This is a genomic window from Caldimonas hydrothermalis, assembly GCF_056746695.1.
In genome coordinates this window covers 113,079-169,579 of sequence record NZ_JBWQXA010000007.1, presented here as the reverse complement: position 1 = coordinate 169,579, position 56,501 = coordinate 113,079, and the positions used below count along the sequence as shown (strand labels likewise).

At 68.5% G+C, this 56,501-nt stretch carries 53 protein-coding genes and 1 riboswitch (2 of these 54 cut by a window edge); of the genes, 35 read left to right on the top strand and 18 right to left on the bottom strand.

Features of this window, described 5'->3' with window-relative positions:
• On the bottom strand, positions 1 to 621 hold the 5' portion of the coding sequence (locus tag AC1ECW_RS10860) for a LysR family transcriptional regulator (protein WP_481201813.1). It extends 348 nt beyond the left edge of the window; only the first 621 of its 969 coding nucleotides appear in the window; it begins with the start codon at positions 619 to 621; its stop codon lies off the left edge, out of view.
• A 120-nt stretch (positions 622 to 741) separates the two neighbouring features.
• On the opposite strand from AC1ECW_RS10860, the gene AC1ECW_RS10855 reads away from it, so the two are divergent.
• Positions 742 to 1,341 (top strand): FMN-dependent NADH-azoreductase, encoded by a 600-nt coding sequence (locus AC1ECW_RS10855; RefSeq protein ID WP_409703384.1) that lies wholly within the window; start codon positions 742 to 744, stop codon positions 1,339 to 1,341.
• Positions 1,342 to 1,375: 34 nt separating this feature from the next.
• Positions 1,376 to 2,248 (top strand): pirin family protein, encoded by an 873-nt coding sequence (locus AC1ECW_RS10850; RefSeq protein ID WP_481201812.1) that lies wholly within the window; start codon positions 1,376 to 1,378, stop codon positions 2,246 to 2,248.
• Positions 2,249 to 2,257: 9 nt separating this feature from the next.
• Here AC1ECW_RS10850 and hpaR read toward each other — a convergent pair whose 3' ends face one another.
• Positions 2,258 to 2,773: a homoprotocatechuate degradation operon regulator HpaR gene (gene hpaR, locus AC1ECW_RS10845; RefSeq protein ID WP_409703390.1), complete on the bottom strand. Its 516-nt coding sequence runs from the start codon at positions 2,771 to 2,773 to the stop codon at positions 2,258 to 2,260.
• Positions 2,774 to 2,857: 84 nt separating this feature from the next.
• Positions 2,858 to 4,513: a diguanylate cyclase domain-containing protein gene (locus AC1ECW_RS10840; protein WP_481201811.1), complete on the bottom strand. Its 1,656-nt coding sequence runs from the start codon at positions 4,511 to 4,513 to the stop codon at positions 2,858 to 2,860.
• A 245-nt stretch (positions 4,514 to 4,758) separates the two neighbouring features.
• Here AC1ECW_RS10840 and AC1ECW_RS10835 point away from each other — a divergent pair, with 245 nt between their 5' ends.
• A complete protein-coding gene (locus AC1ECW_RS10835) occupies positions 4,759 to 6,168 on the top strand; it encodes an APC family permease (RefSeq protein ID WP_481201810.1) in 1,410 nt (469 codons plus the stop codon).
• 4 nt (positions 6,169 to 6,172) lie between these two features.
• Here the strand turns inward: AC1ECW_RS10835 and AC1ECW_RS10830 are convergent, their stop codons facing one another.
• The 3 genes from AC1ECW_RS10830 to gntR form a co-directional block, all read right to left on the bottom strand.
• Positions 6,173 to 8,212: an oxidoreductase gene (locus AC1ECW_RS10830; RefSeq protein WP_409703399.1), complete on the bottom strand. Its 2,040-nt coding sequence runs from the start codon at positions 8,210 to 8,212 to the stop codon at positions 6,173 to 6,175.
• 137 nt (positions 8,213 to 8,349) lie between these two features.
• A complete protein-coding gene (locus AC1ECW_RS10825) occupies positions 8,350 to 9,987 on the bottom strand; it encodes a GGDEF domain-containing protein (RefSeq protein WP_481201809.1) in 1,638 nt (545 codons plus the stop codon).
• Between the two features lie 100 nt (positions 9,988 to 10,087).
• Entirely contained in the window at positions 10,088 to 11,113 is a 1,026-nt protein-coding gene (gene gntR, locus AC1ECW_RS10820; protein WP_409703405.1) for an HTH-type transcriptional regulator GntR, read from the bottom strand.
• A gap of 149 nt (positions 11,114 to 11,262) precedes the next feature.
• Between gntR and AC1ECW_RS10815 the strand changes: the two genes are divergently transcribed.
• The 6 genes from AC1ECW_RS10815 (at position 11,263) to AC1ECW_RS10790 (ending at position 17,674) form a co-directional block, all read left to right on the top strand.
• Positions 11,263 to 11,805 carry a gluconokinase gene (locus AC1ECW_RS10815; RefSeq protein WP_481201808.1) on the top strand — a complete coding sequence of 181 codons (543 nt, stop codon included), beginning with the start codon at positions 11,263 to 11,265 and terminating at the stop codon, positions 11,803 to 11,805.
• Positions 11,802 to 12,353, top strand: a complete 552-nt coding sequence (locus AC1ECW_RS10810; protein WP_481201807.1) for a TRAP transporter small permease — start codon at positions 11,802 to 11,804, stop codon at positions 12,351 to 12,353. Before AC1ECW_RS10815 ends, AC1ECW_RS10810 begins: the two co-directional genes overlap by 4 nt.
• 12 nt (positions 12,354 to 12,365) lie before the next feature.
• Complete coding sequence (locus AC1ECW_RS10805; RefSeq protein ID WP_409703414.1) at positions 12,366 to 13,643, top strand: TRAP transporter large permease; 1,278 nt, start codon at positions 12,366 to 12,368, stop codon at positions 13,641 to 13,643.
• A gap of 55 nt (positions 13,644 to 13,698) precedes the next feature.
• Positions 13,699 to 14,709, top strand: coding sequence for a TRAP transporter substrate-binding protein (locus AC1ECW_RS10800; RefSeq protein ID WP_481201806.1), 1,011 nt, complete (start codon positions 13,699 to 13,701; stop codon positions 14,707 to 14,709).
• A 127-nt stretch (positions 14,710 to 14,836) separates the two neighbouring features.
• Entirely contained in the window at positions 14,837 to 15,463 is a 627-nt protein-coding gene (locus AC1ECW_RS10795; protein WP_409703420.1) for a DUF502 domain-containing protein, read from the top strand.
• Positions 15,464 to 15,583: 120 nt separating this feature from the next.
• Entirely contained in the window at positions 15,584 to 17,674 is a 2,091-nt protein-coding gene (locus tag AC1ECW_RS10790) for a TonB-dependent receptor family protein (protein WP_409703423.1), read from the top strand.
• A gap of 21 nt (positions 17,675 to 17,695) precedes the next feature.
• On the opposite strand, the gene AC1ECW_RS10785 is transcribed toward AC1ECW_RS10790, so the two are convergent.
• Positions 17,696 to 18,841, bottom strand: a complete 1,146-nt coding sequence (locus AC1ECW_RS10785; protein ID WP_409703426.1) for a response regulator — start codon at positions 18,839 to 18,841, stop codon at positions 17,696 to 17,698.
• 214 nt (positions 18,842 to 19,055) lie between these two features.
• On the opposite strand from AC1ECW_RS10785, the gene AC1ECW_RS10780 reads away from it, so the two are divergent.
• The 4 genes from AC1ECW_RS10780 (at position 19,056) to gloA (ending at position 22,828) form a co-directional block, all read left to right on the top strand.
• Entirely contained in the window at positions 19,056 to 20,702 is a 1,647-nt protein-coding gene (locus AC1ECW_RS10780; RefSeq protein WP_409703429.1) for a methyl-accepting chemotaxis protein, read from the top strand.
• 105 nt (positions 20,703 to 20,807) lie between these two features.
• Positions 20,808 to 21,626, top strand: a complete 819-nt coding sequence (locus AC1ECW_RS10775) for an SDR family NAD(P)-dependent oxidoreductase (protein WP_409703432.1) — start codon at positions 20,808 to 20,810, stop codon at positions 21,624 to 21,626.
• Between the two features lie 14 nt (positions 21,627 to 21,640).
• On the top strand, positions 21,641 to 22,270 hold the full coding sequence (locus tag AC1ECW_RS10770) for a DsbA family protein (protein ID WP_481201805.1): 630 nt from the start codon (positions 21,641 to 21,643) through the stop codon (positions 22,268 to 22,270).
• A 165-nt stretch (positions 22,271 to 22,435) separates the two neighbouring features.
• Positions 22,436 to 22,828 (top strand): lactoylglutathione lyase, encoded by a 393-nt coding sequence (gloA, locus tag AC1ECW_RS10765; protein ID WP_409703438.1) that lies wholly within the window; start codon positions 22,436 to 22,438, stop codon positions 22,826 to 22,828.
• Here the strand turns inward: gloA and AC1ECW_RS10760 are convergent, their stop codons facing one another.
• Positions 22,829 to 23,458, bottom strand: a complete 630-nt coding sequence (locus tag AC1ECW_RS10760; protein ID WP_481201835.1) for a bifunctional 4-hydroxy-2-oxoglutarate aldolase/2-dehydro-3-deoxy-phosphogluconate aldolase — start codon at positions 23,456 to 23,458, stop codon at positions 22,829 to 22,831.
• Positions 23,459 to 23,460: 2 nt separating this feature from the next.
• Positions 23,461 to 25,275: a phosphogluconate dehydratase gene (gene edd, locus AC1ECW_RS10755; RefSeq protein WP_481201804.1), complete on the bottom strand. Its 1,815-nt coding sequence runs from the start codon at positions 25,273 to 25,275 to the stop codon at positions 23,461 to 23,463.
• Positions 25,276 to 25,515: 240 nt separating this feature from the next.
• On the opposite strand from edd, the gene AC1ECW_RS10750 reads away from it, so the two are divergent.
• Positions 25,516 to 26,148, top strand: coding sequence for a gamma-glutamylcyclotransferase (locus AC1ECW_RS10750; RefSeq protein WP_481201803.1), 633 nt, complete (start codon positions 25,516 to 25,518; stop codon positions 26,146 to 26,148).
• A gap of 14 nt (positions 26,149 to 26,162) precedes the next feature.
• Here the strand turns inward: AC1ECW_RS10750 and AC1ECW_RS10745 are convergent, their stop codons facing one another.
• Positions 26,163 to 26,807, bottom strand: coding sequence for a nucleotidyltransferase family protein (locus tag AC1ECW_RS10745; protein ID WP_409703450.1), 645 nt, complete (start codon positions 26,805 to 26,807; stop codon positions 26,163 to 26,165).
• Positions 26,808 to 26,991: 184 nt separating this feature from the next.
• Between AC1ECW_RS10745 and pdxH the strand changes: the two genes are divergently transcribed.
• The gene (pdxH, locus tag AC1ECW_RS10740) at positions 26,992 to 27,633 is read left to right on the top strand and encodes a pyridoxamine 5'-phosphate oxidase (protein ID WP_481201802.1); all 642 of its coding nucleotides are present in this window, start codon (positions 26,992 to 26,994) and stop codon (positions 27,631 to 27,633) included.
• Positions 27,634 to 27,651: 18 nt separating this feature from the next.
• Here pdxH and AC1ECW_RS10735 read toward each other — a convergent pair whose 3' ends face one another.
• The 6 genes from AC1ECW_RS10735 to msrA all read right to left on the bottom strand — a co-directional run bounded on the left by AC1ECW_RS10735 (position 27,652) and on the right by msrA (position 33,737).
• Positions 27,652 to 30,300, bottom strand: coding sequence for a hybrid sensor histidine kinase/response regulator (locus AC1ECW_RS10735; RefSeq protein WP_481201801.1), 2,649 nt, complete (start codon positions 30,298 to 30,300; stop codon positions 27,652 to 27,654).
• 153 nt (positions 30,301 to 30,453) lie between these two features.
• Positions 30,454 to 30,975 carry a DUF3299 domain-containing protein gene (locus AC1ECW_RS10730; RefSeq protein ID WP_481201800.1) on the bottom strand — a complete coding sequence of 174 codons (522 nt, stop codon included), beginning with the start codon at positions 30,973 to 30,975 and terminating at the stop codon, positions 30,454 to 30,456.
• Positions 30,976 to 30,985: 10 nt separating this feature from the next.
• On the bottom strand, positions 30,986 to 31,249 hold the full coding sequence (locus AC1ECW_RS10725; protein ID WP_409709867.1) for a hypothetical protein: 264 nt from the start codon (positions 31,247 to 31,249) through the stop codon (positions 30,986 to 30,988).
• Between the two features lie 105 nt (positions 31,250 to 31,354).
• Positions 31,355 to 32,560: an ABC transporter permease gene (locus AC1ECW_RS10720; protein WP_481201799.1), complete on the bottom strand. Its 1,206-nt coding sequence runs from the start codon at positions 32,558 to 32,560 to the stop codon at positions 31,355 to 31,357.
• The gene (locus AC1ECW_RS10715; protein WP_481201798.1) at positions 32,557 to 33,198 is read right to left on the bottom strand and encodes an ABC transporter ATP-binding protein; all 642 of its coding nucleotides are present in this window, start codon (positions 33,196 to 33,198) and stop codon (positions 32,557 to 32,559) included. The genes AC1ECW_RS10720 and AC1ECW_RS10715 overlap by 4 nt, the downstream gene beginning before the upstream one ends.
• Entirely contained in the window at positions 33,195 to 33,737 is a 543-nt protein-coding gene (gene msrA / locus AC1ECW_RS10710) for a peptide-methionine (S)-S-oxide reductase MsrA (protein WP_481201797.1), read from the bottom strand. Before msrA ends, AC1ECW_RS10715 begins: the two co-directional genes overlap by 4 nt.
• Positions 33,738 to 33,860: 123 nt before the next feature.
• Between msrA and AC1ECW_RS10705 the strand changes: the two genes are divergently transcribed.
• On the top strand, positions 33,861 to 34,673 hold the full coding sequence (locus AC1ECW_RS10705; protein WP_481201796.1) for a YdcF family protein: 813 nt from the start codon (positions 33,861 to 33,863) through the stop codon (positions 34,671 to 34,673).
• Between the two features lie 260 nt (positions 34,674 to 34,933).
• On the opposite strand, the gene AC1ECW_RS10700 is transcribed toward AC1ECW_RS10705, so the two are convergent.
• Entirely contained in the window at positions 34,934 to 36,484 is a 1,551-nt protein-coding gene (locus tag AC1ECW_RS10700) for a UbiD family decarboxylase domain-containing protein (protein ID WP_409704505.1), read from the bottom strand.
• 254 nt (positions 36,485 to 36,738) lie between these two features.
• Here AC1ECW_RS10700 and AC1ECW_RS10695 point away from each other — a divergent pair, with 254 nt between their 5' ends.
• The 9 genes from AC1ECW_RS10695 (at position 36,739) to AC1ECW_RS10655 (ending at position 47,793) form a co-directional block, all read left to right on the top strand.
• Positions 36,739 to 37,641: a lytic transglycosylase domain-containing protein gene (locus tag AC1ECW_RS10695; protein ID WP_409704507.1), complete on the top strand. Its 903-nt coding sequence runs from the start codon at positions 36,739 to 36,741 to the stop codon at positions 37,639 to 37,641.
• Between the two features lie 76 nt (positions 37,642 to 37,717).
• Positions 37,718 to 37,847: riboswitch (ZMP/ZTP riboswitch) on the top strand.
• Positions 37,848 to 37,932: 85 nt separating this feature from the next.
• Positions 37,933 to 39,180, top strand: a complete 1,248-nt coding sequence (gene glyA, locus AC1ECW_RS10690; protein ID WP_481201795.1) for a serine hydroxymethyltransferase — start codon at positions 37,933 to 37,935, stop codon at positions 39,178 to 39,180.
• A gap of 19 nt (positions 39,181 to 39,199) precedes the next feature.
• Positions 39,200 to 39,658: a transcriptional regulator NrdR gene (gene nrdR, locus AC1ECW_RS10685; RefSeq protein WP_019560971.1), complete on the top strand. Its 459-nt coding sequence runs from the start codon at positions 39,200 to 39,202 to the stop codon at positions 39,656 to 39,658.
• A 74-nt stretch (positions 39,659 to 39,732) separates the two neighbouring features.
• Positions 39,733 to 40,335 carry a GspH/FimT family pseudopilin gene (locus AC1ECW_RS10680; protein WP_481201794.1) on the top strand — a complete coding sequence of 201 codons (603 nt, stop codon included), beginning with the start codon at positions 39,733 to 39,735 and terminating at the stop codon, positions 40,333 to 40,335.
• Positions 40,323 to 40,784 carry a type IV pilus modification protein PilV gene (gene pilV, locus AC1ECW_RS10675; protein ID WP_481201793.1) on the top strand — a complete coding sequence of 154 codons (462 nt, stop codon included), beginning with the start codon at positions 40,323 to 40,325 and terminating at the stop codon, positions 40,782 to 40,784. Before AC1ECW_RS10680 ends, pilV begins: the two co-directional genes overlap by 13 nt.
• Positions 40,785 to 40,794: 10 nt before the next feature.
• Entirely contained in the window at positions 40,795 to 41,904 is a 1,110-nt protein-coding gene (locus tag AC1ECW_RS10670) for a PilW family protein (RefSeq protein WP_481201792.1), read from the top strand.
• Positions 41,905 to 41,927: 23 nt separating this feature from the next.
• Complete coding sequence (locus tag AC1ECW_RS10665; RefSeq protein ID WP_481201791.1) at positions 41,928 to 42,482, top strand: pilus assembly PilX family protein; 555 nt, start codon at positions 41,928 to 41,930, stop codon at positions 42,480 to 42,482.
• A 41-nt stretch (positions 42,483 to 42,523) separates the two neighbouring features.
• Positions 42,524 to 47,308 carry a pilus assembly protein gene (locus tag AC1ECW_RS10660; RefSeq protein WP_481201790.1) on the top strand — a complete coding sequence of 1,595 codons (4,785 nt, stop codon included), beginning with the start codon at positions 42,524 to 42,526 and terminating at the stop codon, positions 47,306 to 47,308.
• Between the two features lie 5 nt (positions 47,309 to 47,313).
• Positions 47,314 to 47,793, top strand: coding sequence for a type IV pilin protein (locus tag AC1ECW_RS10655; RefSeq protein WP_481201789.1), 480 nt, complete (start codon positions 47,314 to 47,316; stop codon positions 47,791 to 47,793).
• Here the strand turns inward: AC1ECW_RS10655 and AC1ECW_RS10650 are convergent.
• Positions 47,790 to 48,263 (bottom strand): GspH/FimT family pseudopilin, encoded by a 474-nt coding sequence (locus tag AC1ECW_RS10650; protein WP_481201788.1) that lies wholly within the window; start codon positions 48,261 to 48,263, stop codon positions 47,790 to 47,792. The genes AC1ECW_RS10655 and AC1ECW_RS10650 overlap by 4 nt on opposite strands.
• Positions 48,264 to 48,501: 238 nt before the next feature.
• Here AC1ECW_RS10650 and ribD point away from each other — a divergent pair, with 238 nt between their 5' ends.
• From ribD to tolQ, 10 genes are all read left to right on the top strand, one after another.
• Positions 48,502 to 49,584: a bifunctional diaminohydroxyphosphoribosylaminopyrimidine deaminase/5-amino-6-(5-phosphoribosylamino)uracil reductase RibD gene (gene ribD, locus AC1ECW_RS10645; protein ID WP_481201787.1), complete on the top strand. Its 1,083-nt coding sequence runs from the start codon at positions 48,502 to 48,504 to the stop codon at positions 49,582 to 49,584.
• Positions 49,585 to 49,639: 55 nt separating this feature from the next.
• Complete coding sequence (locus tag AC1ECW_RS10640; protein ID WP_481201786.1) at positions 49,640 to 50,272, top strand: riboflavin synthase; 633 nt, start codon at positions 49,640 to 49,642, stop codon at positions 50,270 to 50,272.
• A gap of 26 nt (positions 50,273 to 50,298) precedes the next feature.
• Complete coding sequence (gene ribBA / locus AC1ECW_RS10635) at positions 50,299 to 51,399, top strand: bifunctional 3,4-dihydroxy-2-butanone-4-phosphate synthase/GTP cyclohydrolase II (RefSeq protein WP_409704527.1); 1,101 nt, start codon at positions 50,299 to 50,301, stop codon at positions 51,397 to 51,399.
• Positions 51,400 to 51,426: 27 nt separating this feature from the next.
• Positions 51,427 to 51,891 carry a 6,7-dimethyl-8-ribityllumazine synthase gene (ribH, locus tag AC1ECW_RS10630; RefSeq protein WP_409704529.1) on the top strand — a complete coding sequence of 155 codons (465 nt, stop codon included), beginning with the start codon at positions 51,427 to 51,429 and terminating at the stop codon, positions 51,889 to 51,891.
• Positions 51,888 to 52,364, top strand: coding sequence for a transcription antitermination factor NusB (nusB, locus tag AC1ECW_RS10625; RefSeq protein WP_409704531.1), 477 nt, complete (start codon positions 51,888 to 51,890; stop codon positions 52,362 to 52,364). The genes ribH and nusB overlap by 4 nt, the downstream gene beginning before the upstream one ends.
• A 12-nt stretch (positions 52,365 to 52,376) precedes the next feature.
• Positions 52,377 to 53,543: a pyridoxal phosphate-dependent aminotransferase gene (locus AC1ECW_RS10620; protein ID WP_481201785.1), complete on the top strand. Its 1,167-nt coding sequence runs from the start codon at positions 52,377 to 52,379 to the stop codon at positions 53,541 to 53,543.
• 118 nt (positions 53,544 to 53,661) lie between these two features.
• On the top strand, positions 53,662 to 55,359 hold the full coding sequence (locus tag AC1ECW_RS10615; RefSeq protein WP_409704535.1) for a serine/threonine-protein kinase: 1,698 nt from the start codon (positions 53,662 to 53,664) through the stop codon (positions 55,357 to 55,359).
• A gap of 4 nt (positions 55,360 to 55,363) precedes the next feature.
• Positions 55,364 to 55,759: a TssQ family T6SS-associated lipoprotein gene (locus AC1ECW_RS10610; protein WP_409704537.1), complete on the top strand. Its 396-nt coding sequence runs from the start codon at positions 55,364 to 55,366 to the stop codon at positions 55,757 to 55,759.
• 65 nt (positions 55,760 to 55,824) lie between these two features.
• Complete coding sequence (gene ybgC / locus AC1ECW_RS10605) at positions 55,825 to 56,247, top strand: tol-pal system-associated acyl-CoA thioesterase (protein WP_481201784.1); 423 nt, start codon at positions 55,825 to 55,827, stop codon at positions 56,245 to 56,247.
• Positions 56,244 to 56,501, top strand: the beginning of a protein-coding gene (gene tolQ / locus AC1ECW_RS10600) for a protein TolQ (protein WP_481201783.1). 456 nt of this gene lie beyond the right edge of the window; the window shows 258 of its 714 coding nt (coding positions 1–258); it begins with the start codon at positions 56,244 to 56,246; the stop codon falls past the right edge of the window. The genes ybgC and tolQ overlap by 4 nt, the downstream gene beginning before the upstream one ends.

Sequence of the window (56,501 nt, the reverse complement as noted above, 5' to 3'; positions counted from 1 at the left end):
GCTGAGCACCCAGGGGGCCGGCTCGCCGTTGCGCGAGAGCAGGCGCAGGGCCTCGTGCTCCATCAGGGCCTCGGGTTCGGAGGGCAGACCCTGCCGGGCGATGTAGGTCGGCGAGGCATACAGGCCCACCGACAGCACCGCCAGGCGCCGCGCAGCAAGCGAGGCATCATCGGCCAGCTCGCCCATGCGGATGGCCAGGTCGAAGTTCTCGCCGATGAGGTCCACGCGCCGCGGGGTGATGTCCACCTCCAGGGTGATGGCAGGGTGGCGGGCGATGAAGTCCGCCAGCAGTTGGCTGAGCACCAGGTTGGCGAAGTCGCCCGGCATGGACACGCGCAGGCGGCCGCTGGGCTCGGCCTGGCGGTGTTGAGCGAGCAGGGCCGCCGCCTCGACTTCGTCGGCCACCTGGCGGGCATGGGCCAGCACATGGTGGCCGAAGTCGGTGAGGGTGAGTTTGCGGGTGGTGCGCAGCAGCAGCCGCTCGCCGAGCTGGGCCTCCAGCGCCGCCAGCCGGCGCGACACGGTGGATTTGGGCAGGCCGGTGCGCTCGGCGGCGCGGCTGAAGCTGCCTTCGTCGGCCACGCGGGCGAACAGCAACAGATCGTCGGCCTGGAGGTTCATGCCGCCCTCATTGTTCCATAAATGGTTCAATATTATCCGAAAGATGATCTTCCGGATCGATTTTGGGATAACTAAAGTTCAAAGCATCCGCAACCCAGACGCTTTCACGAGGAGCAGACCATGAACATCCTGCAAGTCAATTCCAGCGCCCGCATCGACGGCTCGCACTCGACCCGGCTGGCCAGCGCCCTGGTCGAGCGGCTGCGCGAGCGTCATCCGCAGGCCCGCGTGACCGTGCGCGACCTGGCCCGCACGCCCCATCCCGTGCTGGACGAGGCGGCCCTGGGCGCCTTGTTCACCCCCGCCGAGCAGCGCACGCCCGAGCAGGCCGCCCGTGTGGCCCTGGATGATGCGCTGATCGCCGAAATCCAGGCGGCCGACGTGGTGGTGCTGGGCGTGCCGATGTACAACTTCGGGGTGCCGGTGCAGTTGAAGAACTGGATCGACGCGATTTCGCGCGCCAAGGTGACCTTCCAGTACACCGAGAAGGGCCCTGAAGGCCTGCTCAAGGGCAAGAAGGTCTATGTCGTGCTCACGCGCGGCGGCATCTACCGCAACCAGCCCTCGGACAGCCAGGTGCCCTATCTGAAGACCGTGCTGGGCTTCCTGGGCATGACCGATGTGCAGTTCATCTATGCCGAGGGTCTGGCAATGGGCCCCGAGGCCGAGCGCCAGGCCCTGGCGAACGCGCAGGCCGAGATCGACGCTGTGCTGGCCTGACCCGGCCCTGTTCTTTGCGAGAGGAGCTCCTGCCATGACCGTCATCACACCGACCGACCGCCACGATGTGGTCGAGCACCCCCGTCGCGTGGAGCGGCTGGTGGCCGGTGTGGCCACGTCCGACGGCGCAGGGGTGAAGCTCACGCGCGTGCTGACCCAGCCCTTGCAGCGTCGGCTCGACCCCTTCCTGATGCTCGATGCCTTCGGCACCGACCGGCCCGAGGATTACATCGGCGGCTTCCCGGACCACCCGCACCGCGGCTTCGAGACGGTGACTTACATGATCGCCGGGCGCATGCGCCACCGCGACAGCGCCGGCCATGAAGGCCTGCTCGGCCCCGGTGACGTGCAATGGATGACGGCCGGGCGCGGCGTGATCCATTCCGAGCTGCCCGAGCAGGAGGAAGGCCGCATGGAGGGCTTCCAGCTCTGGCTGAACCTGCCTGCGCGCGACAAGATGTGCGCCCCGTGGTACCGCGACATCCGCAGCGAGGACATCCCCGAGCACACGGCTGCAGGCTGGCGGGTGCGGGTGATCGCCGGCCACAGCCATGGCGTGGCCGGCGCCGTGCAGCGCGAGGTCACCGAGCCGTTGTACCTGGACGTGCACCTGACATCGGGCACGCGCTTCGCGCAGCCCGTGCCGGACGGGCACAACGCCTTCGTTTACGTCTACCGCGGCCGACTGGCGATCGGGGGCACCGAGGTGAGCGCCGGCCACATGGCCCTGCTGCGCAACGAGGGGGATGGTGTGGCCCTGCAGGCCATGACCGACAGCCGTGCCTTGCTGCTGGCCGGCAAGCCGCTGCATGAACCCATCGTGCAGTACGGGCCCTTCGTGATGAACAGCCAGGAGGAGATCTTCCAGGCGGTGCAGGATTTCCGCGCCGGACGCTTCGGCGGCTGAAGCCGCGGATCAGGCCGCGTCGGTCACCGCCGGCCCGTCGGGGGCCTTGGCCGCGGGCTTGCGGCGCACCGGCAGTTTCACCGGTGCCGGGGCGGCCGGGTCGGGCAGGGCCGCCACTTGCTCGAGCAGGGCGTGCAAGGCGTCGAGCGCCTGGGGCCCGAGCTGGGCCTCGATGGCCCGGTAGCGCTCGTCGATGCGACCGAGCATGCGCTGCACCAAGCGGCGAGCCTTGGGCGTCAGCTCGACGATGACCTTGCGCTGGTCGGTGGAGATGCGGAAACGCCGCACCCAGTCGTCGCGTTCCATGCGCTCGAGCACGCCGGTCAGGCTGGGCCCCGGGATGCAGGCGGCCGCCGCGATCTGGCCCACCTCCAGCTCACCCCGGTCGGACAGCACGCGGATCACCCGCCACTGCTGCTCGGTCACCCCCGCGACCTTGAGGTTGGGGCGGAAATAGCGCATCACCGATTCGCGCGCGCGCAGCAGCGCGTCGGGCAGGTTGCGGTGGCCGATGACAGGGGGCATGGGTGTCCTTGGCACGTCGATGTGAAGCAGATACTTCACATATTCTAAGGATCACCTCAGGTTATAAACAAATACGCCCATGCTTCACCGCTGCGGGAGCCCCGGCTCCAGCGGCAACCGGCACCAGCGGCGCTTGCCCTCGGACTTGGCCTGGTAGAGCGCCCGGTCGGCGCGGGTCCAGGCGGCCTGCAGCGAGGCCGGCGCGTCGCTGCGCCACACCACCGCACCCAGGCTGCACCCCACGGGGACGAGGGACGTCCCCACGCGCATCGGCACACTGAGCGCCCGCACGAGGCGCTCGGCCATGCGGTCGGCCAGCCGCTCGCCGTCGCCCGGCACGGCCTGCACCAGCAAGAGGAACTCGTCGCCGCCCAGCCGCACCGGCACGTCCTCCTCGCGCAGCAGGCTGCGCAGCCGCCAGGCCACCTCGCGCAACACGGCATCGCCCACGTCATGACCATGGCGGTCGTTCACGCCCTTGAAGTCGTCGAGGTCCATGCACATCACCACCAGCTCACGAACCTCGCGCGTGGGCACAGCCGCCCGCTCCAGCAGGGCGGCCAGGAAGGCGCGGTTGGGCAGGCCGGTGAGCGGGTCGTGCGTGGCCTCGTGGCGCAGCCGGCGCACCTCGCGCTCGCGCGAGGCGAGGTCGCGGTCCATGCGCTGCATCAGCTCGGCCACCCAGCGCACGTCCACCTGGCGGCGGTCCGGAGTCCGCCCGCCCCGGCCGCCGGCATGTTGCAGGCCGCCGGTGCTGCGCAGCAGTTGGTGCACCGGCTGTGACACCCGGCGCGCCAGCCACAGCCCCAGCCCGAGAAAGGCCAGCCCCACGCCCGCGCCCCAGGCAAAGATCTGCCGCCCGGCCTGCCTGGCCTGCGCCAGCGCCACACCGATGGGCTGGCGCACCACCACACGCCAGCCCAGCCCGGGGAAGTCGCCATGGGGAGTGCTGGCGGCCACGGCCGTCATTGCCTCGGTTCCATCATCCCAGCGGGCCAGGCGGTAGCGTTCGCCCGGCTGTGGCAAGGCCCGCGGATCGATCGGGACCGGCCGCTGGCGCATCGCGGCCGGCCCCTGGATCACCTGCCCCTGCGCATCGAGGATGAGCACCTCCAGCCGGTGTCGGTTTTCGTAGGGGCGCAGCACGTCTTCGGCGACTTCGCGGGCCCAACGCCAGCCCAGGTGGGCCGCCAGCACACCCCGGAAGCGCTGCTGCATGTCGTGCACCGGGGCGGCCACATCGACGAACTGCAGCGCCTCGGCCCCCACCGGGTTGAGCAGCCGCTCCAAGACCACGGCCGGGTGGACGTCGCCGAACCACAGGCCCTGGCGACCCTGCGTGAAGACGGGCCGGTCTGCACCGTCGCCGCCTTCGAAAACCCCGCCGGTGGCGGCCACGACCCGGCCCTCGGCATCGAGGAAGCCGATCCAGGCATAGCTGGGCACCTGGCGTTGCAGCAGTTCGAGCTGGCGGCGGATCTCATCGGGCGGGCTGTGGGGCTGCTGAGCCCGTATCAGGGCCAGCAGCCGCACCTCGGTGCCCCGCGCAGCCATGTCGCGCGAGAGCCGGTCGGCCACGGCCCAGGCCACCCCTGCGACTTCGCGTCCGGCTTCCTGGACGATGCGCTCACTGGTCAGGTGTACCTGGGCCCAGGCCACAGCCAGGGTCACCCCGATACTGCTGAGCGCGGGCAAGGCGGCCACCTTCCATCGAAACGGCACCAGGCGCAGGCGCAGCATCGGGGTTTCTCCGGGAAAACACTTCCCTCTTTTGGGGGAAGTCTAGGGGCATGCCGGCGGCGGGCGTCCAGAGGCCTTTCCCGCCGCCCCCCACGTTCCGGGGCTCGGGTTTTCCCGTGCCCGCGAGGCCCTCCCGCGCTGTTTGCGCTGTTCGCACCGAAGCACGAAACTTCCCGCAGCGCTGCGTGATCGCAATTCGCTCGTCCGGCCTGTGCCGCCCCGTCGTGATGCCTGCGAGAACGCCCATGACCGAGCCGACCCGCCCCGCCGACCCCCGTCCGCACGGCCCTGGAGAGGTGCTGCGCCTGCGTGAGGCCATCGCAATCATCGTGGGCGTGGTCATCGGAGCGGGCATCTTCAAGTCGCCCTCACTGGTGGCGGGCATGGCCGGCGATGTCACCTGGATGTTCGCGGCCTGGGTGCTGGGCGGGCTGGCCTCGCTGATCGGTGCCCTGTGTTATGCCGAACTGGCCACCGCCTACCCTCATGCGGGCGGCGACTACCATTATCTGCAGCGTGCCTACGGCCGGCCGGTCTCGCTGCTGTTCGGCTGGGCCCGGCTGTCGGTCATCACCACCGGCTCGATTGCGCTGCTGGCCTTCGTGTTCGGCGACTACATGACGGCCGTGCTGCCGCTGGCGGGCCTGAGCCCCACCGGCAGTTCGGCGGTGTACGCCGCGCTGAGCGTGCTGGTGCTCACGCACATCCACCTGCGTGGCGTGCGGGCGATGTCCTCCACCCAGTTGGGGCTGACCGCACTGGAGATCCTCGGCCTGATGCTGATCATCGGGGCGGCCGTGGCCCTGCCCGACGGCAGCGCCGGGGCCGGCACCGCCGCCCCCGCGGCCGCGGCCACCCCGTCGCCGGCCATGTTCGGTCTGGCGATGGTCTTCGTGCTGCTGGCCTACGGCGGCTGGAACGAAGCGGCCTACATCAGCGCCGAGGTGCGTGACAAGCGGCGCAATACCGCGCGCGCCCTGGTGCTGTCGATCCTCATCATCACCGGCCTGTACCTCGCGGTGGTGTGGGCCTACTGGCAAGGGTTGGGCCTGAACGGCATGGCGACATCGAATGCGGTGGCGGCCGACCTGCTCAGGGTGAGCTTCGGGCCGGTCGGCGAGTGGCTGATCTCGCTGATGGTGGCGGTGGCGGCGCTCACCTCGATCAACGCCACGATGATCGTGGGCGCACGCACGAGCTATGCGCTGGGCTGCGACTGGTCGGCCCTGCGCTGGCTCGCGCACTGGGACGCCCAGCGGGGGGCCCCGCTGCAGGCCCTGCGGCTGCAATGCGTCTTGGCCCTGGCCCTGGTGGCCATCGGCACCTGGGCCGGCGGCGGCTTCAAGGCGATGGTGGAGTTCACCGCGCCGGTGTTCTGGCTCTTCTTCCTGCTCAGCGGCATCTCGCTCATCGTGCTGCGCATCCGCGAGCCGCACGTCGAGCGGCCGTTCAAGGTGCCGCTGTATCCGCTGCTGCCGGCGCTGTTCTGCCTGGTGTGCGGCTACATGTTGTGGTCCAGCCTGTCCTATGTGAACAGCCAAACCCTGGGTGGCTGGAACGCAGCCTGGATCAGCGTGGCCGTGCTGGCCATCGGTGCGCTGCTGGTGGTGCTGGTACGCAAGCCCAACGTGTCGATGGCCCCGGCGGCCGAGTGAGCGGTCACAGGCTCGCTGCCAGGCGTGTGCCCTGGTCGATGGCGCGCTTGGCATCCAGTTCGGCGGCCTCGTCGGCACCGCCGATCAGGTGCACGCGCACGCCGGCGGCGCGCAGCGGCTCGGCGAGGTCGCGCAGCGGCTCCTGGCCCGCGCACAGCACGATGTGGTCCACCTCCAGCCAGGTCGGGTCCTCGTGCTTCTCGCCGTGGCTGATGAGCAGGCCGCGGTCGTCGATGCGCTCATAGTTCACGCCGCCGATCATGCGCACGCCTTTGTGCTTGAGCGTGGTGCGGTGGATCCAGCCGGTGGTCTTGCCCAGGCGTTCGCCCAGCTTGCCGGCGCGGCGCTGCAGAAGGGTCACCTCGCGGGCCGGCGGTGACACGCGCGGCTGCACGCCCTCCACGCCGCCGCGGGCCTGGACCGGGTCGCCCACGCCCCATTCTTCCAGCCATTCGGACAGGTTCAGCGTGGGCGAATGCCCGTCGTGCACCAGGTGCTCAGCCACGTCGAAGCCGATGCCCCCGGCCCCCACGATGGCCACGCGACGGCCCACCGCCGCGCCGTGACGCAGCACGTCGATGTAGCTCAGCACCTTGGGATGGTCTTGCCCGGGGATGCGCGGGTCGCGTGGGCGCACGCCGGTGGCCAGCAGCACCTCGTCGTAGCCGGCCCGGGTCAGGGTGTCGGGTTGCACCATGGTGTTCAGGTGCAGGCGCACGCCGGTGAGCTCCACGCGGCGGCGGAAGTAGCGCAGCATCTCGTGGAACTCCTCCTTGCCCGGCACGACCTTGGCCATGTTGAGCTGGCCGCCGATTTCGCCGGCCGCCTCGAAGAGGTCCACCTCGTGACCGCGCTCGGCCAGGGTGGTGGCGGCCGCCAGCCCGGCCGGGCCGGCGCCCACCACGGCCACCCGCTTGCGCGCCGGCGTGGGGCGGATCACGAGCTCGGTCTCGCGGCAGGCGCGCGGGTTGACGAGGCAGGAGCTGAGCTTGTTGACGAAGACATGGTCCAGGCAGGCCTGGTTGCAGGCGATGCAGGTGTTGATCTCGTCGGCACGGCCCTCGCGCGCCTTCTTCACGAATTCGGGGTCGGCCAGCAGCGGCCGGGCCATCGACACCATGTCGGCGCAGCCGTCGGCCAGGATCTGCTCGGCCACCTCGGGCGTGTTGATGCGGTTGGTGGCCACCAGCGGCAGCTTCACCGCGCCGCGCAGCTTCTTCGTCACCCAGGCGAAGGCGCCGCGCGGCACGCTGGTGGCGATGGTGGGGATGCGGGCCTCGTGCCAGCCGATGCCGGTGTTGATGATCGTGGCGCCCGCGCGCTCGACGGCCCGGGCCAGCATCACCACCTCGTCCCAGGTGCTGCCGCCAGGCACGAGGTCGAGCATGGACAGGCGATAGATCAGGATGAAGTCGGGCCCCACCGCCTCGCGGCAGCGCTGCACGATCTCCACCGCCAATCGCATGCGGTTCTCGTAGGGGCCGCCCCATTCATCGTCGCGATGGTTGGTGGCCGCGGCAAGGAACTGGTTGATGAAGTAGCCCTCGCTGCCCATGATCTCGACGCCGTCGTAACCGGCTTCGCGGGCCAGCACGGCGCAGCGCACGAAGGCACGGATCTGACGCTCCACTCCGCGCGCACTGAGTTCGCGCGGCGTGAAGGGCGAGATCGGTGACTTCAGCCGCGAGGGTGCCACCGCCAGCGGGTGGTAGGCGTAGCGACCCGTGTGCAGGATCTGCAGCGCGATCTTGCCCCCCTCGGCGTGCACGGCCTGCGTCACCACGCGATGGCGCCTTGCTGCGCCATGCGTGGCCAGCCGGCCCGCAAAGGGCTTGGCCCAAGCTTCCACGTTCGGCGCAAAGCCGCCGGTGACGATGAGCCCCACCTCGCCGCGCGCGCGCTCGGCGAAGTAGGCCGCGAGCTTGTCGAATTGCCGCCCGTCCTCCAAGCCGGTGTGCATCGACCCCATCAGCACGCGGTTGCGCAAGGTGGTAAAGCCCAGGTCCAGGGGCTGCAAGAGGTGGGGATAGGGGGCAAGACTCAAGACAGGCGCTCCAAGGTTCGACACGCGCGCCAATTATCGAACGATCGTTCGAAAATACAGCCCGTCTGGCTTGCGCGTTTTCCCGAATGAGGGCTCGATCGACCGACGGGAGCCGCCCGCGACAGCCGCGCGGTGGCTCAGCGTTGCCGGCGCGCGGCCTTGGCGCCGTACATGGCCTCGTCGGCGCGGTGCACGAGTTGGGCGATCGTGTCGCCGGCTCGGGCCTGCGAGACGCCCACGCTGATGCTCACGCGCAGGCCGCTGGCAATACGGCTCCAATCGTGATGGGCCACGGCCGCCTCGATGCGCTCGCACACCTGGCGCGCCACGGCTTCGTCCGAATCCCAAAAGGCCACGACGAACTCGTCACCGGCCAGACGGGCCGGCAGGTCGTTTTCGCGCACGTGGTTGCACAGGATGCGCGCAATGGCACACAGCACCTGATCGCCCACGCGATGCGAATGCTGGTCATTGACCTGCTTGAAGTCGTTCACATCGATCAGCGCGATCGACAGCGGTCGCCCGGCCAAGACCCGGCTGCGCAGGCGCTCGCCCAGGCGCAGCTCGAAATGGCGTCGGTTGGAGATGCCGGTCAGCGCATCCTCGAGCGACAGCCGTTCGAGCTGCTCGGACGAGGCTTCGAGCTGCTGCAAGGTCTGTTCGTGTTCGCGCAGTTCGAGCCGCCACTTCACCACCCGCGATCGGCTCTGTAGGCTTTCGGCGCGGATGAGCTCCTCGCGCCGACGCAGCAACCGCAGGACTTCCAACGCGCCGCGCTCATCCCCTTGGCATTCGTGCAACTGGGCCAGCAGCAATTGACCCAGGCAGGCCAGCTGCTCGTGCTCCGCACCCATGGCGGCATCCACCATCAAGGCTGCGCACTGCACGGCCTGCCCCAGGCGGGATTGGTCCCAGGCCCATTCACACTCGACCCACCACTCCAGGGCCTGCAGCCATGTGCCGCCAGACGACTCGCCCGTCCAGCGCCGGGCCTCAGCCAGCTCGCGCTGTACCACGGACGATTCGCCGCGCCAACAAGCGGCCAAGCCGCACAGCGTGGCCATCAGTGCGCGGTGTGTGACCAACAGCCCCGGCTGAATCCCTTCGGCGCCGCTGACATGAGCCTCGCGCACGCAACGTGCCAGCAGGGCCTCGAAGCCGGAACGCTCCGGCAATGCTCCCTTGAAAAAGCGTTCGCCCACCAAGCGCAGCGCCTGCGCGTAGGCTCTTTGCAGCAAAATTTGGAGCACCGGCTCCGGCGGGTCGCAACGCACCGCCAGTTGCTCGGCGCGATCGAAAGCCTCGTCGGCGGCCTCGAAGCTGCGGCTCCAGGCGTAGGCCTGTGCCAAGGCGTTGCATGCGAGCACAGCCGGCTGCCCGCTCGGCAGGGCTTCGACCAGGCGCACGGCCAGCAGCGCCGCCTCCACGGCTTCCTCGTGGCGGCCCAGGCAACTGGCTGCACCGGAAAACGTGATCAGCGCGTCGGCCTCGCCGAGCGCATCGCCCAACAACTGAAATAAATGCGCCGCACGTTGGCTGCTGGGGTGCACCCGGCGCCAGCGGGACGTCAGCGCATCACAATACGCCAAACATGCCAGCGCGCGGGCCTCACTGGGCCGGTGCAAACAGGCTTGGGCGCCGGCCAGTGCCCGCTGCGCCAACTGGCGAGCCCGATGGGGCTGGCCTGTTTCCAGCGCGCGACGGGCGCGGCCCAGCCAATCATCCAATTCCCCCGGTGATGGAGGATCCACGCTGGCCTTTTCGGTTTCGGACATCGAACCGCGTCTCGGTTGCAGCCGGCCCGGCCACGGCAGGCCGACTCGAACCGTCTAGAAGCCACAAACCCGCTAGTGTCCTTGAAAACCGGGCGGTGGTTCAAGAACTTTGCCGCACCACCACCTCGTAGCCCAGACGCACGCAAGCCTGAGCTGGCCGCTGACCGCCGATGAGTTGCAACAACATGCGTGCGCCTTCGGTGCCCACCTGCGAGCGTGGCGTGCGCACCGTGGTCAGCGGCGGCAACATTTGATCGCTGCCGGCCAAGTCATTGAAGCCGGCCACGGCCAGTTGCTCGGGCACCTTCACCCCGAGGCGCTGCGCCGCCAGCAGCCCGCCTTGGGCCAGGTCGTCATTGTTGAAAAACACGGCCTGCGTGTCCGGCCGCAAACGCAGCAACTGCTCGAGCAAACGCGCGCCCAGCGCGATCGACGAGCGCTCGGGGCTGAGCAGTTCCAGCGACGGGTCGTAGCACTGCGCCTGCCGCAAGGCCCTGCGGTAGCCCTCGGCACGCTGCATCGTGCGCGGGTCGAGCTGGGCGGCGATGAAGGCAATGCGCCGGTGACCGCGCGACAGCAGGTGGCGCGTCAAGTCGGCCCCCGCATCCGTCTGCGAAAAGCCCACGCAGAACACGCCCGGGGCGTCGGTGGTTTCCATCAGGTGCACGCAGGGCACGCCGCTGGCCGCAATCAGCCGCCGCGCGGCCTCGGTGCGGTCGAAGCCGGTCACCAGCAACCCCGCCGGCCGGTGAGCCAGGTAGCTGCGCAGCAACTGCTCCTCCTCCACGGCATCGTAGTGCGTGACCCCGATCAAGGGCTGGTAGCCGGCCGGGAACAGCACCCGGTGCACGGCTTCCAGCAGGTCGACGAACAGGGCGTTGGACAGCATCGGCACCAGCACGGGCACCTGCGTGCTGCGCTGCGAGGCCAGGGTCCGCGCCGCCGGATCGGGCACATAACCCAGGCGCTCGACGGCCGAACGCACCCGCGCCACCAGCTCGCTGGCCACGCCGCGCTCGCCGCGCAGCGCCCGAGACGCGGTGATGGGGCTGACCTGCGCCTCGCGGGCGACGTCCTGCAGGGTGACACGACCGCTGGAGCGGCGCTTGCGCGAAGGAAGATCCAAGGGTTTACCCTAGGTATGCGACGGGATTCTTGGTCTAGGATAGCGCTACCAAATCGTCAACACAACCCCCCCCGACTCCCTCTTCGCGGCGAACAGCCCTTCAAACAGCGTCCTGCGGTCGTCAGCATCCTTGCCCTTCTGTTTCGACAATGGATAGCGCTACCAAATCAACTTCTTCCCCTGCCGCAGCCGCCCTGGTGGTGATGGGCGTGGCCGGTTGCGGCAAGTCGAGCCTGGGCCGGGCCTGTGCCGAAGCGCTGGACTGGCCCTTGCTGGAAGGCGACGACTACCATTCCCACGAGAGCGTGGCGAAGATGAGGGCCGGCATCGCCCTCACCGATGCCGACCGGGAAGGCTGGCTTGCCCGGCTGGGACAGATGCTGGCCGAGCGTCCGCAAGGGGCGGTACTGACCTGCTCGGCGCTCAGACAGCGCTACCGCGACCAGCTCCGTGCCGCCCGGCCGGGGCTGCACTTTGCCTTCCTGGACCTGGACGAGGCCACTGCCCGCGAGCGGGTGGCCGCCCGCGCCGGCCACCTCTTCCCGCCCAGCCTGGTGGCCAGCCAGTTCGCCACGCTGGAATCCCCCGTGGGCGAACCGGGTGTGCTGCACCTGGATGCCACCTTGCCGCTGGAGCGCTTGCGCGACCAGGTGCTCGCCTGGTTGCGCCACCCAACGGAGACCGCTGCATGAGCTCTGCCTCCTCCTCTGCCCCGTCCCCTGCCCCTTCGTCGCGGCGGCCGCCCCACGGCGCGGCGGCGACCCTGCGCCGCCTGGCCGAGGCGGCCATGGCCCTGAGCCTGGCCGGCATGGTCCTGGCCGTCTTCCTCAACGTGGTGTTGCGCTACTTCTTCAACACCGGCCTCGCCATCTCGGAGGAGCTGTCGCGCCTGCTCTTCGTGTGGCTGGTGTGCATCGGCGCGGTCCTGGCCATGGCCGAAGGCAAGCATCTGGGCTTCGACATGGTGACCAGCCGCCTGCAGGGCCGAAGTGCCGCGGTGTGCCGCTGGCTCACCCGCGCACTCATCGCCGTGGCGCTGTACTACCTCATCACGGGTTCCTGGCAGCAGGTGCTGGCCGGCCTGGCCTCGCGCAGCCCGGTGATGAATTACCCGCTGGCGCTGGGCGCGGCGGGCACGCTGGTGATGGGCGCCGCGATGGCGGTGCTCCTGCTGGCCGAATGCGTGGCCGCGCTGCGCCACGGCGACCGGGCCGCCCCGAGCGCCTCGCACCTCGATTGAGCCCCGACCGCCATGACGATCGCCCTCTTCCTCTTCGTGCTCTTTGCGGCCATGACGGTGGGGGTGCCCATCGCGTTTGCGCTGATGCTCACGGCGCTGGCCCTGATGGTGCACCTGGACTTCTTCGACGCCCAACTGCTCGCGCAAAACGTGCAGGCCGGCTTCGACAGCTTCCCGCTGCTGGCCGTGCCCTTCTTCATCCTGGCCGGCGAGTTGATGAACGCCGGCGGCCTGAGCCGGCGCATCATCGACCTGGCGCGCGTGTTCGTGGGCCACATCCAGGGGGGCCTGGGCTACGTGGCCATCGCGGCCTCGGTGATGCTGGCCTCGATGAGCGGCTCGGCCATCGCCGACACGGCCGCCCTGGCCACGCTGCTGCTGCCGATGATGCGCAGGCAGCACTACCCCGACGGCTCCAGCGCGGGCTTGATCGCCTCGGGCGGCATCATCGCGCCCATCATCCCGCCGTCGATGCCGATGGTGATCTATGGTGTCACCACCAACACCTCGATCAGCAAGCTCTTCCTGGCCGGGATCGTGCCCGGCGTGCTGATGGCCACGGCGCTGGTGCTGGTGTGGCGGCGCATCTCGGGCCGGGCCGCGTTGCCGGTGGCCGACAAGGCGCCCTGGAGCGAGCGCTGGCATGCGCTGGCCCGCAGCGTGTGGGCCCTGATGCTGCCGGTCATCATCATCGGCGGCCTGCGCTTCGGCTTGTTCACGCCCACCGAAGCGGCCGTGGTGGCCGCCGTCTATGCCCTGCTGGTGGCCACGCTGGTCTACCGCGAACTCAAGCCCGCCGGCCTGTATCAGGTGTTCGTGTCGGCCGCCAAGACCACCGGCGTGGTGATGTTCCTGTGCGGTGCAGCCACGGCAGCGTCGTACATGATCACGCTGGCCGACCTGCCCGGCGACCTGGCGCGCAGCTTCGGCCCGCTGCTGGAGCACCGCGTGCTCTTCATGCTGGTGGTGGCGGTCTTCCTGCTGGCCATCGGCATGGTGATGGACCTCACACCCACCATTCTGATCCTCGGCCCGGTGCTGGCGCCGCTGGCGGCGCGGGCCGGCATCGACCCGGTGTACTTCGGCTTCGTCTTCATCTTCGTGGGCAGCCTGGGCCTGCTCACGCCGCCGGTGGGCACGGTGCTCAACGTGGTGGCCGGTGTGGGCCGGCTGCGCATGGAGCCGGTGGTCCGCGGCGTGCTGCCCTTCCTGGCCGTGTACGTCGCCTTGCTGCTGCTGATGATCCTTTTCCCGCAGATCGTGCTGGCGCCGCTGCGCTGGCTGACCTGATCGTTCCTGGCGACCCCGGTCGCGTTCCCGCCCTTTCCTCAGAAGGAGACCTCGCATGAAACTCAAACTCGCTGTCGCCGCCCTCGGTGTGGCCCTGCTGGCCGCCGGCCAGGCCTGGGCCCAGGACATCAAGCCGCGCATGATCCGCTTCGGCTACGGCCTCAACGAAGAATCGAACCAGGGTCGCGCGGTCAAGCTCTTCGCCCAGGAGGTGGAAAAAGCCTCGGGCGGCAAGATGCGTGTGCGTGCCATCGGCGCCGCGGCGCTGGGCTCGGACGTGCAGATGCAGCAAGCCCTGATCGGCGGCGCCCAGGAGATGATGGTGGGCTCCACCGCCACGCTGGTGGGCATCACGAAGGAAATGGCCATCTGGGACACGCCCTTCCTGTTCAACAACAGCGCCGAAGCCGATGCCGTGCTCGACGGCCCGGTGGGCCAGAAGGTGATGGACAAGCTGCAGGAAAAGGGCCTGGTGGGCCTGGTGTACTGGGAAAACGGCTTTCGCAACCTCACCAACAACAAGCAGCCGGTCACCAAGCTGGAAGACCTCAACGGCATCAAGCTGCGCGTGATGCAGAACAACGTCTTCCTCGACAGCTTCAAGAGCCTGGGCGCCAATGCCATCCCCCTGCCCTTCTCGGAACTGTTCACCGCGCTCGAGACCCGCGCGGTGGACGGCCAGGAGAACCCCTACAACACCATCCTGTCGAGCAAGTTCTACGAGGTGCAGAAGTACCTGACCGTCACCAACCACGTCTACAGCCCCTGGATCGTGCTGGCCAGCAAGAAATGGTGGGACGGCCTGAGCCAGGCCGAGCGCAAGGTGTTGCTGGATGCCGCCGTCAAGAGCCGCGACTTCGAGCGCAAGGACACGCGTGAGGAAGCCGCCCGGGCCCTGGCCGAGCTGAAGGCCAAGGGCATGCAGGTCAATGAGCTGTCGAGCGCCGAGGCCAACCGCATGCGCGAGAAGCTGACCGCCGTGCACGCCAGCATCGCCGAGCAGGTCGGCCGCGACCTGTGGAACGAGACCCAGGCGGCACTGGCCAAGGTGCGCGGCGGCAAGTAAAAAGCTTCGCCCCCCGCACGACGCCCGCGGCCCGCGCCGCGGGCGTCGCCGTTTTCGGCACCTCAGGCGGCTGTCAGCGCTCGCTGCTATCCTGACGGGCTCGCGGTTTTGCCCCTGTCACCCCGTGATGAACCCCCTGATCAAGCGCTGGACCCAGTACTTCGTGCGGGGTCTGCTGGCCATCCTGCCCCTGGCTCTGACCGTCTACGTGCTCTACGTCTTCCTGGCGTGGACGGACAGCATGGCACGTTGGCTCACCTACCCGCTGTTCGGGAACACCTACATCCCCGGCCTGGGGCTGGCGCTGGCGGTGGTGGCCATCGGGGGGCTGGGCTTCGTGATCTCGCTGCCCGCGGTGCGCAGTCTGGCCTCGCTGATCGAGTTTCCCTTCACCAATCTGCCGGTGGTCAAGAGCATCTACACCTCGCTCAAAAGCTTCGCCGACTATTTCGCGCCGCAACACAAGCAGGCCGCCCAGCAGGTCGTGGTGGTGCGTTTCCCAGGCGGCGGGCTCGAGATCATCGGGCTGGTCACGCGCAACAGCCTGGACGGCCTGCCCGAGGGCGTCAGCAAGGACGACCGTGTGGCCGTCTACCTGCCCATGGGCTACATGATCGGCGGCTACACGGTCTTCGTGCCACGCACCTGGATCACGCCGATCGCGATGACGGTGGAAGAGGCGATGCGCTCGGCGCTGATCGCCTGGATGGCACGCACCGGCCAGCCCCCGGTGCCTGCGCCGCCGCCGCGCTGACCCCCGGGGCCGAAGCCGGTGCATTGAGGGCGGGATTGCGCCCTGCCGGCGGGACGGGGGCTGGTGATAAGGTGGCGGTATCCTGCCGGCCGCCACCGGCGCCCTTGGGAGAGCCGCCCGATGCCCCTGCCGCCTCCTGCACGCCCTTGCCTGGCCCTGGTGCTGGCCGCCTGCCCGCTGGCCGCCTGGCCCCAAGCGGTCGATGCCGATCGACTCCAGCCCCAGTCCCTCGACCCCGTCGTCGTGACCGGCTCGCGCGAACCCACGCCGCGGCGCGCCTTGCCTGCGGCCGTCGACACCGTCGAGGCCGGTGCGATCCACGAGGGCCAGTTGCGCGTGAACATCTCCGATGCGCTGGTGCGCGTGCCCGGTGTGGTCGCCAACAACCGCCAGAACTACGCCCAGGACCTGCAGGTGTCGATACGCGGCTTCGGCGCCCGCGCCAGCTTCGGCGTGCGCGGCGTGCGGCTGATCCAGGACGGCATCCCGCTGACCATGCCCGACGGTCAGGGGCAGACCGGCTTGTTCGACCTCGACGGCGCCCAGCGCATCGAGGTGTTGCGTGGCCCGCTGTCGGTGCTGTATGGCAACAGCTCCGGCGGCGTGATCCAGGTGGTGTCCGACCTGGACCCCGGGCAGACCTTCGCCGGTGGCGGCCTGTGGGTGGGTGAGGACGACAGCGGGCGCACGATGTGGGAGGCCCGCAGCGACCTGCGCGAGGGCCGCGGCGTAGTGGCCGGCAACCTCAGCCGCTTCCAGACCGACGGCTACCGCGAGCACAGCCGCACACGCCGCGATGCGCTGAACCTGCGCGCCCGCACCGTGCTGGGCGAGCGCAGCAGCCTCACGCTCATCGTCAACCACCTGGACCAGCCCGACACGCTCGACCCCCTGGGCCTGACCGCCGAACAACTGGCGCAGGACCGGCGCCAGCCCGGCAACAACGCGCTGGCCTTCCACACCCGCAAGTCGGTGCGGCACTCGCAGGCAGGCGTGGCCTGGCGGCTGGACCTCTCCGACACCCAGAACCTGCGAGTCTCCGCCTACGGCGGCACCCGCCAGGTCGAACAATTCCTGGCCTTCAGCGGTGCCGCTGCAACCTCCTCGGGCGGCGTGGTCGATTTGGACCGCCAGTTCGCCGGCGCCGGGCTGGAATGGCAAGGCCGCTTCGGCCCGGTGCTGTGGATCGCCGGGCTCGACCATGACCGCAGCCAGGAGCGCCGGCGCGGCTTCGTGAACAACAATGGCACGGCCGGCGACACCCGGCGCGACGAGGACAACGACGCGGCCAACACCGATGCACGCGTGCAGGCCCGCTGGACGCCGCGCCCGGGCTGGACGGTCGTGGGCGGGATGCGCCATTCACGGGTGCGCTTCGAGATCGAGGACCGCTACGTCACCGGCACCAACCCCGACGACAGCGGCTCGCGCGCCTTCCGCCGCGACAGCGCGATGCTGGGCCTGAACGTGGAGGTCCGCCCCGGCTGGCATGTCCACGCCAGCGCGGGACGCGGCTTCGAGACCCCCACCCTGGCCGAGATCGCCTACCGCCCCGACGGTCAGCCGGGCTCCAACCTGGCCCTGCAGCCCGCCCGCCACGACACCTGGGAGTTGGGGTTCAAGGCGCGGCTGACACCGGGCCACGAAGCGGCGCTCACCGGCTTTCGCACCCGGGTGCGCGACGAGATCGTGATCTTCGGCAACGTCGGCGGGCGCAGCACCTTCGCGAACGCCGGCCGGACGTCGCGGCACGGCTGGGAGGCTTCGTGGCACGCACGGTGGTCGGCGCAGTGGGAAAGCGTGCTGGCCCTGACGTGGCTGCAGGCACGGTTCGACGAGTACGTCTCGGCCGGCCAGGACTACAACGGCAACCGCCTGCCCGGCGTGCCGCAACGCTCGGCCTTCGCCGAACTGGTATGGCGCCCCGCCCAGGCCTGGCACCTGGGCCTGGAATGGCGGGCCGTGGACGCACTGCCCGCCAATGACGCGAACTCGGCCTTCGCGGGCGGCTACGGCGTGGCCCATCTGCGCTGGGGGTACGAGGCCGAGCACGGCCCCTGGCGAGTGCGCGCCTTCGCGCGGGTGGACAATGTGGCCGATCGGGCCTACGTCGGCTCGGTCATCGTCAACGCCGCCAATGCACAGTTCTACGAACCGGCGCCCACCCGGCGGTTCAGTGCCGGCCTGAACCTGCAGCGCCACTGGCGCTGAACTCCGCAAGGCGTTACCCCCTCAGACGGCCACACCGTCGGGCGAGTCTGCGGCCTTCGCCGGCGCGCGCAAGGCCGCGTCAATGAGGCGGTGCATCTCGTCGGCATCGTCTGCATGGCGTGCAGCCACGGCGCGGATGGCTTCGTGATCCCGCTCGAAGGCCTCCACGAGCTGCGGGTCGAAATGGGTGCCCCGGCAGCCGCACACGACCGCCACGGCCGTGTCGTGCGGCAGGGCCTCCTTGTAGCTGCGCACGCTGATCAGCGCGTCATACACGGTGGCCAGGGCCACGATGCGTCCGGACAGCGGAATCGCCTCGCCGGCCAGCCCACGCGGATAGCCCGTGCCGTCCCAGCGCTCCTGGTGCGTCAGCGCGATCTCCTGGGCCATCGTGAGCAAGGGACAAGGCACCTCGAGCTGGGCCTGCGCACTGGCCAAGGCCGCATGGCCGCGCAGCGTGTGGGTCTTGACGATCGCAAACTCCTCGGGCGTCAAGCGGCCGGGCTTGCGCAGCAGGTGAGCGGGCACCTCGAGCTTGCCGATGTCGTGCAAGGGCGTGGCACGCACCATCAACTCCAGCCGCTCGTCGTCCAGCTCGGCCAGGCGCCCGGTCAGGCGCCGCCAGCCCAGTGCGAGCACGCGCACATAGCCTTGCATGCGCAGCAGATGGCGGGCCGTTTCGTGATCGCGCCGCTCGGCCAGCAGGGCCAAGGTCCACAACAAGGCGTCGCGCTCCAAGGCCACAGACTGGCTGCGCTGATGCAGCACCGTCTCGAAGTGCTGCTGCCCCTCGCGCAGCAAGACGGCCAGTTGGTGCAGTTGAAGCCGCGGCTGCAAGCGCGCACGCCAGCGTGCGGGGCTCCAAGGCGGTTGGAGCACATCGGACAGCCCCAACGCCAGCCACTCATCGACCGGCGCCGACGGCCCGGCCAAGGCCAGCACCGGGGCCGAACGGCACAGCGGATCGGCGCGCAAGGCATCGAGCCGGCTCGGCAGGCGCTGCGGCTGCTCGGTGGCGTCGATCAGCACCAGCGCCGGCACCGCATCGGCAGGCAAGGCATCGACCAGTTGCGCTTGCGGCGCCAAAGCGGCCTGCACATCCGGCCAGTCCTTGGCCTGGCAGCCAACGATCAGCACCCACACGGGCGGCTTCGTGTCTTGTGGCATGGGTCCCTCGAGCACCGCTCATCCTGCGCTGCCACCGCTGAGCCCGCAACCCCGAATCGGGGGCTCGACAACCCGTCACGGCGCGAAGGCCTCCCGTGATCGAGTTCACACCTGCGGTTTGAGCTGAATCAAGCCCGAGCACGGCCGGGGCTTACGGGAAACCCCGAATCGGCCGATACCGCTCCCATGCTTCAGCTCCCCGGACGAGAGTTCCATGCGTTTGAACCTGCCTGTCACCGACCACGAGTACCGGGTCCCCGAAGGATCCACCCTCGTGTCCACGACCGATTTGCAAGGCCGCATCCTGTACTGCAACCCGGCGTTCATCGAGGTCAGTGGCTACGCCCGCGAGGAATTGCTTGGGCAGCCGCACAACCTCATCCGACACCCGGACATGCCGGAAGAGGCCTTCCGCGACCTGTGGGCCACCATCCAAAGTGGGCTGCCATGGCGGGCGGTGGTCAAAAACCGCCGCAAGGACGGCTCCCATTACTGGGTGATGGCCAATGTCACGCCGCTGGTCGACAACGGCCAGCCGATCGGCTACATGTCGGTGCGCACCGTCCCCAGCCGTGAGGAAGTGCAAGCCGCCCAGGCCTTGTACGCCCGCATGCGCGAGGAGCGCGCGGCCGGCCGGCCGGTGCACCGGCTGCAACACGGCCGGGTGCTGCGCGACACCCTGGCCGGTCGCTGGGCGCGCCGGCTCGACGGGGGACTCGGCGCCAAAGTGGGCGCCCTGGCCGCCGCCGTGGTCGGTGTGGCGTTCACGCTGGGCATCGGTGTGGGCCGCGGCGGCGGGCAGGATCTGAGCGCTCAGGCCTGGGCCGGCGGCGCCTTGCTGAGCGTTGCCCTGGCCTGGCTGCTGTACCAAGGGCTGAACGCCCTCATGATCCGTCCGATTCACGGATTGCTCACCCTGGCCCATCGCATGGCCGCCGGCGACCTCACCCAACGCATCGCCGTGGACCGTCACGACCTGATCGGCCGCTTCGCCCAGGCGATGAACCAACTCAATGTGAACCTGATGTCCATCGTGCGCGACGCCCGCGACGAGGTCCAGCGGATCCAGGCCGCCGCAGCCGAGCTCGCCGCAGGCAGCCAGGAGTTGTCGGCACGCACCGAATCGCAAGCCAGCAGCCTGCAGCAGACCGCCTCGTCCATGGAGGAAATCACCGGCACCGTGAGCCATAGCGCCGATGCCGCCCGGCAAGCCGCCGAGCTGGCCGTCCAAGCCCAGGACATCACCGGCCGCAGCAGCCAGGCCGTCGACGAGGTGATCCATACCGTCCAGGCCATCAGCCAAGCCTCGCAGCGCATCGGCGAGATCATCCACGTGGTCGACAGCATTGCGTTCCAAACCAATATCCTCGCCTTGAACGCCGCCGTCGAAGCCGCCCGGGCCGGCGAGCAGGGCCGCGGCTTTGCCGTGGTGGCCGCAGAGGTGCGTGCGCTGGCACAGCGCACCAGCGCGGCCGCCAAAGAGATCAAAGCGCTCATCGGGGAGTCCTCGCGCTGCGTGACGGCCGGCGAGCAACAGGTGAACGCCGCACGCGCCACGATGGACCAAGCCTTGCGCTCGGTGGAGCAGGTCCAGTCCTTGATGGCCGACATCAGCACCGGTGCGCGCGAGCAGCTCAACGGCATCTCGCAAATCAACGAGGCGGTCGCCCAGATGGACACGCTCACGCAGCAAAACGCCGCCATGGTCGAGGAGCTGTCGTCGGCTTCGGCGCAACTCAAGGAGCAAGCGCAGGTCGTGGCCGCCGCGGTGGGTGTGTTCCGGCTCGAAGGAAGCCCGCGCGAGCGCAGCCCCGACGCCGTGAGTTTGCGCCGCCAGATGAAACGCCTGCGTCCGGCCTGACCCCCTCTGACCCCCTGCCAAGCCCCGTTACACTGCAAGCTCATCGCCGCCCGCCTGACGGCCCCCTGGCCGCGGCGGGTGTCGTGCGTTCGACAGGGAGCTTGCATGCCGCACACCTCGCCGCCGTCCGTTTGCTTCGGCCTGCATGGCCGCGTCACTCTCATCACCGGCGCCGCACAAGGCATCGGATCGGCCTGTGCCGAGCGCTTCGCCCGCGAAGAGGCCCCGGTGGTGCTGCTCGATGTCGACGACGCCCAAGGCCAAGCGCTGGCCGATCGCTTGTCGGCCCAAGGCGCCCCGGCCCTGTACCTTCATTGCGACGTGGGCGACAAGGCCCAGGTCGACGCCGCCGTGGCCGCAGCCGTCGAGCGCTTCGGGCGCATCGACGTGCTGGTCAACAACGCCGGCATCTTCCGCGCCGCGGACTTCCTCGACATCACCGAGGCCGATTTCGATGCCGTGTTGCGCGTCAACCTCAAGGGCGCCTTCCTGATGGGGCAGGCCTGTGCGCGCGTGATGGTGCGCCAGGGATCCGGCGGCGCCATCGTCAACATGAGTTCGGTCAATGGCGTGATGGCCATCCCCAGCATCGCCAGCTACAACGCCAGCAAGGGGGGGGTCGACCAGCTCACGCGGGCGATGTCGCTGGCGCTGGTGGACCATGGCATCCGCGTCAATGCGGTGGCCCCCGGCACGATCGCCACCGAACTCGCCCGCCAGGCGGTGCTGGGCAGCGAGGAGGCCCGCGCACGCATCCTCAGCCGCACGCCGATGCAGCGCCTGGGTGAGCCCGCCGAGGTCGCCGAGGCCGTGGCCTACCTGGCCAGCGACGCCGCCAGCTACATCACCGGCGAGATCCTCTATGTCGACGGGGGCCGGCGTGCGCTGAACTACACCGTGCCGGTGAGGGCCGGCACGTCCTGATCCGCCCCGGCGCCATGGGCAGTTCCTGGTCCCTCGTTTACGTGGGCGACCCCCTGTGCTCATGGTGCTATGGCTTCGCGCCGCAGCTCGAGCGGGTGCGCGCTGCCTATGCCCACCTGCCGCTGCAGCTCGTGATGGGTGGCCTGCGCCAGGACGAGCGCCCGATGGACGAACGGCTGCGGGCCCATCTGCGGCGCCACTGGGGCGAAGTGGCGGCCCGCACCGGCCAGCCCTTCGACCTGGGCTGGCTGCGGCGCGAGGATTTCGTCTACACCACCGAACCGGCCTGTCGTGCCGTGATCACGGTGCGCGAGCTGCAGCCGCGCCTGGGCCTGCCGATGTTCCGCGCCATCCAGACGGCCTTCTATGCCCAGGGCCGCGACGTCACCCGCACCGAGGCGCTGGTCGAGCTGGCCGGCTCGATCGGCCTGCCCCGGCAGGCGTTCGAGACCGCATTCGCCAGCCCCGAGCTGCGCGAGGCCACGATCGACGACGTCGCGCTGGCCCAGCGTTGGGGCATCACCGGCTTTCCCACGCTGATCGCCGCCAGCGAGGGCGAGGGGCACATCGTCGCCCCCGGCTGCGTCGATGCCGACACCGTGATCGCCCAGCTGCGCCGCCTGGGTGTGCCCGGGCGTCGCTGAGTCCAGGCGCAGGGGCGGCCGGCATCGCCGGTCCTTGCACAAGCCCCGCGGCGCGATGGGCGCATCCGGGGTGCAGCGTGCACGCAGGGCGGGGCCGGGGCACACTGTACGGCGTGCGCGCCTTCGAAGGCGCACGCAAATCACTCACCTCACCCATACCGCACGATGAGAATCCTCCACACCATGCTGCGCGTGGGCAACCTGCAACGCTCGATCGACTTCTACACCAAGGTCATGGGCATGCAGCTCCTGCGCACCACCGACCGTCCGGAACAGCAATACTCGCTGGCCTTCGTCGGCTACGGTCGCAATCCCGAGCACGCCGAGATCGAGCTGACCTACAACTACGGCGTTGAACGCTACGAGCTGGGCACGGCCTACGGCCACATCGCCATCGAGGTGCCCGACGCCTATGCCGCGTGCGAGAAGATCCGCGCCAACGGCGGCCAGATCACCCGCGAGCCCGGCCCCGTCAAAGGCGGCAGCACCGTGATCGCCTTCGTGACCGACCCCGACGGCTACAAGATCGAGCTGATCGAACGCAAGCCCGAGGCCTGATCAGGCTCGCAAGCTGCGGGCCTCACGCGCGAGCTGCGTGATGCGCGCCCAATCGCCGGCCCGGATGGCCTGCGCAGGCGTGAGCCAGGAGCCGCCGCACACCTTCACATTGGGCAGCGCCAGGAACTGCGGTGCCGTCTGCGGCGTGATGCCGCCCGTGGGGCAGAACACCACGTCATGGAAGGGGCTGGCCCAGGCCTGCAGCAGCGGCAGCCCCCCGGCCGCGGTGGCCGGGAAGAACTTCAAGAAGTGCCATCCGTCGGCGTTGGCGGCCATCACCTCGCTGCTGGTGGCCACGCCGGGCAGCAGCGGCAAGCCGGCCTCGCGGCAGGCACGGCCGATCTCGCTCGTATAACCCGGGCTCACCGCAAAGCGCGCCCCGGCATCCACCGAAGCCCACACGTCCTGGGGCCGGCGCACCGTGCCCACGCCCACGATGGCCTCGGGAACGTCCCGCGCGATGGCCTGCACGCACTGCAGCGCCACCGGTGTGCGCAGCGTCACCTCCAGCACCTTCACGCCGCCGTCCACGAGGGCGCGCGCCAGCGGCACGGCATCCTCGACACGGTCGAGCACGATCACGGGAATCACGGGGCCATGGTCGGCCAGTTCCAAGGGGTCGGTCATCATGTTCATAGCCAGGTACACGCGCCTTCTTCGGCGCTCAGGACGTTGCGCCGCATGCCGGCGAAGAGCTCACGGCCCAGGCCGCGGCCATGGGCTTGCGCCTGTTCGGCCGATGGCAAGGCCCCCTCGCGTGTGGCCCAGGTGGCCTCATCCACCAGCGCCTCCAGCGTACCCGCCACGGCATCGAGGCGGATGAGGTCGCCGTCGCGCACCTTGCCCAGCGGCCCGCCGGCCAGCGCCTCGGGGCTCACATGGATGGCCGCCGGCACCTTGCCCGAGGCACCACTCATGCGGCCATCGGTCACCAGCGCCACCTTGTAGCCCTTGCCTTGCAGCACCGCCAGCGGTGGCGTGAGCTTGTGCAGCTCAGGCATGCCATTGGCGCGTGGGCCCTGGAAGCGCACCACCACGACCACGTCGCGTTCGAGCTCGCCGCGGTTGAAGGCCGCCAGCATGTCCTCCTGGCTGTCGAACACGCGCGCCGGCGCCTCGACGACATGCCGGTCTTCGGGCACCGCCGAGGTCTTGATCACCGAACGGCCCAGGTTGCCGCGCAGCAGCTTCAGCCCGCCAGTGGGGCTGAAAGGCCGTTCGGCGCGGCGCAGCACCGTGTCATCGCCGCTGTCGCGCGGCAGCTCCTGCCAGGCCAGGCCGCCCGGAGCGCGCACGGGCACGCGGGTGTAGGCCGCCAGGCCGCCCTCGGCGACAGTGGCCACATCGGCATGCAGACAGCCGTGGTCGATCAGCTCGCGGATCACGAAGCCCGGGCCGCCGGCGGCCTGGAACTGGTTCACGTCGGCGCTGCCGTTGGGGTACACGCGCGCCAGCAGCGGCACCGCGGCGGAGAGGTCGGAGAAGTCGTTCCAGTCGATCAGGATCCCCGCAGCCCGCGCCACCGCCACCCAGTGGATGAGGTGATTGGTGGAGCCGCCCGTGGCCAGCAGCGCCACCATGGCATTGACGATGACGCGCTCGTCCACCAGGCGGCCAATGGCCACCTGCTCGGCACGCTCAATGCCACGCAAAGCCGTGCGCACCGCCTCGCGGGTGAGTTCCTCGCGCAGCTCGGCATGCGGATGGATGAAGGCTGCGCCGGGCACATGCAGGCCCATGGCCTCCAACAACATCTGGTTGCTGTTGGCCGTGCCATAAAAGGTGCAGGTGCCCGGGCCGTGGTAGGCGGCCGATTCGGCCGCGAGCAGGGCCTCGCGGCCGACCAGACCCTGGGCGAACTGCTCGCGCACCTTGGCCTTGTCGTTGTTGGACAGGCCCGAGCTCATCGGACCGGCCGGCACGAACACGCAGGGCAGATGGCCGAAGTGCAGCGCCCCGATCAGCAGGCCCGGCACGATCTTGTCGCACACCCCCAGCAGCAGCGCGGCATCGAAGACATCATGCGACAGCGCCACCGCGGTGCCCATCGCGATGGTGTCGCGCGAAAACAGGCTCAGCTCCATGCCCGGCTGGCCCTGGGTGACACCATCGCACATGGCCGGCACGCCGCCGGCCACCTGGACGGTGGCGCCCCGGCGGCGCGCCTCGTCGCGGATCACGGCCGGAAACCCCTCATAGGGCTGGTGCGCCGAGAGCATGTCGTTGTAGGCCGTGACGACCCCCAGGTGGGGCGCCCTTTCGGCCACGACACGCAACTTGTCCGACGCCGGCAGCGCCGCAAAGGCGTGTGCCACATTGGCACACCCCATGCGGTCGGCTCCGCGAGGACGGCGGGCCATGCCCTCGACGACCTCGAGGTAGGCGCGCCGCGTGGCGGCACTGCGCTCGGCAATGCGCTGGGTGACTTCTTGAATGACGGATTTCATCGCAGGGTCGGCACGCCTGGCGCGTGCGGTTGTAACCAATACCTCAATTCTTAGGTAACTTGGTTACAACGTCAAATCAAAACGCACCGGCCCCACCGCCGGGGTGGAGTTGTGCAGGTCGCCGCCGCCTCCTCCGGGGCCTGCCGTTGCCCGGAACCGACAGGGGGCCTGCGGGACGGAGGAACTTGCGGTACAACCTTTGACCGGCCCCTGCATCGCCGGCGAGCCTGCGACACGCCCGTGAACCCCAACCTTGCCCACCCTCCTGACCTCGGCAGCGTGTCCATCCTGCGCGATCCGCAGGTGATGCTGGAGCAGACCCTGTCACAGTGGCCCGCCGGTGCCGACCTGTGGGTGTTCGGCTACGCCTCGCTGATCTGGAACCCGGAGATCGAGCACGACCGGCGCCTGCTGGCCCGCGTGCACGGCTACCACCGGCGGTTGAGCATGTGGTCGCGCATCAATCGGGGCACGCCGCTCGAGCCCGGCCTCGTCTTTGCGCTGATGCCCGGCGGGGCCTGCCAGGGCATGGTGTTCCGTGTGCCCCGGGCCATCGCGCGGCGCGAGCTGGACAAGCTGTGGCAGCGCGAGATGCCCACCGGGGTCTACGATCCGCGCTGGCTGCCCTGCCGCACCGCCCAGGGCACAGTGCGCGCGCTGGCCTTCACGCTCAGCCGCAACAGCCCCAACCACACCGGCGCGCTGGACGAAGCGCGCCTGCTGCACATCCTGCGTCATGCCCGCGGCCGCTACGGCACGACGCTGGACTACGTGGTGCGCACCGAGCGCTGCCTGCGCGAGCACGGCATCCATGACCGCGCCCTGGCCGGGCTGCTGGCGCTGGCCCGGCGGCATGGCTTGATCAGCGGCTGAAGACGGGCGAGCGCTCAGGGCCTGCGGTACTCCCTTTGGGCCGCCGGCACGCCGCCGCACGCCGGCACACGGGTCTGCACCGACAGCAGGTCGTGGCGGGTGTCGATGTCCACCAGCACGCCGGGATCGTCCACCTCCACCGCCGCGGCCGGATAGCGCGCCAGGATCCTGCGGGCGCCCTGGTCCCCGTCCAACACCGCGAGCTCCGAGTACAGCTCGGCCGAGAACGCCACCGGGTGGCCACGCTGTCCCTGGAACTGGGCATAGGCCACCGGATGCCCTTCGAGTGCGGCCGCCACGGCCCGCAGCGTCGCCGGGCGCACCAGGGGCATGTCGCCGGGCATCACCAGCCAGCCGGCGGCATCACCCCGCGCGCGCACGCCCGCGGCGATCGAATAGCCCATGCCCAGGTGCTCGCCCGTCCCGTCCGAGCCCGAGGGCACCACGATGACATCTTGCGTGGCCACCCAGCCCTTGACCATGTCGCGCAAGGCGCTGGTGGTCACCACCACCAGCCTCAGACGGCTGGCCAGCACCTGCTGCAGCGTCGCGCCCAGCACCGTGGTGGGGCCCAGGGCCTGCGTGAGCTTGTGTCCCGGCCCCTCGAAGCGCGACCCGGCCCCCGCCGCCAGGACGATGACCACGGGCGCAGACGACATGAACATCCTCCTTGTGATGATGCGATGGTGCACCGGTGCGGCACACCGGCCCTATGGAAGCCCAGTCGGCGCGCCGGCGCCACTGGGGACACCCCGGTTGGGGACAAGCCCTAGGGACCGACCCGCTTGGGGTCGCTGCCGATGGCCGGCGCGCCGTGCGCGGGCGGTGCCTATACTGCCCGCCATGGACAAACGTCTCGCCGATCTGCGCAAGAGCTATGAACGCGCCGAGCTCGATGAACGCAGCGCCGACCCCGATCCGCTGCGCCTGTTTCGCCGCTGGCTCGACGAGGCCCTGGCCGCGCAACTGCCCGAACCCAATGCCATGACCCTGGCCACCGTCGGCGCAGACGGCCGGCCCTCGACCCGCGTCGTGCTGATCAAGGGCTGCGACGAGCGCGGCATCGTCTGGTTCACCAACTACCACAGCCGCAAGGGGCGCGAGCTGGCGGTCCATCCGTACGCCGCCTTGCAGTTCCACTGGGTGGAGCTCGAGCGCGTGGTGCGCATCGAGGGGCGCGTCGAGAAGGTCGCCGAGGCCGAATCGGACGAATACTTCCGCTCGCGTCCGCTGGACTCGCGCATCGGCGCCTGGGCCTCGCCCCAGAGCGAGGTGATCGAATCCCGCGCGGTGCTGATGGCCAACGCCGCGCGCTACGCCGCGCAGTTCGCGCTCAACCCGCCCCGGCCGCCGCACTGGGGCGGCTACCGGCTGGTGCCCGACCGCTGGGAGTTTTGGCAGGGTCGCAAGTCCCGCCTGCACGACCGGCTGCGCTACCGGCTCGACGAGCGCGGACAGTGGGTGCGCGAGCGGCTGGCCCCCTGAAAGAAACCAGGACACCGCTCATCCCTCACGCCCCGCACGCGCCGCCAGCATGCGGTCGATGGCCGCCAGGAAGCGCGCCACATCGATGGGTTTGGTCCAGTAGTCCACGAAACCTGCGGCCAGGGCCCGCTGCACGTCCTCGGGCATCGCATTGGCCGACAGCGCGATGCATGGCAGGGCGGCGGTGCGCGGGTCGGCTTGCAGGCGGCGCAGCACCTCATGGCCGTCCATGTCGGGCAGGTGCATGTCCACCAACACCGCATCGGGCTGCAAGGTGTGCGCCAGCGCCACGCCGCCCGCACCGTCACCCGCCACGCTGAGCCGCACTGCCGGGCGCAGGGCCAGCACCTCGCGCACCAGCGTGACGTTGACCTCGTTGTCCTCGATGTAGAGCAGCTCCAGCGCCGGTTGCGCAGGCTCGGCCTGCGGCTGCGGTGCCACCGGCGGGGTGGGGGCCGGCGCCTCGCCGGCAGCCGGGCAGGCCGCTTGCAGGGCGCGTGGCAGCCACACCTCGAATTCGCTGCCCTGGCCCACGCGGCTGCGCACCTCGATGCGCCCGCCCATGTGGGTCACGAGCTGCCGCGCGATCGACAAACCGATGCCGGTGCCTTCGATCCCCTCGCGCTCCACCCCCAGGCGGTTGAACGGTTCGAACAAGCCCTGCACCTGCTCGCGGCTCATCCCCCGGCCGGTATCGCGCACGACCAGTGTGAGCCAATCGGCCGTCCCGTGCGCGGCCACGTCCACGCGCCCGCCCGGGCGGTTGTACTTGATGGCATTGGACAGCAGGTTCATCAGCACCTGGCGCAGGCGCTGCCGGTCGGCCTGCACCAGGCCGGCCAGCGATCCGGTGTGCAGCTCGATGCGGTGCGCGCGGGCCATCGGCGCCACCAGCCCCAAGGCATCGGCCACCACCACCTGCACATCGAGCGCCTCCGGGCGCAGGGCCACGGTGCCCGACTCGATGCGCGCCAGGTCCAGCATGTCGTCGATCAGGGCCAGCAGGTGACGACCGGCGGCGTGGATGTGGTCCACCCGCTGCCGCTGGGCCGGACTCAAGGCCTGCGCCGCATCGGCCTGCAGCACCTGCGCGAAACCCAGCACCGCATTGAGCGGCGTGCGCAGTTCATGGCTCATGCGGGCCAGGAATTCCGACTTGGCCCGGCTCGCCTGTTCGGCCGCGGCCTTCTCGCGCAGGGCCTGCTCGGTTCGCTTGAGTTCGGTGATGTCCCAGTTGACCCCGAGCATGCGCACCGGCTGGCCGCTCTCGTCGCGCAGCACGTGCCCGCGCGTGGCCAGCCAGTGTTCGCTGCCATCGGGCCAGACCACGCGGAACTCGAAGGCCGTGCGGTCCAGAGCGCCCGCATGCACCTGGTCGTAACGGGCCCACATCGCCGCCCGGTCGTCCGGGTGCACGCAGCTCACGCGCAAAGCCTCCACCGGCCGCGGATCGTCCGGGCTCAGGCCGCGCAGCAGGTACATCTGCGCGTCCCAGTGACTGGTGCCGGTGCGCAGGTCACGCTCCCAGGTGCCGATGCCGGCCTCGCGGGTGGCCAGGGCCGCGCGCGCCTGCGCCTGTTGCAAGGCCAGCTCGGTGTTGCGACGCTCCGTGATGTCCATGGCCACCCCCAGCACCGCCACGACGCGACCCGTCTCATCGCGCTGCGCGGCACGGCGCGTCAGCAAGGTGCGGTAGACCCCCTGGGCATCGCGATAGCGGGCGACGACGTCGACCGCATCCTCACCGTCGAGTACCCGCTGCAGCCCCTCGGCCAGGGCCTGGCGATCGTCCTCGTGCACACGCGCGCGCACGTCCTCCAACCGCAGGGCCACCCGCTCCGGCACCCCCAGCAGCGCCGCCGCCCGCTCGTTGACACGCAGCTCGTCGGTGGCCGGGTCGTGCACCCAGATGATCAGCTGGGCCAGTTCCACCGCCAGCTCGAACTGGGCACTGAGCTTACGCACCTGGGCGCCCCGCTCGAAGCTTTCGGTGTCGTCGACCAGCACGCCCAGCGCGCGGTCTGGGCGGCCGTGGGCGTCGGCCAGCACCCGCCACAATGAATGCACGACGCGCACACCGCCGGTGCGGGGCACGAGGCGGTAGTGCAGGTGGTAGGCACCGGGTGAGCGGATGCTGGCCTGCCAGGCCTGCAGAACGCGCTCGCGATCCTCGGGATGGATCAACTCCCGGATGGTGTCGGGATCGGGCGGTTGCGGCTGGGGGGGCAGACCATAGACGCGGAACATGTGCTCATCCCAGTGGGCCTGCCGGCCATCCAGGCTGCGCTCCCACACCGCCAGGCGCCCGAAGTCCTGGGTCATCTCCAGGCGCTGCACCAGGCCGGGCGCCACGCCGTGGCCGGTCTCGGCCGGCCCGCTCGGCGCCGCGATGCGGCCCAGCCAGCCGGCCCCCCCGTCCTGCCCATGCCAGGGACGCAGATGCAGCCGGGAGCCGTCGGCCATCACCAGCGGCGCCCCCTCAGGGGCCTGCCCGGACGACGACACCTGCTGCGCCGCTTCCCGGTCCTGCGAAGGCGGCCGTGCCTGCACAGCAGCCGTCAGCGCCGCGCCCGCGCCGCCGTGGCGGTGCATCCAGTCCCGCCAGGCGGCATTGCCAAAGACGATATGTCCCTGCGGGTCGGCGAGGAACAAGGGCTCGGACGTCATGTCCAGCAAGGCTTGCGCCGCCGCGTCAATGACCGGTGGATCGGAGAAAGAGAAAGACGGCGACGACATACTGGGGCCCCAAGGGCGGCTTGCGCCCAGTGTAACGAGCCCGCAGGGCTTGGCCCACCACCGCCAGGTGGCGGCACCGGGGCTTCAGCGCGCCGGCTGCGCCTCGGTGAGGCGGTAGAACAGCCCGTAGGGGTCGTTGTCCAACACAGACAGCCGCCCCTCGACCACCACCGGGTCCACGCTATAGCGCACCGGCGTCTTGGCCCGCACCTCGACCAGCCCCTCCGGGCCGGCCGGGATGCAAAACGAACAGGTGGTGGGCACGGCCGACAGCAGGAAGTGGTGCTGACGCTCGCTGGCATCCAGCGGCATCATGAAACCCTGCAACTTCACGATCTGCCGGTCCAGGGCCCTCACATCGGCCGGGAAGATCGGCCGCAGCCGCTGGCGTTCGGCCCGGGTCTTGACCGATCCGAGGAGCTTCCATGACAGCACCCCCTCGCGCTCTTGCAGCGGCGGGATCGGGCTGTCCGGGCTGTGGTAGCCCGGTCCGCTGCCCAGCGGTGACGCCGGCGCCGCCCCCCCCAGCGGGGCGGCGAGCTGGGCCCAGGCCCCCGGGGCCGCCAGGGCCAGCAGGCCGCAGACGAAGCAGCGACGATCGGTCATCGGAAGGTGCTCAGTGGACGTGACGCATGCCGCAGTGCTTGCCGATGCCCAGGCCCTTGCAGGCCGCCTGCAGCTCTTTCAGGCAGGCGTCCTCGCTCTTGCCGGACTCCAGGCAGCGCGCCGCGGCCTCATGGGCCGCCGCCATCGCGCGGTGGCGCTCGATGTCCTTCTTCACATGGTCGGACAAAACCGGCGCTTGCTGGGCCTGGACCCCTGCAGCGCCCAGCATCAGAGGGAAGGCCAGCACCAGCGAGAACAGAACACGGTCAATCATGACAAAAGACTCTCCATGACAAAGCCAAGACATGCGACGTCGACCCGCCGCCCGCCGGAAGGTTCATCCGCGAGATCCGGCGGCCTGCCCCGGGGCGGCCGCCCGTCATCGCGGCGCTTGCAGCAGCCGCATCACGTCGAGCCGGTAGGCCTGCCAGGCCGGCAAGGCGGCACTGAGCACCGCCAACCCCAAGGCCGCGGCCACCACGCCCCATTCGGCGCCCAGCCAGGTCCAGCCGCTCAGCGCCACCGACTGGCGCTGCGCCAGGGCCCAGCCTAACAGAGACGTCAAGCCGTGGCCCAGGGCCAGGCCGAGCAACAAGCCCCCCGCGGCCAGCCACAGGGCCTGGGCCAGCACCACGGCAGCCACCTTGTGCGGCGGGGCCCCCAGCATGCGCAGCATGGCCAGGTCGTTGGCCCGCTCGCGCACGGCATGGTACAGGCCGATGAACACCGACAGCGCCGCCACCACCAGCAGCACCAGCCCGAACCCGCGCAACACCTCGGCCCCCACCCCGACGATGCGCAGCAGGCGGGCCGTCTCCAGTGCCGGTGAGGCCGCCTGCAGCGCCGTTTGGGCATGGATCAGCCGCGGCAGGCTCACGGCCGCCAGCGGGCTGCGGTAGCGCAGCAACAGCAGGGTGACTTCGCGCTCAGCCTCGAGGTAGCGGCGGTCCTCCTCGTCCAACGCGGTCTCGGTCTCGTGCACCTCCCACACCGACTCGGTGGAGGTGAGGATCAGCCGGTCGAGCACCCTGCCGCTGCGTTCGAGCACCCCCACCACGGTGTAGGGGGTGTCGCCATGGGCCTCGCCCTCGCTGCCCAGCCCGTGCACGCCGACGAAGCGGTCGCCCGGGCGCAGGCCCGTGCGTGCCGCCACATCGGCCCCCAGCACGGCCTCCAGCGTCCCCGCCCAGAGGCGGCCCTGGGTGAGCTTCGCGCCGTAGTGCTCCAGGTAGGCCGGCTCGGTGCCCACGATGCGAAACCCCCGGTAGCTGTCGCCCAGCGAGACCGGGATGACCGTCTCGACCAGCGGATGTGAACGCAACTCGTGCACGGTCTCGGCCGGGATGTTGCCGGGGGGCACATCCAGATGAAACACCCCGGACAGGATGAGTTGCAACGGGCTGCCCTTGGCCCCCACGACCAGATCGATGCCGGCCAGGTCGCGCCGCAGGCCTTGCTCGACCTGCTCGCTGACGAGCAACACCAGACTGATCGCCGCCAGGCCCAGGCTCAGCAGCAGCAGATGCAGCAGCGTCACCAGCGGACGCGCCCAGAGGTAGGTCCACGACAGGCGTGCGAGGTTCACAGCCGCAGCTCCACCGGATCGTCGCCCGCCAGCGCCTGCACCACGCGGCGGTCATGGGTGGCAATCACCAGGGTCGCGCCCCGCTGGCGGCACTGCTCGCGCAACAGCGCCAGCACGTCGGCGGCCGCCTCGTCGTCCAGGCTGGCGGTGGGCTCGTCGGCCAGCAGCACGCGGGGCTCGCGCAGCACCGCGCGGGCCAGGGCCACCCGCTGGGCCTGGCCCCCGCTGAGCTCATGGGGGCGGCGCCCCGCCAGATCGGCCACGCCCAGGCGCCCCAGCACCTGCGGCACGCGCGCGCGCGCCTGTCCGGCCACCCCACCGGCCCACAGGGCCAGGGCCAGGTTGTCGGCCACGCTCAGGCTTTCGCTCAGATGCAGCCGCTGCGGCAGCACGCCCAGCCGGGCCGCACGCCAGGCATCACGCTGGCGCGGCGACAGCCGGTGCAGCGGCGTGCCGTCGACCTCGATCTCGCCGGTGGTGGGCGTCAGCAACCCGGCCAGCAAGGCCAGCAGGCTGGACTTGCCCGTGCCCGAAGCCCCACGCAGCAACAGCACGCGCCCGGCCTCCAGCCGCAGGTCGGGAAAGCGCAGCAGCGGGCCGCGCGGATGCTGCAAGCTCAGATCACGCCAGACGATCATCCCGAGCGCACCTTGTGGGCGAAGGTCCGGCGGAACTTCTCCACCTTGGGCGCAACGACATGGGCGCAATAGCCCTGCTCGGGATGCTTCAGGAAATAGTCCTGATGGTAGGGCTCGGCCGGCCAGTAGTTGTCCACCGGGGCGACCTCGGTCACGATGGGGTCCTTCCAGGCCCCGGCTGCCGTCAGCTCGGCGATCATCGCGCGCGCCACACGCTCCTGCTCGGCGTCGTGGAAATAGATCCCCGAGCGGTACTGGGGCCCCACATCATGGCCCTGGCGGTTCGGCGTCGTGGGATCGTGGATCGTGAAGAAGATCTCGAGGATCTCCCGCAGACTGATGCGTTGCGGGTCGAAACGCACGCGCACGACCTCGGCATGACCGGTCTGCCCCGAGCACACCTGTTCGTAGCTGGGACTGTGCCAGCTCCCGTTCGAATAGCCCGACTCCACGTCGAGCACGCCTTCGACGCGGTCGTACACCGCCTCCAGGCACCAGAAGCAGCCTCCGGCCAGGGTGATCTCTTGCGCTTCGGACATCGCCAGGCTCCAAAGCCGCCAAGCTTAACGAAGCTCGCCGCGGGTCTCGGCTTGGGGCGATGAACTGCAGGGGCTTTCCTGCACAATCGCGGCGTCCCCCCCCCCCGGCCTCGATTGCAGCCCATGTCCGACAGCCTCGCGCCCTATCTGCCTTACCTGCTGGCCCTGGTCCTGCCCCCCGGGGTGTTCATCGTGCTGCTGCTGGTCGGCCTGCGCCAATGGCGTCCACGCCGCGCGCTGGGCATCGCCCTGGTGTTGCTGGCCTGTGCGGGGTTGTGGCTGGGCTCGACCACGGGCTGGGCCTGGGTCACCCAGTCCTTTGTGCTCAGGGTGCCGCCGGCCCTCGGCCCCATCGACCTCGATGAGCTGAAAACCCAGGCCAAGGCCCAGGCCAAAGGCAATCCCACTGTGGCCATCGTCGTGCTGGGCGGGGGCCTGGTGCCACGCTCGCCGGACTACCGCCTGTCGGACCTGTCGGCCACCGGCCTGCAACGCCTGCGCTACGGCCTGTGGCTCGCGCGCCAGACCGGCCTGCCGCTGGCCTACAGCGGTGGCATCCCGCATGGACTGCCTGAATCCGTGACGCCCGAAGCCCGAGTGGCTGAACGCATCGCACGGGAAGAGCACGGCACCGCCTTGCGCTGGGTGGAAGACGGCTCGCGCGACACCCGCGAGAATGCCGGCCGCACGGCGGCACTGCTGCGCCAGGCCGGCGTGCGCAAGATCGTGCTCGTCACCCATGTCTGGCACATGCCGCGCGCACAGCGAGCCTTCACCGAGGCCCTGGGTGGCAGCGGCCTGACAATCCAGCCGGCGCCGATGGGGCTGCTGCCCCTGCAGACCTCGCACCTGGCCCACTGGTCTCCAAGCCTGCCAGGGCTGATCGAGAACCGCCACGCCTGGCGCGAGTGGCTCGCCCTGGTGCTGGGATACTGAGACAACGACCGCACCAAGAAGAAACCCCTCCGAGCCTGACCGGCCGGAGGGGGGGTGGCGTGACGCCACGTTTCGGGGCTCCGGAGGGAAGAAGTCCGGGGCTCCTTACGCGCAGAGACTGCGCATCGGAAACACCTGCAACCGTGCAGGCGACTCAAAGATACCGAAGCCAGCCGCCGGACGCCAGTTCGCATTTCCAATGAGCAGGCAGGCCTCCATTACCGCCCGCCATGACCGGGCCCGACGCCCCGCCGTGGGCCTCATGAGAACAAGCGCTCGTACAGCGCGTCCATGCGCGAGCGCACCTGCGCGTCCATCGTGATCAAGCGGCCCCATTCGCGGTGCGTCTCGCCGGGCCACTTGTTCGTCGCATCGATGCCCATCTTGCCCCCCAGCCCCGACACCGGCGAGGCGAAGTCCAGGTAGTCGATCGGCGTGTGTTCCACCAGCGTGGTGTCGCGCACCGGGTCGGCCCGGGTGGTGAGGGCCCAGATCACGTCGGCCCACGAGCGGATGTCCACATCCTCGTCGGTGACCACGATGAACTTGGTGTACATGAACTGCCGCAGGAAGCTCCACACCCCGAACATCAGGCGCTTGGCATGGCCCGCATAGGCCTTGCGCATGCTGATGATGGCCATACGGTAGCTGCAGCCCTCGGGCGGAAGATAGAAGTCCACGATCTCGGGAAACTGCTTGCGCAGGATGGGCACGAACACCTCGTTGAGCGCCACCCCCAGCACGGCCGGCTCGTCAGGCGGCTTGCCGGTGTAGGTGGAGTGGTAGATCGGCGATTCGCGCATCGTGATGCGCGACAGCTCAAACACCGGGAACCAGTCCTGCTCGTTGTAATAACCGGTGTGATCCCCGTAAGGCCCTTCCAGCGCGTGCAGGTAGCCACCCTTCTCCTTCAGGGGCACGCCGTGGGGCGAGGTCCCCGTGTACCCCGGCGCCGCCACCGGGATGTGCCCCTCCAGCACGATCTCGGCACTGGCGGGCACCTGCAGCCGGGTCGCCCCCTCGCCGACGGCCGTGTCCACCACCTCGGTGCGCGAGCCGCGCAGCAGGCCGGCGAACTGGTATTCCGACAAGCTGTCGGGCACGGGCGTCACCGCCCCCAGGATGGTGGCCGGGTCCGCCCCCAGGGCCACCGCGATCGGGAAGGGCCGGCCCGGCTGGGCCAGCGCGAACTCGCGGAAATCCAGCGCGCCGCCCCGGTGGGCGAGCCAACGCATGATGAGCTGCCGCGGCCCGATCACCTGCTGGCGGTAGATGCCCAGGTTCTGGCGCACACGCGGATGAGGCACCGACTGCGGCCCGCGCGTCACCACCAGCCCCCAGGTGATCAGCGGCGCCACATCCCCCGGCCAGCAATGCTGAATGGGCAGGCGTGAGAGGTCCAGCTCCGCCCCTTCCCAGACCACCGACTGGCACGGCGCCTGCCGCACCACGGCCGGCTTCATGTCCCACAGCGCCTTGGCCATCTGCACCAGTCGGCCAGCGTCCTTGAGCCCGCGCGGCGGCTCGGGCTCCTTCAGCCGGGCCAGCAGTTCGCCAATGCCCCGCAGGGCTTGCACGTCCTCCTCCCCCATCCCGAGGGCCACACGTTTGGGGGTGCCGAACAGATTGCCCAGGACCGGGATGCGGTGACCCACCGGCTGCTCGAACCACAGCGCCGGGCCACCCGACTGGAGGACACGGTCGCACAAGGCCGTCATTTCCAGGTGAGTGGACACTGGCTCGTGAACACGCCGCAGCTCGCCCATGGCCTCCAGCTTGTCAACAAAATCACGCAAATCTCGGTACTTCATAACCTTGCATAATTAGCAATCGGATTCAAAGGCTTGACTGGTTATTTCGAGCCTTCCTAGAATCCGGCCGTCTCCCATCAGGGATAACCCGCACCGGCTGCCGGTGCACTTCACGCTGCCAATGCCATCAACCGCCCACCCGGGCCTTGCATCCTGCAGGCGCCTGACTTTCTAGGGTGGCGGGGCATTATCTCCGCGGGCCAGGCCGGGCCACGACACCGGTCGTCCGGTCCCCGCGGACGGAAAGGAGTGACATGACAGCGACCCACACCCTGCGGCACCGGGTGTCGCAGACAACGCAGTCGATGGCCCGCTGCGTCTCGGTTTTCGTCCGGGACGTCGGCCAAGGCCTGCTCGACATCAGCCACAACGGCCTGGCGCTGCTGGGCCTGCTCGTGCTGGGTGCGACCCTCTTCGGCCTGGGCCGGCCCGACCTGCGCCACCAGTTGGAGCAGCATGCCCTGGGCTGGCTGCTCCAGCGCCAGGAGGCACGCCTGAGCGAGGACGAGAGCCTCGTGGCCGCGCTGGCCGAGCCTGAGGCCATCCGGCGCGTCACCGCCGCGGACCCCCGCGAACTCGGCAAGGAGCAGGCCGCGATCGTCCAGTGGATCTCGCGCCGCTACCGCGTCGCGCCCGAGCCGGTGGCCCGGTTGGTCAAGGAGGCCTGGGAGGTCGGTGAACGCACCGGCCTGGACCCCACCTTGCTGCTGGCCGTGATCGCCATCGAATCGAGCTTCAACCCCTTCGCCCAGAGCCCGGTGGGCGCCCAGGGCTTGATGCAGGTCATGACCCGCGTCCACGATGACAAGTACGAGGCCTTCGGCGGCACCCATGCGGCCTTCGACCCGGTGAGCAACCTGCGCGTGGGCGCCCAGATCCTGCGCGAGTACATCAGCCGCGCCGGCAGCCTGGAAGGTGGCCTGAAGTGGTACGTGGGCGCGGCCAACCTGCCCCACGACGGCGGCTATGCAGCCAAGGTGCTGTCCGAGCGCAACCACCTGCGCAACGTGGCCCAGGGCCGCCCGGTGCCCGTCACGGTGCCGCAACTCGTGCGCACGAGCGCCCCGGCCACGGCGCCGGCTGCCGCAGCCTCCGCGCCCGAGACCAATGCTGCCCATCAGCCAAGCGCCGACACCCAGGTGGCCCAGGCCTCCTGAATCTCCATCTTGCGGCACCCGGCCTGCGGTGCTCCTGCGCACCGCAGGCCGGTGTGCCGCGTTCTCCAGTACACTGCGGCCGTTGCACAACTGGCGATAAGGCCCACCCCGCCCCGGGGTGAGCGCCTGAGGTGGTGAACCACCGGGAAGTGCAGCCGGCGGCCGCCTCGGGCGCCGCCGTTTCGCCGTTCGCCTGGGCAGCCCTCCGATCCAGCACGCGGTATGCGGGTGCGCTGTCGCAGCCGCCGCCGGCACTACGAGAGGGACTTCATCGCACTGAAGAGGACTGCCATGTTCGACCGCTCCACCTCCACCGTCGCCAACGTCGACCCCGAGATCTGGGCTGCCATCCAGCAGGAAAACCAGCGCCAGGAAGACCACATCGAGCTGATCGCCTCAGAGAACTATGCCTCCCCGGCCGTGATGGCCGCCCAGGGCAGCCAGCTCACCAACAAATACGCCGAGGGCTATCCCGGCAAGCGCTATTACGGCGGCTGCGAATACGTCGACATCGTCGAGCAGCTCGCCATCGACCGCCTCAAGGCCTTGTTCGGCGCCGAACATGCCAACGTCCAGCCCAACTCCGGCTCCCAGGCCAACCAGGGGGTGTTCTTCGGGCTGCTGCAGCCGGGCGACACCATCATGGGCATGAGCCTGGCCGAAGGGGGCCACCTGACCCACGGCATGCCGCTGAACATGTCCGGCAAATGGTTCAAGGTCGTCAGCTACGGCCTGAACGAAAAGGAAGAGATCGACTACGACGCGATGGAGCGCCTGGCGCACGAGCACAAGCCCAGGCTCATCATCGCCGGGGCCTCCGCCTACAGCCTGCGCATCGACTTCGAGCGTTTTGCCCGGGTCGCCAAGGCCGTCGGCGCCTACTTCATGGTGGACATGGCCCACTACGCCGGGCTGATCGCCGGCGGCGTCTACCCCAACCCCGTGCCCTTTGCCGACGTGGTGACCTCCACCACCCACAAGAGCCTGCGCGGCCCGCGTGGCGGCATCATCCTGATGAAGGACCATGTGGCCAAGCAGATCAACAGCGCGATCTTCCCCGGCATCCAGGGCGGCCCGCTGATGCACGTCATCGCTGCCAAGGCCGTGGCCTTCAAGGAAGCCCTGTCGCCGCAGTTCAAGGCCTACCAGCAACAGGTGGTCAAGAACGCCCAGGCCCTGGCCGAAACCCTGATGGCCCGCGGCCTGCGCATCGTCAGCGGCCGCACCGAAAGCCACGTGATGCTGGTGGACCTGCGTCCCAAGGGCCTGACCGGCAAGGAAGCGGAAGCCGTGCTGGGCCGCGCGCACATCACCTGCAACAAAAACGGCATCCCCAACGACCCGCAAAAGCCCATGGTCACCAGCGGCATCCGCCTGGGTTCGCCGGCCATGACCACCCGCGGCTTCACCGAAGCCGAGGCCGTGGCCACTGCCCACCTGATCGCCGATGTGCTGGACAACCCCCAGGACGAGGCCCACATCGCCGCGGTGCGTGCCAAGGTCCACGAACTGACCCGCCGCTTCCCGGTCTACCGCTGAACCCCACCCGCCGCCCGCCATGCGCTGCCCCTTCTGCGGCCACGAGGAGACCCAGGTCGTCGAGACCCGTGAATCCGACGAGGGGGACGTGATCCGGCGGCGGCGGCGCTGCATGGGGTGCGACAAGCGCTTCACCACCTACGAGCGCGCGGAGATCGAATACCCGTCCATCGTCAAGAAGGACGGGCGACGCACCGAGTTCGACCCGGCCAAGCTGCGCGCCTCGATGACGCTGGCGCTGCGCAAGCGCCCCGTCAGCGCCGAGGCGCTCGACCAGGCCGTCTCGCGCATCGAGACCTCGCTGCTGCACAGTGGCGAGCGCGAGGTCAGCAGCACCCGTGTGGGCGAATGGGTCATGCGCGAGCTCAAGCGCCTGGACAAGGTCGCCTACATCCGCTTTGCCTCCGTCTACCGCAGTTTCGATGACGTCAGCGAGTTCATGAACGCGGTGAGAGAAACTTCACGGCGCGGGCGCTGAGGGCGAACTCGCCGTTCCGTACGTCGACGACTGGCAACCACTTGTCGGGTGGGCCAACCCAGCGCCCAAAAGCAGTGATAGCTTCCAATCGAGGAGGCTCTACCGTGCGCCCACAGCTATCCGGATTCTCATTGATCGAACTCATGGTCACGATCGCTATCGTTGCGATCCTGGCTGTGATCGCCGGCCCCAATTTCAACGACTTCTTCACTCGCAATCGACTCTCGTCTCAGTCGAATGAATTGATCGGCGCCCTCAACTTGGCGCGCTCGGAGGCCGTCAAGCGTGGCGTTCGTGTCACGGTCTGCCGAACCGATGACCCGACGGCCACCCCGCTGGCGTGCGGCACCGGTTCGGGCAACAGTTGGGCCAGTGGCTGGATCGTCTTCGTTGACAACACCCACCTTGCGAGCAACTCCGCAGGCGTCATCGATGGCTCCGACGAGGCATTGAGAGTTTTCAGCGCCCTGCGTGCTTCCACGCTGTCGGTGAACAGTGATTTCGCCCGCGGCGTGTCTTTTCGTCCCGATGGCAGCGCCATCGGCATCAACGGGTCTGGCGGCTTGGTGACCGCAGCCACCGCCACTTTTTCATTGTGCCTGGAAGGGCAAGGCCGCAGCATCGAGGTCAACACCATGGGCCGCCCTCGTATTGGAGTGACCACATGCGCAGGCTGAGACGTCCTTTGTTGAACGCGCGGCCGATGACCCGCCCCGCCCACAAGGGCATGACCATGGTCGAAGTGCTGGTCACCATCGTCATCCTCTCGTTCGGATTGTTGGCGCTGGCGGGTTTGCAAGTCAGCGCGCTGGGCGGAAGCAAGAACGCCAGCAGCCGCACAGTGGCCACGATGCTGGGCTACGAAGTTCTCGACGCCATGCGTGCCAATCGACAAGCAGCCTTGGCAGGAAACTACAACCTTGCGCTGACGGCTGCTGCGCCGACCGGCACCAGTTTGCCGGAGCGTGATCTGGCCCGATGGCGAGCCGAACTGCAGCGCCGCTTGCCGGCAGGCACCGGCTCCGTTCAGATTGGCAATGACGGGTTGGTGACCGTGATCGTTCAATGGGACGACAGCCGAGGCGCCGGCTCGCCCACACAGTTTGACATCCAGACCCGATTGTGAGGCACCAGCCGTGAGCCCAGCTCGTTCCTGCGCCCTTTTCGCTCCCCCTCGCGGCTCGGCTCGCAGCCCCGGCCGGCATCGCTTGGTCCGCCCCACGCGCGGCCTGACTTTGGTGGAACTGATGGTTGCCATGGTCATCGGGCTCATCCTGATCCTGGCCATCTCCGCTGTTTATGTGGGCAGCCGACAAACCTATCGGTCCGGTGAAGGCATCTCCCGTTTGCAGGAAAGCGCCCGGTTCGCTTTCACCTTTCTTTCGCGCGACATTCGCCAAGCGGGTTACTTCGGATGTGTGGGCGGAAGCGCCACCGTGAACAACACATTGAACAATGCATCGACGGCACCCTTCGATTTCCAGCGACCGCTCAGCGGCTACGACGCAAGTGTCGGCGGCAGCACTTGGTCACCAGCCATTCCGGCAGGACTGTCAGGGTCGATTGCGCCGGTCGCCGGCAGCGATGCCGTGATCGTCCGCGGCCTTTCCGGGCCCTTGCTTCCCGTGCGATCCCACCCCGGCGGCACGCCTCCGGGCTCCGCCGCGATTTTGGTCGACGCCAACAACGGCTTGTCCCAAGGCGACATCATTTTGGTGTCGGACTGCATCGCCGCCGCGATCTTCCAAATCTCCAGTGCCAATCCCAACACGAGCGGATCGTTGGCCCACAACACGGGCACCGGCACGCCAGGCAATGCCACCACGGCCCTGGGCAAGGAGTTCACGGATGGCGACGTCGTGCGGGTGTCTTCATTCTTCTATTTCGTGGGCACGAATCCCGCCGGACGGCCCGCACTGTACCGCCGAGAAATCTCACGCGACGGGGCGGCTGCCGAAGAACTGGTGGAAGGCATCGAGAACATGCAGATCACCTACGGTGTGGACACCGACAACGACCGTGCGGCGAATACCTACTCCCGAGCCGATCAAGTGGAATCCGCCGGTCAATGGGACCGGGTTGTGAGCGCACGCATCGAAATGCTCGTTCAATCACCCGAAGACAACGTCGCTACCGAAGCGATGTCTTACGTCATCGGCGGCGCCACCACCCCATACGTTTCGACCGACCGCCGATTGAGGCAGGTGTACTCGACAACGATCACCCTGCGCAATCGGGTGGAATGAACTCGGTTTATGCATCGACAACCATGTACACCCCTTCCCAAAAACCGATGAAACGCCAGCGAGGCTTCTCGTTGGTCATGGTCTTGATTTTTCTGGTGCTGCTGACGATTCTCGGTGTGACCGCCATGCAAACCAGCACGCTGGAAGAACGCATGGCCGGCAATCTGCGCAACGAAAACCTGGCGTTCCAGGCGGCCGAATCTGCGCTCAGGGAGGCCGAGGCATTTTTGAGCGGGGTCACCCTGCCGAGCTTCGATGCCACCACATCCGCGACACCGGGCCTGTACCACACACAAAACAATCCGTGGGGTGGAAGAGACAACCCTCATGCATGGGCCGGCTGGACCCAAGCACCCAGTACCCACGCCTACAGGGTGTATAGCGGCACGCTCCAGGGGGTGGCGGCGGCCCCGCGCTATGTGATCGAGCAACTTCCTCCCGTGCCGGTCGACCCGGAAAGCTCTGTCAAGCAAGGCGAGGGCGTGGGGCAATTCGCTCAAGTCTTCCGGATCACCGCACGCGGGACCGGAGGATCTGACAACGCCGTCGTATTTCTTCAGACCACGTTCTGGCGTTGAGTGCCTTTCAGCACCGCCAACATACCGTAATGGACTTCCATATGAACCTGCGCGCTGCCTTCTCCCTACGCCTCAGCGTCTGCGTGTTGTTGTGCTTGGGCTCAGCCTCGGTCGCCGCCTTGCCGATCTCCGACCGGCCCTTGTTCTTGACGGGTGACACCCCACCCATGGTGATGCTCAACCTCTCCAAAGATCACCAGCTCTCCTACAAGGCCTACAACGATTACTCCGATCTGGATGGTGACGGGACACCGGACACGACCTACAAGCACAGTTTCAACTACTACGGCTATTTTGACCCGTTCAAGTGCTACACCTACAACACCACGAATCACCGCTTCACGCCCGCAGCCACCACCACCGACAAATACTGCAACGCCTCGGGCGCATCCGGGCAATGGAGCGGCAACTTCCTCAACTGGGTGTCCATGACGCGGATGGACATCGTGCGCAAGATCCTCTATGGGGGCATGCGCAGCACCGACACATCGTCCCTGACCGTGCTGGAGAGAGCGTATCTGCCAACGGATGCGCACTCCTATGCGAAGTACTACAACGGCACGGACATCGCCCGCTTGACCCCTTTTTCCACAACGCTGAACACACCGGCCACCTCCACCTCGACGAGCACGGTCGATTTCTCCGCAGGCACCAAGACGGTGGTGACCTCCCTCAGCTATGAAGTGGGCGACCAGATCCGCCTGGTGGATGCCGCCAACAGCGCCCGCTGGATGATCGGCGGTGTGTCCGCCAAGAGCGGCACCTCGATGACCCTGGTGGTCGAAAGCTCCGGCATCGCCCCGGGGGCCACCGGCAGTGCCAGCAACTGGCGAGTCACCAATCTCAATTCGTCTGGTATCACGTTTTGCAACACCACGATCGGACGGAATGACCCGAGCACGGCGAACCGGCTGTCCCACACCAACACCAATCCGCCCTTGATCCGCGTTGCCCAGGGCAACTTCACGCTGTGGGGCGCGAACGAAAAGCAGCAGTGTCTGTGGTCAGAGGAGAGAAACAACCTTCAAAGTGGCTTTGCAGGGGGCTTTCGCAGCAATGGCAACCGTGCCGCTTTGTCTGGCATTCATGCCAGTGCGGAAAACCCTCTGAGAGACGTTCACGGCCTCGGTACGGGCATCGCCCGTGGTGCCTATGTGGCCAGGGTCGAGGTCTGCAACAGCTTGCTCATCGGCAGCGAAACTTGCAAACGCTACCCTGCCGGCAATTACAAGCCGACCGGACTGCTCCAAGAGTATGGGGATGACGGGCAGATCCTCTTCGGGCTGATGACCGGTTCTTTCCAACGCAATGTATCTGGCGGTGTGCTGCGTCATCCGGTCTCCGATTTCGGCTCGGGCATCAACCACCGCAGTGCCGATCCCGTGCGCGACGGCACGTTCAAGACGGATGCCAACGGGCGTCCCACGAACGGCATCGTGCGCAACCTCAATGCGCTGCGCATCTACGGCTACAGCTATCAGAACGATGACAGTTATGGCTCCACCGATGGCTGCACCTACCAGCGCACCGCCATTCGTGTCAGCGGCGCCTCCGACCCCGAAGTCAACCAGGGCAATTGCTCCTCCTGGGGCAATCCGATGGCAGAGATCTATCTCGAGTCACTGCGCTATTTGGCTTCCGTGTCCGGGACGACGCCGACGGCGGCATTCACGTATACCCACAGCGGCAGCAAAGACGAAGCCCTGGGTTTGACGGTGGCCACATGGACGCCCCCCTTGAACGACCAGAACTACTGCACGCCGCTGAGCGTGCTCAACTTCAATGCCAGCGTGTCGAGCTACGATGCCGACCAGGTCAGCGGACTGAGCCCCATCGTCTCGTCGTCCACGGCGAGCCAGATGACCGATACCGTCGGCGCTCATGAAGGCATCAATGGTGGCAATTGGTTTGTCGGTAGGGCGGGTTCGGCGGCGGACAACCTGTGCTCGGCCAAAACGCTGTCTTCGCTCGGTGAAGCACTGGGGCTTTGCCCTGAAGCCCCCGCACTGGATGGTTCTTATCTGATTGCGGGTCTGGCGCATTTCGCGCGCACCAATCGCATCAAACCGCTGCCCACCGGAGTGAGTGGTACCGATTTTCCGAATGCCTTGAAGGTCGAAACCTACGGGGTGGCTCTGGCAACCAATGTGCCTCGCATCGAGATCAATGCCAACGGCCGTCGCGTGACCATTCTGCCGGCTTACCGGCTGGACCGCTCATCCAATGGCAGCGGTCCGTTCGGAGGCGGCACCTTGGTCGACTTCAAGATCGTCGAACAAACACCGACTTACGGCAAGTTTTACGTCAACTGGGAAGATAGCGCCTTCGGCGGCGACTACGACCAGGACATGTGGGGCATCATCGAGTATCGTGTGTCTGGGGACTCTCTCAAGGTGACGACGGATGCAGTCTCTGCTTCGACTGCGAACGGCCAGGGCTTCGGCTACATCATCTCCGGCACGGACAACGACGGCCCCCATTTCCATTCCGGCATTTACAACTTCGACTACACCGACCCTCGCAACGTCACCGTCATTCGAGAGGACACGGGGGCGGTCGCGAATGGAAGCACAGGCTTCATCAACGCCTCGGGAGGATGTCGCAATTGCACGGTCGACAACCCACCGACATCAGTGACCTACACGATCACCGGAAATTCGGCCGGGTCACTCAAGGATCCGCTTTGGTATGCGGCGAAGTATGGAGGTTTCCGAGACACCAACGACAACAACCGCCCTGATCTTCAGAGCGAATGGGACAGCAATGGCGACGGCAACCCGGACAACTTCGTGTTTGCGAATGACCCGGTGCGCCTGGTCGAAGGGCTGGCCCGCGCGTTTGAGCAAATCGGGCGCCGCCGCTCCTCTGCAGCGGCCATCGCCGCGAACTCCACGCAGTTGAGCACGAACACGGCCGTCTTTCAGGCCCGTTTCGACAGCACGCGCTGGAGCGGCAGCCTGCGTGCCGTTCAACTCCTGTCCAATGGTCGCCTGGGCAACCAGCTCTGGGATGCCGCGCAGTTGCTGCCGGCCGCCAGCGATCGCAACATCCTCACCCACAACGGCACTACCGGCGTCAACTTCACCTGGAGCGCGCTCTCAAACACGCAGCGCAATCAACTCAACGTCGGCCCCGGCAATGTGGTCGACTCGCGAGGCGAACAGCGATTGGAGTTCCTGCGTGGCGATCGCAGCCTGGAGCGGTCTCGCAGTGCCAGCGGCGTGTTCCGTGATCGCGATCAGGTGCTCGGCGACATCGTCAATTCCGACCCGTTTTACGTCCAGCAGCAGTACTTCGGGTATGAGCGTCTGCCCGGAACAGAAGGTTCGACCTACAACGCCTTCGTGACCAGCAATGCCACGCGCACGCCGATGGTTTATGTCGGAGCCAACGATGGCATGTTGCACGCCTTCAATGCCAGCACGGGCCCCGACGGCGGCCGCGAGGTGTTCGCCTACGTGCCGCGAGCCGTCTACCCGAAGCTGTGGGAGCTGACCGATCCCGATTACAACGACCGGCATCAGTTCTTCGTGGACGGCTCCCCCTATGTCGGCGAGGCCTATCTCAGCGGAGCCTGGGGAAGCTACCTCGTCAGCGGTTTGGGTGCCGGTGGCCGCTCGGTGTTTGCGATCAACGTCACCAATCCGACGGCCGTCACCTCCAGCAGCGTGATGTGGGAATTCACCGACACGGAACTGTGCTACACCTTCAGCCAGCCTCAGATTGCACGCCTGCCCAACGGCAGCTGGGGTGTGATCTTCGGCAACGGCTATCCCAAGACTTCAGGAAGTCATCAGTGCTCGACCTCGGGGGCCTATTTGTATGTCGTCGATCTGGCCACCGGCAATCAGATCGCCAGGATCGGAATCGATGCGGGCAGCACAACCTACAACGGTGCCAACAATGGTCTGTCCACACCGGCGCTGGTGGATACCAATGGTGACCGGATCATCGATACCGTTTATGCGGGCGATCTCTACGGCAACCTCTGGAAGTTCGATCTGTCCAACAGCAATCCATCGAGCTGGCGCGTTGCCAACCGAAGCGGTTCGCGAGATCGTCCGTTGTTCAGCGCGCGCAACGCCAATGATCAACGCCAGCCGATCACGGCGCCGGTGGAGGTGGGCCGCCACCCGAACGGAGGCTTCATGGTCTACTTCGGCACCGGCCGCTACGTGGCCGAGGGCGACCCCACGGATTTGACCGTGCAGAGCTTCTACGGCATATGGGATCGGCCAGAGACAGGCCCGTCCAACGAGATCACCTACACGGCAGCGACTCGCTCATCGATCTTGCAACAGCAAACGCTCCTGTCTGAAACGACGGTGGCCGGCCGCGACGTGCGCACCGTGAGTGCCAATGCGGTCAACTGGTCGACCCAGCGCGGCTGGTTCCTCGACCTCATCCAGCCCACCACCCCTCCGACGGCCCAAGGCGAAAGGGTGGTCGATGCACCGCTGCTGCGTTTCGGCCGCGTCATCTTCAACACCCTGATTCCGTCGACCTCGTCGTGCAGTTTCGGAGGTACCAGCTGGCTGATGGAGTTGTCTGCTGTCACCGGCCAACGCATCAATGAAACCGTGCTCGACGTCAATGGTGACGGTGTCTTCAATGCGGACGACTATGCGGGAGGAACTCCAGTGAGCGGCATGCGCAGCTCGGTCGGCATCACAAGCACCCCGAGAGTCATCTCTGCTGGGGCCCGAGAGTTCAAGCTCCAGTCCGGCAGTGACACCACCGGCACCAACGAGGGCGTGCAAGTCACCACGGAAAGGGGTGGTGATCGTCCGCCACGCGGTTCGTGGCGCCAGCTCATCTCCAGGTGATCGACATGGCTTACAAAACTCCTTTTCGCCTCTATTCTCCTTCGCGACACCCGGGTACCAGCCAGGGCTTCACACTCATCGAATTGATGATCGTTGTGGTCATCGTCGCTGTCCTTGCCTCGGTGGCGTACCCGAACTACATCGAGCACGTTCGCCGAGGGCATCGTTCCGACGCGAAAGCCTTGCTGCTGGAGGCAGCTCAGCTCATGGAGCGCAATTTCACCCAGAGCAACAGCTATTCCACAACGAGCGCAGGCACTGCAGTCACGCTACCCTTCTCGCAATCTCCCCGTAGTGGCACCGCGCGCTACAACATCGCCTTTGCGGCCGGGAGTCCCACCGCAACGACCTTTGTGATCCAGGCAACCCCGACGGGATCCATGAGTGGCGATCCCTGCGGAACGCTGGGCATCAATCAGTTGGGCCAGAAAACCAAGACCGGGGGAGATGCTTCGCGCACTGCCGCAGATTGCTGGGATCGCTAGTCACCAACTTGAGCCGCGGAACACCGATTCAGTCTGGACTCGATACGAGTTCGCCCGGAGGCGTTCATGATCAAAGCCGTCACTTGCCCTGCCGGGAGCGCACACACCAGAAACGAGCCTGAGAGGAAAGCTCCATTGGTCTGAATGGGTCTGCCGCTTTCGTCGAAGAGAACATACCGCTGCGTGGCTCCATTGGCCTGTATCCGAACCCGCAGGTCGCCGTCATGAACTGCAAGAACGGACTCACCTTCATCCCAATGCCCATTTTCGTTCGGATCCGTATGGACGCGCCACCCTTGTTCCCAACGTGCTGATTGCGGTGAGATGGCTACCGGCTGTCCTCTCGCGATGGCCGATGCCCGTGCCAGCGCAAGATGGGTCGACAAGTGAAAACTGATCGACCGTGTCCGGCTGACTTGGAGCAGATCCCGCGTCAACGGATAAGCGATCGCAATGAGGATGGAGAGCACGGCGAGAACCACCAGGGATTCCAGCGCCGACCACCCACCGCCCACCCCCCGCGGTCTCGGATAAGCTTTCACTTTCTTTCCCCCCTGAGGAAATGTCAAACCCCGGTCTGTGCCGGTCGTCCCGACGGCGCGCCTTCTTTGGGCACGACCATCGGTGCATGAAGCTCGGGCGGGAGTCTATGTGGATGCTTTGGTGAGTTCTCTCCCCCAGACAGGTGATCCCGCCGATGCGCGGCGCATGCACGAAGCCCTGGCCCAGGCGGCACAGGCGCTGCGGGTGTGTCCGCCCAATCCGGCGGTGGGCTGTGTCATCGTGCTGCCCGACGGCCAAGTGGTGGCCGCCCACACACAGGCCACCGGCCAGGCGCACGCCGAGGCCCAGGCCCTGGCCTTGCTGCGCAAGCGCGGGCTGTCGGCCCGGGGCGCCACGGTCTACGTAACCCTGGAGCCCTGCTCCCACCACGGCCGCACGCCACCGTGCGCCGACGCCTTGATCCGCGAGGGCGTGGCCCGGGTGGTGGTGGCCGTCCAGGATCCCAACCCCCTGGTGGCCGGCCAGGGGATCGAGCGCCTGCGCGCCGCGGGGGTGCGGGTGGACGTCGGGCTGATGGGCGAGGAGGCGCGCGAGCTGAACATCGGTTTTTTCTCCCGCATGCTGCGCGGCCGCCCGTGGGTGCGCCTGAAGGTCGCGGCCTCGCTGGATGGCCGCACCGCGCTCGACGATGGCCGCAGCCAGTGGATCACGGGTCCGTCGGCCCGGGCCGACGGGCATGCCTGGCGCGCCCGCGCCGGCGCGGTGCTCACCGGCATCGGCACGGTGCTGGACGACGACCCGCGCCTGGATGTGCGCGAGGTGGACACGCCCCGCCAGCCGCTGCGGGTGGTCGTCGACTCCCGGCTGGAGACTCCGCCTGCGGCCCGCATCCTGCCGCCGCCGGGAGAGGTGCTGATCTACCACGCCGAAGACCACCCGGCCCGGCGCGCCGCCCTGGAAGCAGCCGGCGCCCGGTGTGTCCGCCTGAGCGGCCCGGGCGGCAAGGTGGACCTGGGCGCGATGCTGGCCGATCTGGCGCACCGTGGCATCAACGAGCTGCATGTGGAGGCCGGGCACAAGCTCAACGGCTCGTTCGTGCGCGAGGGCCTGGTCGACGAGTACCTGATCTACCTGGCGCCCCGGCTCATCGGCCAAGGGCGGGAGATGATGCGCTTCGGCCCGCTGGCCTCGCTGGACGACGCCCCGGCGCTGGCCTTCCTCGACGTCGAGCGGGTCGGCCCGGACCTGCGCCTGCGCGCCCGGCCGCCGGGACGCGAGCGTTTCTGAGCGGGCCTGACCCGCGCGGCGGCGCGGATGCCGGCTCCCTGCGACAATCCGGCCCATGTTCACCGGCATCATCAGCGGCATCGGCCGCATTCTCGAGGTCACCCCCCTGGGCGACAGCGCCGCCCATGGCAAGCGCCTGCTCGTCGAAGCCCCGGCGGGCTATCTGGACGACGTCCAGCTCGGCGACAGCATCGCGCTCAACGGCGCGTGCATGACCGTCACGAGCTTCGACGCCGGCACGGCGCGTTTCACGATCGACATCTCGGCCGAGAGCCTGGCCAAGACAGCCGGGCTGGATGCACCAGGCTGGGTCAACCTGGAGAAGGCGCTGCGCGCCAGCGACCGCCTGGGCGGACACCTGGTGAGCGGCCATGTGGACGGCCTGGGCACGGTGACACACTTCGCGCGCGTGGGCGAGTCCTGGGAGCTGCGAGTGCTCGTCCCGGCCGAGCTGGCCCGGTTCCTGGCCTACAAAGGCTCGGTCACGGTCAATGGCGTGAGCCTGACGGTCAACCGTGTCAACGACCGGCCCGACGGCGCCGAGATCAGCATCAACCTCATTCCGCACACCGTCGAGCACACCACCCTCGGGCGGCTCACGCCCGGCGCGCGCGTCAACCTGGAAATCGACCTGATCGCCCGCTACGTCGAGCGCATGCTGGCCGCCGGCCAACCGGCCGGGGGCTGAATCCGCCCCCCTACAATCCCACCCCTATGCCCATCTCCCCGATTCCCGAGCTCATTGCCGAGCTGGCCGCCGGCCGCATGGTCATCCTCGTCGATGAGGAGGACCGTGAGAACGAAGGTGATCTGGTGCTCGCCGCCGACCATGTCACGCCCGAGGCCATCAACTTCATGGCCAAGTACGGACGCGGCCTGATCTGCCTGACGCTCACGCGCGAGCGTTGCGAGCGGCTGCAGCTTGCGCCGATGGCCGCGCGCAACGGCACCAAGCATGGCACGGCCTTCACGGTGTCGATCGAGGCGGCCACCGGCGTGACCACCGGCATTTCGGCGGCCGACCGGGCCCGCACCGTCCAGGTGGCCGTGGCCCGAGACGCCAAACCCTCCGACCTCGTGCAGCCCGGGCACATCTTCCCGCTGCAGGCCCAGGACGGCGGGGTGCTCATGCGGGCCGGCCACACCGAGGCCGGCTGCGACCTGGCAGGCATGGCCGGCCTGACCCCGGCCGCGGTGATCTGCGAGATCATGAACGACGACGGCAGCATGGCCCGGTTGCCCGACCTGGAGGTCTTCGCGCAGACACACGGGTTGAAGATCGGCACCATCGCCGACCTGATCGAATACCGCAGCCGCAACGAATCGCTGATCGAACGCCTGGGGCAGCGAGGGCTCAACACCCCGCACGGCAGCTTCGAATGCACCGTCTACCGTGACCGCTCCGGGGGATTGCACCTGGCCCTGGTCAAGGGGCGCTGGTCACCGCACGACGAGGTGGTGGTGCGTGTGCATGAACCGCTGTCAGTGCTGGACCTGCTCGACGTGGGCGAATGCACACATTCCTGGCCGCTGGGCCGGGCGCTGGCCCGGTTGCAGCAGGAGGACCGCGCCGTGGCCGTGCTGCTCAACTGCGGTGAAGGCACCGAGGAACTGCTTCGCCGCCTCGCGCCGGACGAGACCACCCCGCCGCTGCGCTCGCCGGCGCAGATGGACCTGCGCACCTACGGCGTGGGCGCACAGATCCTGCGTGACCTTCAGGTCACGAAAATGAAGCTGCTGGGCAGCCCACGACGCATGCCCAGCATGGTGGGCTACGGCCTGGAAGTGACGGCCTTCATCGGCCCGGAACAGTGAACGACCGCGAAAAAGGAAGGCACACGCATGCAAGGCGCTGACAAGGGCCGCCCGGCCCGTCTGGACGGCGAGGATCTGCGCATCGGCATCGTGCAGGCCCGTTTCAACGAAGCCCTCACGAATGCGCTGGCCACCGCCTGCCGCACCGAACTGGCCGCGCTCGGCGTGGCCGACAAGCACATCGAGCACGTGACCGTGCCCGGCGCACTGGAAGTGCCTGTGGCCCTGCAGGCCCTGGCCGAAAGCGAACGCTTCGATGCCCTGATCGCCCTGGGCTGCATCATCCGGGGCGAGACCTACCACTTTGAACTCGTGGCCAATGAAAGCGGCGCGGGCGTCACGCGCGTCTCGCTGGACTACGAGCTGCCGATCGCCAACGCCATCCTCACGGTGGAGAACGAGGCCCAGGCCTGGGCGCGCGCCGAAGAGAAGGGACGGGATGCCGCCCGTGTGGCCGTGGAGATGGCCAACTTGCTGGAAGATCTGTCGTGACCGCAAGCCCCCCCAAAACTCGCCGTGCGCCGGCAAAGTCGGCACGCCGCCGATCGCGCGAATTCGCACTCCAGGGACTCTATGAATGGCTGCTTTCGGGCAGCGACGCCGGGGTGATCGATGCCCACGTGCGTGAGCAGGATGGTTTTGCCAAGTGCGACACGGCCCACTTCGACGCCCTGCTGCATGGCTGCATCCAGGAAGCGGCCGACCTGGACGCCGCGCTCGCACGCCATGTGGATCGCAAGACCAGCGAGCTCTCGCCGGTGGAGCATGCGGTGCTGCTGATCGGCTGCTACGAACTGCGCCATTGCCTGGACATCCCCTACAAGGTGGTCATCAACGAGGCCGTCGAACTCGCCAAGAGCTTCGGTGGCACCGATGGCCACAAGTACGTCAACGGCGTGCTCGACAAGGCCGCGGCCGACCTGCGGCCGGCCGAGGTGCAAGCCGCCCGTGCCCCGCGCGCCTGAGGTCTGCGACCCATGAAATTCGCCTCGCGCACCGGGCGCATCGCGCCCTTCTACGTGATGGAATGCGCCAAGGCGGCCGCGGAGCTCGCGCGCAGCCCCGCCTGTCGCGACGAGCCGATGATCTACCTGAACATCGGCGAGCCCGACTTCACCGCCCCGCCCCTGGTGCGCGAGGCCGCCGAGCGCTGCCTGCGTGACGGCCGCACGCAGTACACCGATGCCCTGGGGCTGCTGCCCTTGCGAGAACGCATCAGTGCCTGGTATGCGCAGCGCTTCGGCGTGGAAGTGCCCGCCCGGCGCATCGTGCTGACGGCCGGAGCCTCCGGCGCGCTGCAGCTCGCCTGCCTGGCGCTGGTGGAGCCGGGCGACGAGATCCTGATGCCCGACCCGAGCTACCCCTGCAACCGGCATTTCGTGTCAGCCGCGGAAGGCCGCGGGGTGATGGTGCCCAGCGGCCCCGAGCAGCGCTTCCAGCTCAGCGCCGCTGCCGTCGAGGCCGCCTGGACCGAACGCACGCGCGGCGTGCTGCTGGCCTCGCCGTCCAACCCCACCGGCACGTCCATCGCCCCGGACGAGATGCGTCGCATCGTCGCTCAAGTGCGCAGCCGTGGCGGGGTCACGATCGTCGACGAGATCTACCTCGGCCTGAGCTATGACGAGGCCTTCGGCGTGAGCGCGCTCACGCACGGCGATGATGTCGTCACGATCAACAGCTTCTCGAAGTACTTCAGCATGACCGGCTGGCGCCTGGGCTGGATGGTGGTGCCCGAGCCCATGGTCGCCGTGGTCGAGAAGCTGGCGCAGAACCTCTACATCTGCCCGTCCACCGTGGCCCAGCATGCGGCGCTGGCCTGCTTCGAGCCCGAGAGCCTGGCCGAGTACGAGCGCCGCCGTGCCGAGTTTCGCGCCCGGCGTGATTTCCTCGTGCCCGCCCTCAATCGCCTGGGGCTGACTGTGCCGGTGATGCCCGATGGCGCCTTCTACGCCTGGGCCGACTGCTCGGCCTTCGCGACCGACAGTTGGGACCATGCCTTCGAGCTGATGCACCGCGCCCACCTGGCCATCACCCCCGGACGGGATTTCGGCCAGGCCGATACGAAGCGCTACCTGCGCCTGTCCTACGCCACAGCCATGGCCCAGCTCGAGGAAGCCGTCGCCCGGCTGCAACGCTGCCTGTGAGCGCGGCGGCGCGGGCTGCAAGCCCAGGACACACAACTTACCGGCAGAAGCACTTTTCGCGGGCATTTCTCACACTGCGCGCCCACAGCGCGTCAAGGGCTTCGTCTAAGCTGCGCACGTGGATTTCCAGAAGACCATCTTCGCACTGACTCCGGAGCAGGCCCGGTCGCGGCACTCGCGCGACGGGCAGGATTCGTCGCAGTCTTTCGATTCCACCCAGCAGCTCGACACCGCCCATGGCTCGCTGTTCGGTGAGCTGGGCGAGCCCACCGGGGGCCCCGGGCCCAAGCGGAGCGGTCCGGCCTCCATCCCCCCCGACGAACTGCCCACGATCGGTCACATCGGGCGCTATGCCCTGAAGTACCGTCTGGGCGAGGGTGGACTCGGGACGGTCTATGCGGCCCAGGACCCGCTGCTGTCGCGTCTGGTGGCCATCAAAACCCTGGGGCTGGAGCTGTCCGCCGAGGCCCGCGAGCGCTTTCACAGCCTGTTCCTGAACGAAGCCCGCGCGGTGGCGAGCCTCAACCACCCGCACATCGTCACCGTCTTCGATGCCGGCACCAGCCCGCAGGGGGCCTACATCGCGATGGAGCTGCTCAAGGGCAAGGACCTGCGCCAGCTCATCAAGGAAGGCTGGCGGCCGCGGCCGGTGGAGGCGGCGCTGATCGTGCGCCGCGCCGCCGACGCCCTGGCTTACGCCCATGCCAAAGGCATCGTCCACCGCGACGTGAAGCCGGCCAACATCTTCATGACCGGCCGCACCCAGCCGAAGGTGCTGGACTTCGGCATCGCGCGCGTGGCCAGCCAGCAGGAGTCGGGCACCGAAGACGACTTCGCGGCCGGCTCGCCCTACTACATGGCCCCCGAGCAGGTGCGCCACGACCCGGTGGACCGCCGTTGCGACGTCTACTCGCTCGGGGTGGTGCTCTACGAGCTGCTGTCGGGCGTGCGCCCCTTCCGGGGAGCGACGCTGTCGGAAATCGCCGAGGCCGTGCTGCATCACCAGCCGCCGCCGGTGCACGAACTCAACCCGGCGGTGCCGCCGGCGCTGTCGCAGATCGTCGCGCGGGCGATGGCCAAGGACCCGGAGCACCGCTACCGCTCGGCGCGGGCGCTGTCGCGCGAACTGCGGCACTGGATCGAGGAGCAAGCCGACGCCGCGGAGCACGACGAGACCCTGGCCGCTGAACACCGCCGTGGGCGTGTGCGCCGTCTGGCGCTGGCCGTGGCTGCGGGCGTGTCTGCCGGCGCGGCCTTGTGGCTGGGCCTGGCCTCATGGATTGACGAGCCGGTCGCAGCCGCCCCGCCCATGGCGGCCGGGCCCGCACCGGCCCCGCCGCCCGCCCCGGCTGCCAGTGCCGTCCTGGCAGCTGGGGCCACCGTGGCCGAGCCCCCAGCCCCTGGGCCTGTGGCCGACACGGCCGGGCCCGAGGACGCGACTGCCCCGGCCCAGGCGCCTTCGGCTCCGGCCGCAGCCCCGGCCGCGGTCCGTCCCGCGGCGGCCCGCGAGCGCCCGTCCTCCCCGGGGTCGGTCGCCCCCCGCCCGGCCAGCCGCAACCCGGCCGCCACCGCAACGACGGCAGCGCCACTGGCCACCGGCGAAGTGGTGTTGGCCATCAGCCCCTGGGGGCAGGTCGAGGTGAACGGGGCCCCGGCGGGCATCGCCCCGCCGCTCACCCGCCTGACCTTGACCGAAGGACGGCACACGATCACCATCCGCAACGATGCCTTCCCGCCGCACCGGGTGACCGTGACCGTGAGCCCCGACCAGCCCGTGACCCTGCGGCACAAGTTCGAATCCGCCTCCGGCCCCTGATGTGATGAAAGCTCTGACGAGTTCGATCCTGGCCCTGGCCGCCCTGGCCGGCTGCGCCCCCTTGCCTGTGGCCTCACCCGTGGTCGGGGTGACCGAGCTGGCTGCCCGGCCCGCCGAAGGCGCCTTGCTGGCGGGCCTGAAGGCCTATGACGATGCCCAGTACGCCGAAGCCGAGCGCCGGCTGAACCAGGCCCTGCAGGCGGGGCTGGCCTCGCCCAAGGACCAGGCCGCCGCCCACAAGCACCTGGCCTTCATCTATTGCACCAGCCAACGTCAGGCCCGGTGCGAAGCGGCCTTCCGGGCGGCGCGGGCCGCTGACCCCACCTTCGACCTGAGCAAGTCCGAGGCGGGGCACCCGCTGTGGGGACCGGTCTTCCTCAAGAGCCGCCAGTCGCCCTGACGCCTGCACAGCGATAATGTCGGTTTTGCCGACCCGGCTGCCCGCCGGGCCGGTGCCTGTCGTCCATGTCAGCTTCCATCGCCGACCCTGCCTGCGTCGTCCATCGCCATCCGGTGCGCGTGTACTGGGAAGACACCGACGCCGGCGGCGTGGTCTTCTACGCCAATTACCTCAAGTTCTTCGAGCGTGCGCGCACCGAATGGCTGCGCGCGCGGGGATATTCGCAAGAAGCGATGCGGCGGGAACAGCGCGTGATGTTCGTGGTCACCCACACGGCCGTGCGCTACCTGCAGCCCGCCCGTCTGGACGACCTGCTCGAGGTGACCGTGGCCGTCGCCTCGGCCAAGGCCGCCTCGATGGTGATCCGGCAGCAGGCGTTACGTCATGGAACCTTGCTGGCCGAAGGTGAGATCAGAATCGGGTGCGTCGATGCGCAGACCCTGCGCCCGCAACGCATCCCCCAGGAACTGCTTCAGGAACTCGCATGACCCACCAGGATCTGTCGATCATCCAACTCATTGCACAAGCCAGCCTCATCGTGCAGCTGGTCATGTTGCTGCTCATGTTCCTCTCGCTGGCCAGTTGGACGGTGATCTTCGGCAAGTTCTTCGGCCTGGGCCGCGTGCGCGGGCTCAATGAGGAATTCGAGCGCGAGTTCTGGTCCGGGCGCAACCTGCACGACCTGTACAACCTGGCCAGCGACAACCCGCGCAAGGGCGGGCCGATGGAACGCATCTTCGCC

Coding starts and splice junctions, on each gene's coding strand:
- AC1ECW_RS10855 (WP_409703384.1), top strand. CDS start 742: ATGAACATCCTGCAAGTCAATTCCAGCGCCCGCATCGACGGCTCGCAC.
- AC1ECW_RS10850 (WP_481201812.1), top strand. CDS start 1,376: ATGACCGTCATCACACCGACCGACCGCCACGATGTGGTCGAGCACCCC.
- hpaR (WP_409703390.1), bottom strand. CDS start 2,773: ATGCCCCCTGTCATCGGCCACCGCAACCTGCCCGACGCGCTGCTGCGC.
- AC1ECW_RS10840 (WP_481201811.1), bottom strand. CDS start 4,513: ATGCTGCGCCTGCGCCTGGTGCCGTTTCGATGGAAGGTGGCCGCCTTG.
- AC1ECW_RS10835 (WP_481201810.1), top strand. CDS start 4,759: ATGACCGAGCCGACCCGCCCCGCCGACCCCCGTCCGCACGGCCCTGGA.
- AC1ECW_RS10825 (WP_481201809.1), bottom strand. CDS start 9,987: ATGTCCGAAACCGAAAAGGCCAGCGTGGATCCTCCATCACCGGGGGAA.
- AC1ECW_RS10815 (WP_481201808.1), top strand. CDS start 11,263: ATGGATAGCGCTACCAAATCAACTTCTTCCCCTGCCGCAGCCGCCCTG.
- AC1ECW_RS10810 (WP_481201807.1), top strand. CDS start 11,802: ATGAGCTCTGCCTCCTCCTCTGCCCCGTCCCCTGCCCCTTCGTCGCGG.
- AC1ECW_RS10805 (WP_409703414.1), top strand. CDS start 12,366: ATGACGATCGCCCTCTTCCTCTTCGTGCTCTTTGCGGCCATGACGGTG.
- AC1ECW_RS10800 (WP_481201806.1), top strand. CDS start 13,699: ATGAAACTCAAACTCGCTGTCGCCGCCCTCGGTGTGGCCCTGCTGGCC.
- AC1ECW_RS10795 (WP_409703420.1), top strand. CDS start 14,837: ATGAACCCCCTGATCAAGCGCTGGACCCAGTACTTCGTGCGGGGTCTG.
- AC1ECW_RS10790 (WP_409703423.1), top strand. CDS start 15,584: ATGCCCCTGCCGCCTCCTGCACGCCCTTGCCTGGCCCTGGTGCTGGCC.
- AC1ECW_RS10785 (WP_409703426.1), bottom strand. CDS start 18,841: ATGCCACAAGACACGAAGCCGCCCGTGTGGGTGCTGATCGTTGGCTGC.
- AC1ECW_RS10780 (WP_409703429.1), top strand. CDS start 19,056: ATGCGTTTGAACCTGCCTGTCACCGACCACGAGTACCGGGTCCCCGAA.
- AC1ECW_RS10775 (WP_409703432.1), top strand. CDS start 20,808: ATGCCGCACACCTCGCCGCCGTCCGTTTGCTTCGGCCTGCATGGCCGC.
- AC1ECW_RS10770 (WP_481201805.1), top strand. CDS start 21,641: ATGGGCAGTTCCTGGTCCCTCGTTTACGTGGGCGACCCCCTGTGCTCA.
- gloA (WP_409703438.1), top strand. CDS start 22,436: ATGAGAATCCTCCACACCATGCTGCGCGTGGGCAACCTGCAACGCTCG.
- AC1ECW_RS10760 (WP_481201835.1), bottom strand. CDS start 23,458: ATGATGACCGACCCCTTGGAACTGGCCGACCATGGCCCCGTGATTCCC.
- edd (WP_481201804.1), bottom strand. CDS start 25,275: ATGAAATCCGTCATTCAAGAAGTCACCCAGCGCATTGCCGAGCGCAGT.
- AC1ECW_RS10745 (WP_409703450.1), bottom strand. CDS start 26,807: ATGTCGTCTGCGCCCGTGGTCATCGTCCTGGCGGCGGGGGCCGGGTCG.
- pdxH (WP_481201802.1), top strand. CDS start 26,992: ATGGACAAACGTCTCGCCGATCTGCGCAAGAGCTATGAACGCGCCGAG.
- AC1ECW_RS10735 (WP_481201801.1), bottom strand. CDS start 30,300: ATGACGTCCGAGCCCTTGTTCCTCGCCGACCCGCAGGGACATATCGTC.
- AC1ECW_RS10730 (WP_481201800.1), bottom strand. CDS start 30,975: ATGACCGATCGTCGCTGCTTCGTCTGCGGCCTGCTGGCCCTGGCGGCC.
- AC1ECW_RS10725 (WP_409709867.1), bottom strand. CDS start 31,249: ATGATTGACCGTGTTCTGTTCTCGCTGGTGCTGGCCTTCCCTCTGATG.
- AC1ECW_RS10715 (WP_481201798.1), bottom strand. CDS start 33,198: ATGATCGTCTGGCGTGATCTGAGCTTGCAGCATCCGCGCGGCCCGCTG.
- msrA (WP_481201797.1), bottom strand. CDS start 33,737: ATGTCCGAAGCGCAAGAGATCACCCTGGCCGGAGGCTGCTTCTGGTGC.
- AC1ECW_RS10705 (WP_481201796.1), top strand. CDS start 33,861: ATGTCCGACAGCCTCGCGCCCTATCTGCCTTACCTGCTGGCCCTGGTC.
- AC1ECW_RS10700 (WP_409704505.1), bottom strand. CDS start 36,484: ATGAAGTACCGAGATTTGCGTGATTTTGTTGACAAGCTGGAGGCCATG.
- AC1ECW_RS10695 (WP_409704507.1), top strand. CDS start 36,739: ATGACAGCGACCCACACCCTGCGGCACCGGGTGTCGCAGACAACGCAG.
- glyA (WP_481201795.1), top strand. CDS start 37,933: ATGTTCGACCGCTCCACCTCCACCGTCGCCAACGTCGACCCCGAGATC.
- nrdR (WP_019560971.1), top strand. CDS start 39,200: ATGCGCTGCCCCTTCTGCGGCCACGAGGAGACCCAGGTCGTCGAGACC.
- pilV (WP_481201793.1), top strand. CDS start 40,323: ATGCGCAGGCTGAGACGTCCTTTGTTGAACGCGCGGCCGATGACCCGC.
- AC1ECW_RS10665 (WP_481201791.1), top strand. CDS start 41,928: ATGTACACCCCTTCCCAAAAACCGATGAAACGCCAGCGAGGCTTCTCG.
- AC1ECW_RS10660 (WP_481201790.1), top strand. CDS start 42,524: ATGAACCTGCGCGCTGCCTTCTCCCTACGCCTCAGCGTCTGCGTGTTG.
- AC1ECW_RS10655 (WP_481201789.1), top strand. CDS start 47,314: ATGGCTTACAAAACTCCTTTTCGCCTCTATTCTCCTTCGCGACACCCG.
- ribD (WP_481201787.1), top strand. CDS start 48,502: ATGCACGAAGCCCTGGCCCAGGCGGCACAGGCGCTGCGGGTGTGTCCG.
- AC1ECW_RS10640 (WP_481201786.1), top strand. CDS start 49,640: ATGTTCACCGGCATCATCAGCGGCATCGGCCGCATTCTCGAGGTCACC.
- ribBA (WP_409704527.1), top strand. CDS start 50,299: ATGCCCATCTCCCCGATTCCCGAGCTCATTGCCGAGCTGGCCGCCGGC.
- ribH (WP_409704529.1), top strand. CDS start 51,427: ATGCAAGGCGCTGACAAGGGCCGCCCGGCCCGTCTGGACGGCGAGGAT.
- AC1ECW_RS10620 (WP_481201785.1), top strand. CDS start 52,377: ATGAAATTCGCCTCGCGCACCGGGCGCATCGCGCCCTTCTACGTGATG.
- AC1ECW_RS10610 (WP_409704537.1), top strand. CDS start 55,364: ATGAAAGCTCTGACGAGTTCGATCCTGGCCCTGGCCGCCCTGGCCGGC.
- ybgC (WP_481201784.1), top strand. CDS start 55,825: ATGTCAGCTTCCATCGCCGACCCTGCCTGCGTCGTCCATCGCCATCCG.